Source organism: Gilliamella sp. wkB171, from assembly GCF_001693755.1.
GTDB classification, from domain to species: domain Bacteria; phylum Pseudomonadota; class Gammaproteobacteria; order Enterobacterales; family Orbaceae; genus Gilliamella; species Gilliamella apicola_F.
Genome location: NZ_LYST01000025.1, coordinates 1 through 57,671, shown reverse-complemented (window position 1 = coordinate 57,671; position 57,671 = coordinate 1). Strand labels below are relative to the sequence as shown.

The following is a 57,671-nucleotide window of genomic DNA, read 5'->3' as shown; positions in this document are numbered from 1 at the left end:
CTGGTGCTGGCGCGACTATTGCCTATACTTTTATTGGTGGTTTTTTAGCGGTGAGCTGGACTGATACGATTCAAGCTAGTTTAATGATGTTCGCCCTGATTTTAACCCCAATTATGGTTATAGCTAATGCAGGTGGTTTTAATGATGCTATTGTCCATATTGAATCACTTAATCCCGATTATATAAATATCTTTGCCCATATGGACTTTATCTCTATTATCTCTTTATTAGGATGGGGATTAGGTTATTTTGGTCAACCACATATTTTAGCAAGGTTTATGGCTGCTGATTCACACGAGGTAATGAAAAATGCTCGTCGAATTAGTATGACATGGATGATTTTATGTTTAGTTGGTGCCATTACGGTTGGTTTTTTTGGAATCGCTTATTTTGCTAATAATCCAGATTTAGCTTACTTAATTAATAATGGTAAGCATGAACGTATTTTTATTGAGCTATCAAAATTACTGTTTAATCCTTGGATTGCTGGTATTTTACTTGCTGCAATTTTAGCCGCAGTAATGAGCACGTTAAGTTGTCAGCTACTTGTTTGCTCAAGTGCCTTAACTGAAGACTTTTACCGTGCTTTTTTAAGACCAAACGCTAAACAGCGCGAACTTGTTTGGGTAGGGCGTATTATGGTGCTATTGGTTTCGGTTATCGCTATTTTATTAGCTATCAATCCTAATAACAGTGTACTTGATTTAGTTAGTCATGCTTGGGCAGGATTTGGTGCAGCTTTTGGACCAATTATTGTTTTTTCTGTATTTTGGTCAAGAATGACACGTAATGGTGCATTAGCGGGAATGGTGATTGGTGCAATAACCGTGTTGCTGTGGATCAATTTTAATTGGTTTAACCTTTATTCACTTATTCCTGGATTTTTATTTGCATCTATTGCCATTGTGGTTGTTAGTTTATGCGATAACAGACCTAACGAAATTGTGGCAGATCATTTTAAAAAGGCGTATAAACGTTTTCATAATAAAGCGGAATAAAATTTTTATTTAAAGTAAACTCTAAACGTAACAAAATATAATAGGTAAATATCATGACAAAAAATGTGATCAAACAACTGCAAGAGCGTGGACTGATTGCTCAGCTTACTGATGAAAAAGCACTGATAGAACTCATAGAACAACATCCCATTGCGCTTTATTGTGGTTTTGATCCTACTGCCGATAGTTTGCATCTTGGTCATTTAGTCCCTTTACTTTGTTTAAAACGCTTTCAATTAGCTGGCCATAAACCGATAGCTTTGGTCGGTGGCGCAACGGGTTTAATTGGTGATCCGAGTTTTAAAGCAGTTGAACGTAAACTCAATACAGAAGAAACAGTTGTTGAATGGAGTGAAAAAATTAAACAACAAGTGTCACCATTTTTAGATTTTAATTGTGGTGAAAATGCCGCCATTGTTGCCAACAACTATGATTGGTTTAGTGGTATGAATGTGCTCACTTTTTTACGTGATGTTGGTAAGTATTTTTCAGTCAATGCTATGATTAATAAAGAATCAGTGAAGCAACGTATTGACCGCGACGAGCAAGGCATTTCATTTACTGAATTTTCTTATAGTCTATTACAATCTTATGATTTTGCGTGCTTAAATAAATCTCACAGTGTCGTATTACAAATTGGTGGTTCAGATCAATGGGGAAATATTACCGCAGGTATTGATTTAACCCGCCGATTACATCAAAAACAAGTTTACGGTTTAACCGTTCCTTTAATTACAAAATCTGACGGAACTAAATTTGGTAAAACAGAAAGCGGTGCTGTTTGGCTTGATCCGAAAAAGACTAGTCCATATAAATTCTATCAATTTTGGATTAATACGGCTGATGCTGATGTATATCGCTTCTTAAAATTCTTCACTTTCATGCCATTAAGTGAAATTGATGCACTGGAAGAAGAAGATAAAAATAGTGGCGTTGCACCAAGGGCTCAATATGTATTGGCAGAGGAAGTGACTCGTTTAGTGCATGGTGAAGAGGGTCTTATTGCCGCAAAACGTATTACCGAAAGTCTCTTCTCAGGAAAATTAAGTGATTTATCGCAAGCTGATTTTGAACAGTTAGCGCAAGATGGTATGCCAACACTATCAATTGAAAGTGATGCTGATTTACAACAAGCAATCGTTAATGCACAGTTTGCACCTTCCCGAGGTCAGGCAAGAACTATGATAGAATCAAATGCCATTTCGGTGAATGGAGAACGTAACTCAACAATTGATTACCGTTTTACTGATAGCGATAAACTGTTTAATCGTTATACTTTACTGCGTCGTGGTAAAAAATATTACTGTTTGTTAATTTGGGGATAATCGAGTGAAAAATATTTTATCGATCCAGTCACATGTGGTATTTGGTCATGCTGGTAATAGTGCGGCTGTATTTCCTATGCGTCGTATTGGTGTAAATGTATGGCCTTTAAATACAGTACAATTTTCTAATCATACACAATATCAACAATGGACTGGAGCGGTAATGCCAGCATCGCACTTAACTGAGATTGTTGATGGAATTAATCAAATCCATGAATTAAAGCGGTGTGATGCAGTTTTAAGTGGATATATGGGTTCGCCAGAACAAGGCAATGCAATTATTGAGATTGTTAAAAAGGTCAAAACGGTTAATCCAAATGCGATTTACTTTTGCGATCCTGTGATGGGACATCCTGAAAAAGGTTGTATTGTTGCGCCCGGTGTTGCTGAGTTTTTATGTAATACCGCTTTACCTGTTGCTGACATGATGGCGCCTAACATTCTCGAATTAGAAGAGCTGAATAATAAACAACACATTAATAATGTTGATGAAGCAGTTATTGCTTGCCGAAAAATTTGTAATAAAGGTCCTAAAGTTATTTTAGTCAAACATTTAAGTCGAGCAGGATATAACAAAGATAATTTTGAAATGTTACTAGTTACACAACATGAAGCTTGGCACATAAGCCGTCCATTAGTTGATTTTGGTGTCAAACAACCGGTTGGTGTCGGTGATATGACTAGTGGATTATTTTTGGCGAATATATTACTTGGAAAATCGCTTGTTGAAGCATTAGAGCATACTACTGCTGCGGTATATGCGGTGATGCTTGAAACTTTAAAACAGCGTGAATATGAATTACAATTGGTTGCAGCACAAAATGAAATTGAAAAACCAACTCATTGGTTTCGTGCAAAAAAAATTGATTAATTATTAAAATATGTGAAAATAAAACTAAATTGCGTTTAACAAAATAAATGAGGGGATAATGGATACTATATCATTAGGAGAAAAACTTTCAGATTTAAGGGAAAAAATGGGGTTAACTCAAGATGATATCGCCAATAAAATTCATGTCCGCAAAACGATTATTGAAGATATTGAAACCGGACAAATAATTACAACGCCCCTCGTATTTGTTAAAGGGTATATTCGTTCTTATGCTGAGCTTGTTGGTTTATCCGCTCAAGAGTATCAACCTTATATTGATCAGCTATCTGAGCAATATCCTTCCCAACAAAAGAGTAATTATCAATGTAATTATAAGCGTAAACGCGGAAAAGGAATCTGGTTTATGATTATTTTTGTCATTTTATGTGCATTAGGTATCACTCTATATTGTGTTAATAAAGCAAATAAAAGTAATTTTGTTGAAGTTAGCCATTATATTTCTCCCTCGACGTCTAACCATGTTAATAGTTAGCAAATTTTGTTATTCTCATACAGACTTTTGCTTTAAATCTTGTTAAGATTACTGGCTAGTTATTTTGTAATATAATTAGGCAGGTTATGAGTCATCAAGATTCACCGATTATTAGACGAGAATCTACAAGGATTTATGTTGGCAACGTACCTATAGGTGGTGGTGCGCCTATAGCAGTTCAATCGATGACCAATACTCGTACAACTGATGTTGCCAAAACAGTTGCTCAAATACAAGCACTTGAACGCGTAGGTGTTGATATTGTGCGAGTATCAGTTCCAACTATGGATGCAGCTGAAGCGTTTAAATATATTAAACAACAAGCTAAAGTTCCACTCATAGCTGATATTCATTTTGACTATCGTATTGCTTTAAAAGTTGCTGAATATGGTGTGGATTGTTTAAGAATTAATCCAGGTAATATTGGTAATGAAACCCGAATTCGCTCAGTTGTTGATTGTGCAAAAGATAAAAATATTCCGATAAGAATTGGCGTTAACTCGGGTTCTTTAGAAAAAGATATTCAAGAAAAATATGGCGAACCGACACCTCAAGCAATTGTTGAATCGGCGATGCGGCATGTGGATATACTCGACCGGCTTGGTTTTGAACAATTTAAAGTAAGCGTCAAAGCATCGGACGTTTTTACTGCGGTAGATGCTTATCGATTATTAGCGAAGCAAATTAAGCAACCCTTACATTTAGGTATTACTGAAGCGGGGGGCGTGCGTAGTGGTGCGGTAAAATCGGCAATAGGGTTAGGTTTACTTCTGTCTGAAGGTATTGGTGATACGCTTCGTGTATCGTTAGCGGCAGACCCGACTGAAGAAGTTAAAGTCGGATTTGATATTTTAAAATCGTTACGTATACGCGCAAGAGGGATCAATTTTATTGCATGCCCTACCTGTTCAAGACAAGAGTTTGATGTAATTAATACTGTAAATATATTAGAGCAACGATTAGAAGATATTATTACGCCAATGGATGTCTCTATTATTGGATGTGTTGTCAATGGCCCTGGTGAGGCACTCGCGTCGACAATGGGCGTTGCTGGTGGACATAATAAAAGTGGCTTTTATGAAGATGGTGTGCGTATAGGTCGAATTGATAACGAAAAAATGATTGATGAATTAGAATCCAAAATTCGAGCCAAAGCCTCGATTTTGAAAAACCGAATTGTAGCAACTGAATTATAATTTTATTTAATAGCGAATAAACAAATGGCAGAGAAAAAAATCCAATCAATACGGGGAATGAATGATTTACTCCCAGCAGATAGTGCAAGTTGGCAACAGATTGAAAAAATTGTCAAAGGTGTTTTAAATAGCTATGGCTATAATGAAATAAGAACCCCTATTGTTGAAGATACAGCACTATTCAAACGAGCCGTAGGTGAAGTAACCGATATTGTTGAAAAAGAGATGTATACTTTCAATGATCGTAATGATGAAAGTATTACCTTACGTCCAGAAATAACTGCTGGTTGTGTACGAGCAGGTATTGAGCATGGGCTGTTTTATAACCAAGAACAGCGCCTTTGGTATTTAGGTCCTGCTTTTCGCTATGAAAAACCGCAAAAAGGACGATATCGTCAATTTCATCAATTTGGTGTTGAAGTCTTTGGACTTGAAGGGCCCAATATTGATGCTGAACTGATATTGTTAACTGCACGCTTTTGGAAAGCCTTAGGTATTGAAAAACATACTTCGCTAGAATTAAATTCAATCGGTTCACTTGAGGCAAGAGCGAATTATCGAAAAGCTTTAGTTGACTTTCTTGAGCAACATAAAGATAAATTGGATGAAGACTGTTTACGTAGAATGTATACTAATCCACTAAGAGTCCTTGATTCAAAAAATCCAGTAGTACAAGAGTTGCTTAACCAAGCGCCAAAATTATTTGATTATTTAGATGACGATTCTAAGCAGCATTTTGAAGGCTTATGTCGATTGTTAGATAATGCAGGAATAAAATATAATATTAATCAAAGATTAGTTCGCGGTTTAGATTACTATAATCGTACTGTTTTTGAATGGGTAACAAGTAGTTTAGGTGCGCAAGGGACTGTTTGTGGTGGCGGTCGTTATGATGGACTGGTTAGCCAACTCGGTGGGCAACCTACACCAGCAGTAGGATTTGCGATGGGGCTTGAACGTTTAGTATTATTAGTTCAGGCGGTAAATCCATCATTTACGCAAGAAAACGCGATTGATATCTATATGATTTCATCAGGCGATGAAAAAACGATTTCAGCGGCACAATGTATTGCAGAACAATTACGTGATGGATTACCTAACAAGCGAATTGTAACTAATTATGGATCGAGTAATTTTAAGAAACAATTTGCGAAAGCAGATAAATTAGGTGCTAAAATAGCCATCATTATTGGCGAAAATGAAATTGCAAACCAAACAGTCACGATTAAAAACTTGAAAACAGGTGAACAAATTGAAGTTGCAAAGGCCAACATTGTTCAAACTTGTTTATCAATAGAATAAGGAAAATAGGAGAAAAAAGTGAGTCATCAATTAACCAGTGAAGAACAATTTTCGATGATAAAAGAATTTCTTGCTAAGACATGGAAAATTATTGTAGCAGTTATCGTAATTGGATTATTAGGCTTTTATGGATGGCGTTACTGGCAATCTTATAAAGTGAATCAATCGATAGAATCATCAGATCGATATGAGCAATTAATTAAAAATTTAGATGAGACAAAATCCGATTCTGTCAATGAATTAGTTGCCTTTGCTAAAGATAATGATACTGTTTATAGTGTATTTGCTAATTTACGTGCAGCCAAGTTTTATGTTGACGTATTAAAAGATTATGCTGGCGCGCAAAAATTGTTAACTGACTCGCTAAAAAAGACTGATGCAGAACCGATAAAATCGCTTATTTATATTCGTATTGCTCGCTTACAAAATCAACAAGGTCAATATCAAGATAGCTTAAATTCGTTGACCAATATCACTGAAAAAAGTTGGGCGCCAATTGTTAACGATCTGCGTGGTGATATATTTGTCAAATTAGAGCGTTACAGTGATGCAGTTGATGCATATAATCTCGCTTTAACTTCAGGAACAACTAAAGAGTTAGAAACAAATATCAAAATGAAGTTAAATCAAGCTGAATATTTAAAAGCTAAACAACAAGTTGAACAAGAAGAACAAGCTAAAACTGAGCAAAAAGCTCAGACACAACAAGCAACAACAGAACAAAATAAAAATTAATTTATCCTGCTATAAGGGTCTTTAAAATGAAGTTATCAAAATGTTTTTTTACCGGTGTTTTAATGTTCTCACTTGCTGGATGCTCGTTATTTGGTGGTGAGGAAGATGTTGTTCAAATTTCACCATCACCGACAGTCAACAATCAATTTCCTATTCAACAAATTTGGCGAAATAGTACATCTGGTAATACGCAAATTTACTCTTTATTAGGACCGATCAATTATGATAATGCTATTTATGTAGCGAGTCGAAGCGGTCAAGTAAAAGCCCTTGATTTATCAAGCGGTAATACGATTTGGGATATCAATTTATCACAAAGCACCTTATTTAGCAGTAAAACAGCTTTATTTTCTGGTGGCGTAAGTGCAGATGATAATTATGTATATGTAGGAAGTGAACGAGCAGTTGTTTATGCTTTAGAACGCAATAGTGGTAAAGTGGTCTGGGAAAAACCGGTGAAAGGTGAAGTCTTAGCGCGCCCTGTATCTTCAGAAGATAAATTAATCATACATACTGCTAACGGTGTACTACAAGGACTTAATCGTAATACCGGCGATGAATTATGGGATGTGTCTTTTGATGTTCCTGCTTTATCTTTAAGGGGTAATTCAACACCAACTATAGCGCATGGTGCAGCAATTGTCGGTGATGATAATGGGCGTGTTGATGCTTACTTTATTAAAGATGGACAACTTATTTGGCAGCAGCGTATTTCGCAGCCAACGGGTTCAACTGAAATTGCAAAATTGAACGATGTCGATTCTACCCCAGTTGTTGAAGGCAATCTTGTTTATGCTGTAGGGTATAATGGTAATGTTGCTGCATTAGATTTAAGTAATGGTCAAGTTGTATGGAAAAAACAAATTGGCTCAACGCACAGTTTTGCAGTTGATTCTCATCAACTATTTGTTGTTGATCAAGATGACAATATCCAAGCTATCACTAAAAATGGTGGGGCTGTTGATTGGACTCAATCCAGTCTTTTACATCGTCAATTAACCGATCCTGTTGTGTATCAAAATTACATTGTAGTGGGTGATTTTGAGGGTTATTTGTATTGGCTAAATAAAGACAATGGTGAAATTGTTGCAAAAACACAAGTAAGTAGTAGTGGATTAATCTCCCGACCATTAGTTGTTGACAATAAATTAATTGTCCAAGCAAAAAATGGTGATATTTACGCATTTATAAAAAATTAAGGTAATTAGATAAACATGATACCTGTAGTAGCACTAGTTGGTCGTCCGAATGTTGGAAAGTCGACTTTATTTAATCGCTTAACTCGGACTCGAGACGCCTTAGTCGCTGATTTTCCAGGATTAACTCGTGATCGCAAATATGGCCGAGCTGAGATCAAAGGTCATGAATATATCGTGATTGATACCGGCGGTATCGATGGCACAGAAGAAGGGGTTGAAAGCTTTATGGCTGAACAATCCCTACAAGCAATTGAAGAAGCCGATATTGTGCTTTTTCTGGTTGATGCCAGATCGGGTGTTATGCCTGCTGATCATGCTATTGCTAAACATTTACGCTCACGCCAAAAAGCGACTTTTTTGGTTGCTAATAAAATTGATGGTATTGATGTAGATACTGCTGTTTCTGACTTTTATGGTTTAGGATTAGGTGAAATTCACCCTATCGCGGCTAGTCATGGTCGTGGCGTAACCTCATTAATCGAAACTGTCTTAGATCCAATTTTTCAATTTGAATCAGAAGAAGCAACTGAAGTTAGTGTTCACAATGAACTAGATGATTTATCTGAATCATACGATGATTTAGTTGATGAAACCGAATCATTGATTAATCAGCCAATTAAAGTAGCTATTGTTGGCCGTCCAAATGTTGGTAAGTCAACACTAACAAATCGAATTCTAGGTGAAGACCGCGTTGTCGTGTATGACATGCCCGGCACCACTCGTGATAGTATTTATATCCCTATGACACGCGACGATCGCGAATATGTTGTGATAGATACTGCTGGTGTTCGTAAGCGTGGCAAGGTGACAGAAACCGTTGAAAAATTTTCTGTCATTAAAACACTGCAAGCTATTGAAGATGCCAATGTTGTTATTTTAGTCATTGATGCTAGAGAAGGTATATCTGACCAAGATTTATCACTACTTGGCTTTATTATTAATAGTGGGCGCTCACTTGTTATTGCAGTGAATAAATGGGATGGCTTAACGCAAGATATTAAAGAGCAAGTAAAAACTACGCTAGATGATAGACTGGATTTTATCGATTTTGCACGTGTTCATTTTATTTCTGCTCTCCATGGCAGTGGTGTTGGCAACCTGTTTGATTCAATTCAAGAAGCCTATGACTGTGCAACACGACGAGTTAACACAGCATTATTAACTAAAATTATGCAGATGGCTCAAGATGATCATCAACCACCTTTAGTTAAAGGGCGCAGAGTTAAATTAAAATATGCTCATGCGGGAGGATATAATCCACCGATCGTTGTGATTCATGGTAATCAAGTTGAAGAGTTACCCGATTCATATAAGCGCTACTTGATGAATTATTTTAGACGCTCATTGAAAATTATGGGATCACCTATTCGTATTCAGTTTAAAGAAGGTGCTAACCCATTTGAAGGCAGAAAAAATAGTTTAACAGCATCTCAACAACGTAAACGCCGTCGATTAATGAAACATGTTAGGGGGCGAAAGTAGTTTATGTCAGAGCAAGTTACTATAGATGGTAAAGAGGGTTTTTGTCCTAAATGCCATCGTAAAATGCAAGTTGTTTCACCTCAACACTATGTCTGTTCTCATTGTAAGCAGCACTACCTTGAACAATACATTTGTCCAATTTGTCAGCAAAATGCTCAAATGATTAAAGGTTGTGGTGCAATTAATTATATTTGTCATACTGATGGTTTAATTGCTAGCAGTAAGGTGATATTTCACTATTTACCAGAGTAAAAAGACTTTATCTATATTAGAGTCATAAGAGGTTATTTTATGCGAATTATTTTATTAGGTGCGCCAGGCGCTGGAAAAGGCACTCAAGCACAATTTATTATGCAAAAATATGGTATTCCCCAAATTTCAACAGGGGATATGTTACGTGCAGCGGTTAAATCGGGTAGTCCACTTGGTTTGCAAGCTAAAGAACTGATGGATGCCGGTAAACTTGTTACTGATGAGTTGGTAATTGCGTTAGTTAAAGAGCGTATTGCGCAAAGTGATTGTGCTAATGGTTTTTTACTAGATGGTTTTCCTCGCACAGTGCCGCAAGCTGATGCAATGAAAGCAGCAGATATTGACATAGATTATGTGCTTGAGTTCGATGTTCCTGATGCAGTAATTATTGATCGTATGAGTGGTAGACGTATTCATGCGCCGTCAGGACGGGTTTATCATGTTCGCCATAACCCACCAAAAGTTGAGAATATTGACGATGTTACTGGTGAGCCATTAACTATTCGTAAAGATGATCACGAAGATATCGTGCGTAAACGTCTTGTTGAATATCATCAATTAACTAAACCTTTAGTGAGTTATTATCAGCATGAAGCTAAACAAGGTCATACACAATATTTCCGTATTGATGGTACACAACCTGTGGCAGAGGTTACTAAAGAGTTAGCTAAAATTTTAGGATAAATACTGATTAACTAAAAGAGCAAGAAGTTAAATTTATCTTGCTCTTTTTTTGTCATTATTTTGCAGCGTTAAGCGCTTGTTCTAAATCAGCAATAATATCATCGATATGTTCTATTCCAATAGATAATCTCACCATTTCTTGACTTACTCCGGCTTTTTGTAGTTCTTCATCATTAAGTTGACGATGAGTTGTTGACGCTGGATGACAAGCGAGTGAGCGTGTATCACCAATATTAACTAAACGCAGAATTAGCTTTAAAGCATCAATAAACTTAGCCCCAGCTTCTTTACCGCCTTTTATACCAAAAGATAAAATTCCAGCCGGCAAACCATTATCCATCTGTTTAACCGCTAAGTGATGCTCAGGATGAGTATCAAGACCGGCATAGTTGACCCAACTTACTTGTGGATGAGATTCTAAATATCTAGCGACTTTTAAGGTGTTTTGGCAGTGACGTTCAATACGTAAAGATAATGTTTCAAGCCCTTGCAGTAATAAAAAAGTATTAAATGGCGAAAGTGCCGCTCCCATATTACGCAATGGAATAACTCGACAGCGCGCGATATAAGCAGCATTGCCAAAAGTTTCAGTATATGAAACACCATGATAAGAGGGATCAGGTTGATTTAACATTGGATACTTTTCCGGATATTTTTTCCATGGAAATTTACCTGAATCGACAATTATGCCGCCTAAACTATTGCCGTGACCGCCAATATATTTAGTTAATGAATGCACTACAATGTCGGCACCAAACTCAAAAGGACGACAAAGTGCTGGACTTGCTACAGTGTTATCGACAATTAAAGGAATACCATGTCGATGTGCGATCTCTGCAAGTGACGATAAATCAACAATATTCCCAGCTGGATTACCAATACTTTCACAATATATTGCTTTGGTTTTATCATCAATTTGTTGTTCGATAGCTTGAAGGTTATCGTGCGGTGCAAACTTGGTTGTAATGCCGAAGTTAGGTAATGTATGAGCAAGTAAATTATACGTTCCGCCATATAATTTCGAGACCGAAACAATATTTTCACCGGCAAATGTAATAGCTTGAATAGCATAAGTAATTGCGGCCATGCCTGACGCGACAGCTAATGCACCTATTCCTCCTTCAAGGGCACTTACGCGTGCTTCTAGTACAGCATTGGTTGGGTTAGTAATACGTGTGTAAATATTGCCAGCGACTTTTAAGTCAAAAAGATCAGCGCCATGTTGAGTATCATCAAAAGCATAAGATGTTGTTTGATAAATCGGGACAGCAACGGCATGGGTGGTTGGTTCTGGACTATAGCCTGTGTGCAGAGCAATTGTTTCTGGTTTCATGTTAGAGCCTCATAATTATAATAATATAACAACAAGGCTCTATTTTGCGCAAAAAAACCTTAAAAGGTAAAGTGTTATAATACCATTCTTACGATATCAATATCACCTAACTCTTTATATAGATTCTCAATTTGATCAATGTGCGTTGCATTAATCGTAATTGAAACCGAATGATAATTACCTTTGCTACTTGGTTTAACTGAAGGTGTATAATCTCCCGGTGCATGTTTTTGAATGACTGTCACCACTTTGTCAACTAATTCAGGTTTTGCTTCTCCCATTACTTTATACGTGAAAGAGCATGGAAATTCTAATAATTCATTTAATTTTGTTTTCTGTTGCATAATTTGATTTCTCAGTTAATCGGTATTTTTAATTACTAGTGTAATCTACTTTTTCCTATATATAGGCATTTTATGATTCTTCAAGTAACAAAAAATAAACATCGCTTTTTAAAGCTGTTAATTTGATCTATGATAAGAAAATTTTATTATTAGTTATAAAACATATCGTAACTATCAATCATAAGGCAATATAGCATGTTATCTCAGTCCAACAAAAAAGAACCTTTCGGCACATTATTAGGTTATGCACCGGGCGGCGTTGCCATTTATTCTTCAGATTATGAAACATTAGATCCCGAACAATACCCCGATGATGCATCCTTTCGCAGTTATTCAGGATACGAATATATGGGCTATAAGTGGCAATGTGTCGAATTTGCAAGGCGCTTTTTGTTTTTGAATTATGGTATTGTTTTCACTGATGTTGGTATGGCTCACGAAATATTTTCACTACGCTTTTTAAGGCAAGTGGTTAATGAAGCTATTTTACCTTTACAAGCTTTTGCTAATGGTAGTAAAAAAATACCCGAAGCTGGTTCATTATTAATCTGGGATGATGGTGGCGTATTTGATAGAACGGGGCATGTTGCCGTTATTACCGAAGTATTTGATGACAAAATCAGAATAGCTGAACAAAATGTGATACATACGCGTTTACCTATTGGTCAGCAATGGACACGTGAACTTAAGATGACAGTAACAAATGAGGGTTATTTATTACATGATACCTTTGATGATACTAAAATTTTAGGTTGGATGATTCAAACAGATAAAACTGAATATAGTTTACCGCAACCTGAAGTAGCAAAACCATTACTTAAAATTCATAGTGCTCATATAACAAATAACAAACAATTTGAAAAAAAATGGCTTGATGAGTCAGATCCTTTAGAAAGCACCTATGTATTAGCTGCAGGCCATGCAATTAGCCATGATGATCATTATCGTTACTTTACTATTTCAGAAAGTGCTGAACAAGAATTAATCCGTGCGACGAATGAATTACATTTGATGTATTTGCATGCAACGGATAAAGTTTTGAAAAACGATCATTTATTAAATAATTTTAATATTCCAGAAATACTTTGGCCAAGATTAAGGCTTTCATGGCAACAACGCCGCTATCAAATGATTACAGGTCGTTTAGATTTTTGTATGGATGAGCGTGGTTTGAAAGTCTATGAATACAATGCAGATTCTGCGTCTTGTCATACAGAAGCAGGACAAATTTTGGAAAAATGGGCGGTACAAGCTGAACTCAATATTGGTACAAATCCAAGTGCAGGGTTACTCAATTCGCTTGCTAACTGTTGGAAGCATAGTGATGCACAAGCTTTTGTACACATCATGCAAGACGATGATAGTGAAGAAAACTATCACGCTTTATTTATGCAAAAAGCCCTGACTTTAGCTGGTTTTAAAAGCAAAATATTACGTGGCTTAACTGGTCTAAAATGGGATAAGCAGGGGCGATTAGTTGATGATGAAAATAGGCAGGTCACTTGTGTATGGAAAACATGGGCATGGGAAACAGTATTAGAGCAGCTTCGACAAGAAAGTGAGGCGCAAGTTGCTGGCTTACCAATTCGTACCTGGCATCCTGAAAATGCTGTCAGATTAATTGATGTGCTTTTAAGACCTGAAGTCTCGGTTTTTGAGCCTTTATGGACGGTAATACCAAGTAATAAAGCGATTTTGCCTGTGCTATGGTCATTGTTTCCTAATCACCGTTATTTATTAGAATCAACGTTTGAACTTAATGCAGATCTTATCAAAAAAGGGTATGCCATTAAACCTATTGCAGGTCGACGCGGCAGTGATATAGAATTAGTCAGTAGTCAAGAACAAACACTAGGCAAAACGGTTGGTCAATTTGCTAAGCAAGAAAATATTTACCAAGAACTTTGGTGTTTACCTAAGGTTGATGATCGATATTTACAAGTTTGCACTTTCACTGTTGGCGGTCATTATGGTGGCGCGTGTTTACGCTCAGATCCCACTTTGGTGATAAAAGGTGAAAGTGATATGCAACCACTACGTGTATTAACTGATGAGCAATTTATGAAATAATTTCTTTGTAAAGAAATTTCAGGTTATAGCGATACTTGATATAACAGGAATAAAACTAGTTTAGCTAAGTAAATGACTCTAACTTAATTAACTTATTTATAATAAGTTCTCATAGTTATTGAATAACTATGGTCGACTAATAAAAAATTTTATGAAAAACTTACACTATTATTTAGTGTGGTTGTTTCCATAATTAGATTTTTGTTGAAATTGATTGAGTTACATAAAAATAATTAAAATAACGAGATAGAAAGGAATATATGATAAATACATTACTTCGCAGTGGTGATATTAAAGATTTCAAAATGCTTGGGCATGATGGGAAAGCCGCTTATCTTGTTGCAGCGCAAATCCGTGAAATGTTTAGAATTAAATTAGGTAAACAATATGCCGATTGTTTAGCTATACCACAACGTAATGATCAGGGTAATATTATTGATTGGTACATTCCTTTTGAATCAGATCAACCTGATGGACAATATGATATTGTACCTTGGACATCAGCGAGCGAATCAGAGCAAGAATCAGCTTTGATTTTACTCAAAGAGTTTGAACACAAAGTATTGAATTTTGGTAAACAGTTAGCAAGCAACCCTAATTTAGAAGGCGATCAACTGCTTTTTAGTCGCTTGATTTATGATCCTAACAATAAGAGTGATGACCTAGAACCCAATTTGATGGCAATTCGATTTCCAAGTAATCAATTTGTCTATATTGTTAACGGTAAACCGGTTATTACTTTTTGGGGATTTGTTTATCCGCAAACTGCGCAAGTCAATTCGCCATTTTATTGTTTAGAATCATTCAAACAACCAACTCCATCAACCAATCATACATTTACTGAGCCGGCCATTATTAACAAACCATGGTGGAAACGCTGGTGGCTCTGGTTACTTGCATTACTGCCTCTATTATTACTTTTATTGGCGATTTTTTGGCTTCGAGGCTGTTGGCAATCCCCTGTAGTATCGATTAATGCTGATTTAGGCAGTGATAATCATGTTTCTTCTCCTACTATTACCGATGAAAAGCTGGAGCAAGATAAAAAAGATCCTGAACCTACTAATAAAGTAATAGATAGAAACATTAAAGTGGTTAACGGTGTAACAACCAACGGCCATGATATTATTGATGCCAACGGTGCCAAAGTGGATGGTGATGTTGTAGCTAACACGGTTAATCCTGTTGATTCCGCTACATTACCTAATGATGTTAAAGATGATAATAATCTTAATCAAAACTCAGACACGTTAAATAAAGATGATCAGGTTAATAATTCAGAAAAAGACAAAGTTGATAATCAAAATAAAAAAGATGATAAGTCACCGACTAGTGAACCTGATAAAAAAGATGAAAATAGCAAAGGGTCAATTCCACCAGATTTAGATGATGGTAAGCAAACAGGTACAGGAACTAACCCAGATCAAACTAATAATTTAGCTTTATCTCAAGATCAACTTAAACAGGGATCAACTAAATTTTTAGATGGTCAATGGTCTGTTGGAGGCGGTATTCAAGATAAAGCTACAGGCAAACCATTACAATTGAGTTATGACTTTAATGAAGGTAATGGTCAAGTTACCGTAACACGTAGTGATGGTGTTAAGTGTGTAGGTAAAGTAGATAGCGGTATTAACAAGTCGAATTTAAATATTGCCAGCAATACTGAAGCAATATGTAGTGACAATAGTAAATATCAATTACCAAAAATTCAATGTACGCCTGGTAAAAACAATCAAGCTGATTGTCAAGGGGTTTATGATAACGGGAAAAAATTCCCAATTACTATGAAAAAACAATAAGGTAGTATATGCTTCCAGAATTACGCAATTATGGTCAAGAAGTCACACTTATTATGAATAGTGGTATTCAGTTTCTTGATTTTGCACTTAAGATAGATTGGAAAGATAATCAATGGCGCAGTAAATTAAATGGTTATTTTATTGACCCATCTGAAAGCGGGGCATTAATAAGACTGATTGAGAATGCCGAGAGTGGTAAATTTTTTGCGCCAGATGATTTATCTTTTGCGGTTAAACCAACACAAGAAATTAGTGTTGAGCAATCACTAAAATTATATGATGGGATTTGGTTGCCAATTCCTGTCTTAAGATCGATTCCTCCAGAACGTTTTGATAAAGGACCACATAATTGGAGTCGTGTGCGAATTGTCAGTATTCCTGAGGGCGAAGATCCTGATGGCAATACCCATCGCATCACCTTTGCATTTGATACTAAAATTTTCACCAATATGCAAGATGTGATCTATTTAGCGCCTACCGAAAATGATGTTAAAACTGGAGCGGTATTTAGTTTGGCACATCGTTCAGATCACGTTTCATGGTATTTAGAACTTAAATGGGTAACTAGCTGGCTAATTGATTTATTTCAAGAGCTAGCACCTCAAACTGATCGTTTAAAAATACATAAAGATGATATTAATACAGAAATTAATAATAAAGCTTATTATGGACACTATCTAAATATCATCAATTTACTTGCTGATTCATTACAATTACCAACCATTAAGATTGTATCAAATGCTAAAGATGATGTGATTAAATCAATACCCGTTGATATGATCCTTGATGTGGGTAATTCACGCACTTGTGGAATATTGATTGAAGATCATGTGCAAGATAAAGATAGCTTAAATCGTCGTTATGAGCTTGAAATCCGTGATTTAGGTCAGCCTGAGCATATCTATAATGAACCTTTCGAAAGCCGTGTTGAATTTGCGCAAACTTTTTTTGGTAAGGAACATTTTTCGTTACAAAGTGGAAGGCGAGACACGTTTCGTTGGCCAAGTATTGTTCGTGTTGGGGCTGAGGCAAGCCGTTTAGCAAGTCAACGAGAAGGCAATGAAGGTGCTACTGGTCTTTCTAGTCCTAAACGCTATTTATGGGATCAAGATAAATATGAGCAAGGTTGGCGTTTTAATTCCCATTATGTAAAAAGTGATCATGAACCCTTTGCCACCGCTGAACCATTTTCGAGTTTAATTAACGAATATGGTGAAGCACTACATATTTTGAGCAATGATGTAGATGAAGAATTTGAACGTAAAATGCCGGTTTTTCATCCAAAATATTCGCGAAGTTCATTAATGACATTCATGTTATGTGAAGTTTTGATGCATGCATTAATGCAGATGAATAGTGTTGCGCAACGTAATAAACTCGAACACGCTAAAACGCCACGGAACCTACGTTCTATTATTTTGACTATTCCACCTGCAATGCCAAAACCAGAACAAGCCATTTTTAAAAGTTGTGTATACCAAGCTATTGGACTTGTATGGAAAAGTCTTGGTTGGGATAGTTCTGATGATAATATTGATTTTAATAATCCAGAACAATTAAAAAGTGTTTGGCCAAACATCCCCGAAGTTTATATCCAATGGGATGAAGCGACTTGTGGACAAGTTGTATATTTATTTAACGAAACACAAAATAATTACAATGGGCGCAGTGAAGAATTTATTGCATCAATGGTACGTCCAGATAAAACCAATAAACAAAAACTCACAATTGCAACAGTAGATATTGGTGGTGGCACAACCGATTTAGTTATAAACGATTATGAGCTTGATTATGGAACCAGCAAGCAAATCAATAGCAGTAATGCTTATATTGTTCCAATTCAACGTTTTCGTGATGGCTTTAAAGTGGCGGGTGATGATATCTTACTTGATATTATTCAAGACACTGTGCTCACAGCTTTGACTAATGGCTTAAAACAAGCTGGGCTTACTGATCCTAATCCAATTTTATCCACAATTATTGGTTCTCAGCAGCTTTCTATTCAAGATGCTGTATTACGTCAACAACTGACTTTACAGTTATTTACGCCATTGGGTTTGCAAGTACTAAAAAGATATGAGCTTTATGATCCGCTGCATGCTGAGCAACATGTGTATAATGCTACTTTTAGGGAGCTATTACAGCATAATGTCATGACTGATCATGTGCTTAATTTTATTAATGAACCGATTCGGCGAGCACTGAATAATCCTACTTTTTCAGTATTGGATTTAAATATTGAGATTAATCTTAAACGAATCCATTATTTATTTATACGTGGCGATTATTACAATATTTGTAAAACGTTTGACGCACTGTCTGAAATCATTAGTTGTTATCAATGTGATGTATTATTGTTAACCGGTCGCCCGTCACGTTTACCTGGTGTACAAAGTTATTTTCGATCGCGCTTGTCGATTCCAGCGGGAAGAATCTTACCATTACATGGTTATTATACTGGCGGTTGGTATCCATTCCATAAACAAGAACGTATTGACGATCCTAAAACAACCGCGGCTGTTGGCGCTATGTTATGCTTTTTAAGTAAAAATTTACGTTTACCTAATTTTTATTTTAGATCATCAAATATCGATTTATATTCTACAGTTAAATATATTGGTCTTTTAGATAATCTTAATATGATAAAAAAGGAAAATGTTTATTATCGAGATATTGATTTAGATGATCCTGATTATGACTTTCCTGATACCTCTTTTGAGATCCGTGGTACTACACGGCTCGGTTTCAAGCAATTAGAAATCGAGCGTTGGCCGGCGTCACCAATTTATATTTTAACCATAGAAAACAGTGAAGTAGCTAAACGCTTGAGTACTGAAGGTGTGGTATTAGAAGTGACATTAGGCATAAAAAGTCGACAAAAAACCATTGAGAATTTTTATATTAAAGACGTTAAAGCTTCTGATGGGCGTGCTTGTAATAAAAATCAGGATATTAAATTGAACCTAAATACAATGGTTAATTCTGGATTAATAAGTACACAATATTGGCTTGATAGTGGAATGATAAAACGATGAATAATTTAAATGAACAACTTCCTAAATCTTGGGATCAAGTGTATCAAGCGTCAGCACAAGCGATTGAATGGGTGAAACAGACTCGTGATTCATCCAAACGATTGAATAGCGAGGCTGATAACTTAATTCTTGATCTTCGTCGTTTACGTAATACAGCCAAAAGATTGGGTGATGTCTCAAGTAAATCTGTGGCGGTCGGTTTTTTTGGATTATCGCAAGCGGGTAAATCTTATCTTATCTCGGCACTAGCTGCCGGTGAAAACGGTAAACTTGAAACAGTTGTTGACAATGAAGTGTTAGACTTTATTGAACATGTTAATCCTGTTGGAAGTGGTAAAGAAGCAACTGGACTGGTTACCCGTTTTAGTCGTATAGCCAAAGGGGGAATAGCCAACTACCCATTAGAATTAAGATTATTTCAAGAGATTGAAATTGTAAAAATTTTAATTAATGCTTATTTTAAAGATTTTGATCAACAAAAAATCACGAATAAAATCGAATTCTCTTCATTGAAGCAGCTGCTTCTACAGCTCGAAGGCAAGAAGCAAACTGAGCGTACTGGCGGCATAAGCGAAGACGATATTGTTGATCTTTATGATTATCTTTCCGAAAATTTTGGCAATGCTTTAGAAGGATTGAAAGGCGGATATTGGGAAAAGGCGATGCAATTACTCCCATATCTTTCAATACCTGATCGTGGTGAACTTTTTTCGGTGTTATGGGGTGGCATAAACGAATTGACTGTGACTTATACCCAACTTGCCACGACGTTAACCAGCTTAAACCATGTTGATACTGTTTATGCCCCACTATCGGTCTTAGTGAAAGATAATAATGGCGTTAAATCGCAAATTGATAGCATTATGAACGTCGATATTCTTGAACGATTAAATACCGATCGCGATACTCAAGTCACTATTACTCCATTAAATGGTGGACCAACTACAATATCTATCGCTCAATTAGCGTTCTTGACTGCTGAGCTGATTTTTCCTTTAGTCAATCCAACACGTGTTGCCACTTTTGAAAAAGTTGATTTGCTTGATTTTCCTGGGTATCGCGGTCGTTTGAATTTGATTTCTGTCTCTGATGTTAAAGAAGGTAACCCGATCGCTCAGCTTTTATTGCGAGGTAAAGTGGCTTATCTTTTTGAAAAATACACTGATAATCAAGAAATGAACGTGCTTGTTGTCTGTACGCCATCAGACAAACAGTCTGATGTTAATGATGTCGGCCCTGTGCTTGAACGTTGGATTGATAAAACCCAAGGTGAGACAGCTGAAAAAAGAGCGACAAAAAAAGCAGGATTATTATGGGCGATTACCATGTTTGATAAACGTATTGGTAGCTCATTAATACTTTCAGAAGATAATCTCAAAAATAGCTGGGGTAAAGGTGGATTACTACAACAAACTATTTTAGAGCGCTTTGGTAATTATGATTGGTTAACAAATTGGTCAAATGGTCATAAATTCAATAATGTTTTTTTAGTGCGAAAACCCGGTTTTGATGTGCCGTTTTTAAACGTTGATGCTACTTCTAACCGTGAATTATCTTATAACGATAGTTATCAACAGAAAATGTTGCTATTGAAAAAAACGTTTATTGAAAATCCCGATATTGAACAATATGTTAATCAACCGGCTACAGCGTGGGATGCTATGTTGCAGCTAAATGATGGGGGTATTGAACGCATTAGCCAATATTTAGAACAAGTTGCCATTACTGAAGTTAAGCAACAGCGTATTTTAGAACAGCTTAATGAAAAAATTGATTATATTATAAATATGCGTTTTGATACTTGGTATCATGCTGATAGTGATGAAGAATTAAGTAAGAAAAAACAAATTATTACTGATGTAGTGAAAGAACTACAAGGGAAAGCATTATTACTTGGCGAATTACTCAAAACTTTAGAACTGCCAGATCAAACTATCCGTGCGCTTTATCATACGAGTAATATTGATACTGAAACAACTCAAGATACTAATAATGTGCATGCAAATAGTGATGATTTATCAACTGATTTTGGCTTAAATACTGATTTTGAGTTATTTTCTGATGCAACCTTTTCTTCTGAAGTGACGCTTACATCTTCGTTACCTACAGAGTCAAAATTAGCCAAAACAGTTTTTACCGCTTGGTTGGATTATTTAAGAAATATGGTATTAGATAAACATGTTTTGCAGTTTTTTGGTTTAAATCAGAAATCGTTATCTTTTATCGTCGAAGAGTTAATCACAGCTGCAAATCGTTTAAAGCTTGAGGCAAATTTAACTGATCGCATTTTAAATAATGAAAATACAGGTAGTAAACGTGATGATCTTGAGTCAAGACAAGTGAGCACCATTCATACTTTGTTAGCAGATTTTATTGCTTGGCTTGGTTTTGTTCAGGGGCAAGCAGTTGATATACCAATGAGCCGGGTGAATCAAGGTAAACCTATTTTTTCTTCACCGGTAGCTGAATTTACGCATCAGCAATCGCATCCATTGCCTATATTAGATGAGAAAACTAAAAATTATTCTCAGTATGCAATATTCGATTGGTTTATTGCATTTGCTATGCTTGCTCAAGAAAACATTGGACATCATGCTGGGCGTGAAATTAGTCAAGAACAAAATAGTCGTCTAGGCGAGATTTTGGCTAGCTTTAAGCAAGCTTATATAAATTAATGTTATAACAATAAGATTGAAAAATTAACAAAAAATAATATTAGATCTTCCTGATTTTAAATGAAAATTTTGTTATTGATAACTGAATGACAAAATAGGTTGGCGATTGGGAAGCGAAATAGAGGATATTATGGCATTAAGAATTGAATTAGAAGGTTATAAACCTGGAATTGCGAAGTTTTCGGCAAAAAAGTGGAATGGTAGTGCTGATATCGATATGCTTATACAGCGTAATCAAGATGGTTATTATTTATCTGGTTTGCAACAATGGGGACCCGAAAAGAGTTGGCATTCAATAGCTGATTTGTCAGTGGATAATCAACAAATTAGCGGTTATGTGAGTGAATGGTTAGTTGATTCATTATTATCTCAAGACAATACTAAACGGTTTTTAATACAGTTACGTGACAAACAAAACCAACGTTATATTGATGGTGGTGTTGTTAGTATTGCCGAAGATGTACTAGCTTCAACAGCATTAAATGTTGTACAACCGTCTTCAGATAATTCACCGGTTGAAACCAAATCACTTACTGAACCTGTTGAACTACCTGAAGAGCCTGAACAAACCCCCAACATTGAGACGCAAAATGATGACCTTGTTGAGCCGGTTAAACTTGAGGTCGAAACAGTAATTGAACCAGAGATTGCTCAGACTCCTCAGTTAAAAAAATCGAAAAATAAATTAGGCTTGGTTATCACTATTATCATTGTTCTATTGATTTTAGCTGGTCTTGGTCTAGCTGCATGGTATTTTTTAGTGTTTCAAAAAACACAACCTGTCGAACCTACAGCTCAAGTTAATACGCAATGCAGTTTAAATAGTACCACAACAGACGATCTGGCTTTTATTCAACAGTGTTTACAAACCAAGCCAGATACTCAGGCAATTATCCAGTTAATTAATGACGCAAAAAAGGCGGATAAATGTAATATTGCTCAGCGTCTATATGCAAATCAAGCCCAGCAAAATGGACAGATTGCTTTCCTTTATGCTAAAGAGTATGACGAAAAGTTTTATCAAACAAATAATTGTTTTAAAGCAGATAAAGGTACAGCAAGTTATTGGTATGAAACTGCGTTAGACCATGATCCGAATAATACATTAGCTAAAGAACGATTAGACGAGTTACAAAAATAATGGGGAACACAGGTATGAAAAAAATAGCCGTTTCAAAATTAGTTATCAGTCTAACTTTTGCCTGTATGCCGTTGATAAGTTTAGCTGCTGAACCACTAAAACAAGAAGGTAAAACAACACTTTATCAACGAGTGTTAAGTACACCAACTTGTGAATTGAAAAAAAATATTACTGATCCAACAGGCGCGACATTACCTGCTTTTTCTCGATATTATGTGTATGAACGAAAAACAGATAATAATCAAGAGTGGCTTAGTATTGGGCCTGATTCATATGGTAATACAGTAGGTTGGATAAATAATTCCTGTGCAATAGCATGGAATATGCAAATGACATTGGTTTTTACCAATCCGGTTGATCGTGATCCTCTATTATTTTTTAAAGATAAAGAGGCTTTAACCAAAATTGTAGATTCAGATCAGCCCGAAACTTTGTTAAAACCCATTCGAGACTCACTAAATGCTGATAAAGCAACGCCTGAAATTGTGGCGCAAGAGCCGAAAGAGTATATTGATTTTAAAACGAACTTTTATTTGTTACCTATTTTACAAGGTGAAGAGGTAATGAATGGTAAAGGTTTTTATGAGCGAGTTTTAGAAGTCGCTTCAGTGAGTAAACAAGACAAATTGGTTAAAAATAACACTAATTCTAGTACCCCTAATAATCAAAGCCCGGATGATGCGGCTAATCAAGTTGTACCATTTAAAGCTGCAATTGTTTTTGTCATTGATTCAACCATATCAATGGATCCTTATATTTCAAGAACCAAAGAGGCGGTTGAACGTGTTTATCAACATATTGAAAAGGAACACTTACAAAATCAGGTTAAATTTGGTTTAGTATCGTTCCGTTCTAGTTTGAAAGCGTCAGATAAATTGGAGTTTGTTTCTAAAATTTTTGTTGATCCTAATAAAGTTCAAAATAAAGAAGAGTTCATGAAATTAAGTGCTTCACTCAAACAAGCGACTGTTTCAACTTCTTATTTTGCGGAAGATTCTTATGCAGGTGTTGCACAAGCGCTAAATGATATTAATTGGAATAGTTTTGGCGCGCGATATATGATTTTAATTACTGATGCTAGTGCCATTCCTGGTGACGATAAACTGTCTAGCACTGGTATGGATGCTGCGCAATTAAGGCTTGAAGCTCAGCATAAAGGTGTTGCTATTTATGCACTGCATTTAAAAACACCAAGTGGTGAAAAAGATCATCAAGTCGCTGCCGCGCAATATTCTGATTTAACCTACAATGATTTTATTCATAAATCACTTTATTACCCTGTTAATGCTGGTGATGTTCAAGAATTTGGTAAGAAGGTTGATTTATTAGCTGATGCGTTGTCTGAACAAGTAAAATTAGCGTATAAAGGTGAAGCATCTGTAGGTAATGCACTTAATGCTAAAGATGATGATTCGGATATGCTAAAAGATGCATTATTATTGAGTAAAGCAATGCAGCTTGCTTATTTAGGTGATACCAATGGAACTAAAGCCCCTTCAGTTTTTAAAGCATGGATTGCGGATAAAGATTTTGTCAAACCAACAATACCAACAGCAGAGCCTCGGATTTTATTAACTAAATCGCAATTGAGTGACTTAAGTGATGTGGTTAGTAAGATTGCTCATGCGGCTAATGATGGATTGATTTCTTCTGATGATATGTTTTCACAATTACGTTCTGTTGCCGCAGCTATGGGGCAAGATCCAAGTAAACTAAAGTCAGATTCAGTTACCAAAATTGCTGATTTAGGTTTGCTTGGCGAATATTTGGATAATATTCCTTATAAAAGTGATGTTACTGGACTGGATCAAGATACTTGGAAAAGCATGAGTGGACTTGAACAAGAAAAATTTATTCGTAATCTTAATAGCAAAATTCGTTATTATCAGAAATGTAATGCCGATGTTGATCGTTGGATTTCATTAGCTGAAGGTAGTGATCCTCGTGATAATGTTTATCCTATCCCATTAGAAATGTTACCGTAAAGCTCATGTTAACAATAAAGCAATTAGCCATCTCTCGCTCTACAGGCAAATCTTTTTTTAACGTTTGCCTGCCAGAGCTATCATTAAACGCAGGGCAAGTTGTCGTGATACAAGGCGATAGCGGGTCGGGTAAAAGTACGTTGCTTGAAATGATCGGCATGATTTTAAAACCTGATGAGTTGGATTGTTATAAATTGGTTTTAGATAATAGCGATATTGATATAGCTAAATTAATTCACCGTAATGATATCGATGAACTAGCGATTATACGTGCTCGCTATTTGGGATTTATGTTACAAACAGGTGGTTTACTGCCGTTTTTGACGATTCAGGAAAATATTGTATTACCACTTAAATTGCTCCAGTTACCTGTTGATATGTCAAGATTTGATTATTTAGTCGACAAACTTAACATTGCGCATTTACTCAGTAAATATCCTAAGCAGTTATCAATTGGTGAAAGGCAACGAGCATCGTTTATTCGTTCGATTATTCATAAACCTGCACTATTACTCGCTGATGAGCCGACTTCAGCGTTAGATCCTTATAACGCCAATTTACTGTTTGATTTGATTATTGAACAGGCAAAACAAGATAATATTGCCGCGATGATTGTTACGCATGATTGGCAACGTATTGCAAGTAAAGGTTTATTTACTTTATCGGCCAAATTAAACTCTCCACAATCATCAGTTTTTTTACCATTACAAAGCAAGGTAAGCGTCGATGAGTAAAATGATATTAAAATGGTTGCTAATCATCCGTTTATCATTGTCTGATTTATGGTACGACAAAAAAGTCTCATTTTGTATTATCGCATCGGTAATATCGGTTATTACGCCATTATTGTTATTATTCAGCTTAAAATATGGCGTAGTTTCGCAGCTACGGCAGCAACTACTTAATGATCCACAAAATTTAGAAATAAAGATTGTGGGGAATTTAAATCTGAATGATGCCATGTTTGACTGGATAAAAAAACAGCCTGAAACTGGCTTTGTGATTCCTTTAACGCGTTCGCTTAATACTCAAGCTGATTTAGTCAAAGATTCAAGCCACTTTGTGAGCAGTGCTGAAATTATTCCTACAGCGAGTGGTGATCCGCTCACACAGGATTTGCCTTCTATCAATGATAAAACTCAAATTTTATTAAGTGCATTATCAGCGGAAAAATTGCAAGTAACTGTGGGTAGTCATATAAAATTATTTATTACCCGTCAATTAGATGGCAAGTTCGAGAAAGGATCAATTGAATTAGAGGTCAAAGGTATTATTCCTGAGAATCGCTATAGTCGTGCTGCTGCGTTTGTCAGTTTAGATTTACTCATTGCAATGGAAAATTTTTATGATGGTTATCAAAGTGAATTATTTGCAACGAATACCGGTAAAAATAATCCGCCTCCTCATTCATTATTTGCAAGGGCTCGCATTTATGCAAATTCGTTAGATAATGTAGCGCCATTGTCGTTTAAATTAAGAGAAAAGAACATCGAAACACGCACACAGTCTAATGTCATTGAAAATGTTAAAGCGATTGATCGGGTACTCAATTTTATTTTTAGCGTGATTGCGATAACCGCAGGACTAGGTTGTATTTTATCGTTTGCGGGTTCGTTTCTATCAAATATTGAACGTAAGCGTAAAGATATAGCTTTTATGCGATTACTTGGTTTTCAATCCAAAGCGATAATGGGGTATTTAATCAATCAAGCCGTTATATTGAGTTGTTTGGCGTTTTTAGTTTCCTTTGTGCTATTTTTATTAGGAAATTATGCTTTTAATGCAGTGTTAGGTAAAAATTTGATTTCACAACCAATTGTAAGTCGCTTACAATTTTACCACCTTATCATTGCATTTTTGTTGTGTATAGTTATTTCAGGTGTCGTTGTAGCCATAGGAGGTCGACGTGCTATTAAGATCCAACCAGCAGAAAGTTTACGCGAAGCGTAACTTAAAACAAATTGCTTTTTGGGGATTAACTATAAGTTTATTTCCGTTGAGTTGCTATGCTGAACCTTGGAATAGTAATTTTTTCAATCCAAAACCCGCAAAAGATGATGTTATTTTGCCTATGCCGTGTGATGGTAGTTTGGTAATGAAAAAAATCTATACACCAACGAATAAGCCTTTAGATGATATTAAAGTTATTTTAGGCAGTAATCAAAAAGAGCTCGGTTTTGCCGAATATGCAACCCCCAATTATATTTCTGGTAGTTTTTCTGAAAAGGGAAAAGAGCGTTATTATTTGATTGGTAAATATGAAATAACCGCTTTGCAATATCAAGCTGTGATGAGTGATACTTGTCCCACAGCAAAACTAGCTCTTACCTTTCCTATTACCAACATTAGTTGGTTTGATGCTGTTGCTTTTACTGATAAATATAATCGTTGGTTGATTGAAAATCAGCCGAAGATTAATGCTAATACCTTACCGAAAGGTTATATCCGTCTACCTAATAATACCGAATGGGAATATGCAGCTCGGGGAGGTTCAAAAGTGACAGATTCTGAGTTTCGTGAAATGCGTTTCCCAATGACTGAAAATTTAGAAAATTATGCATGGTTTTCTGGCGCAAAATCAGCCAATGGTAAATTACAGCTTATAGGCCGTTTACAACCTAATCCTGTTGATCTTTATGATATGCTAGGCAATGCTAGCGAAATGATGTTTGATTCTTTTCGTATGAACAAACTTGATCGTTATCATGGTCAACCTGGTGGTATGACGGTTAGAGGCGGCAGTTATTTGACACCCGAATCGTCAATCACCACTGCTTTTCGTATTGAAAAACCGTATTATGATGATAAAAGTGCTTATAAAAGTATGGATGTCGGTTTTCGTGTGGTCTATACAACCGAAGTGATGTCTAGTAGCGATATTGTTAAAGAATTAGACAAAGAATGGAATGAATTAGGTTCAGAGGCCGAAGCCAATCAAAAACAAAATGTGGTGAGTGAACTTGAAAAAATCACTAAACAAGTCGAAGATGAAAAGACTAAAAAAGAACTCAATCAACTAAATACACTTTTACGTAGTGCCAATCAAGCTCGTGATGAACAGCGAAACCGCTCGATTCAAGCAGCGCTACAGTTAGGTGCATTTTTATGTGCGAATGTCTCTGACTTAAATAGTAAATTTGAATATAATAATAATTTATATAACACCATGAATAATGAAGTTTGTGAAACGAAAGATTCAGATAATGCCAATAATGGTGGTATGTGTTCACCTGAAAAACTCAATAATTTAAAACAGGTGCTCGATGAGTCGAAAAGTGCTAGGGACTTTATTTTAAAATATTATGCCGACACCATTGTTAGTACCGCATCAAATTATGAAAAAAATACTATTGATGAGCAAGCACAACCCACTCAATTTATTTTAGAAAACAGTGGTAAAGCGAATATGAGTGATTACTTAAAACTTTATTTACAACATATTAATCAATATATTGAATCAGGTAAGATCGAAAGAACAACTTGGCTGCAAGCTTGTAATGAGATAAAAGGAAAGAAATAATGAACAAAATGATAGGTACACTTGCTTTATGCATCTCACTCGTTTTAACTGGGTGCCAATCTACATCTGGCGGAGCGAGTACAAAAAATGTCGATCCTGAATTGACTAAAGGTACAACCGCTGAATTTTTTAGTAAATCTGCATGGCAATCTTGTGCTATAGGTGCAGGTATTACAGGGCTTGGCTGTGTGTTGTTGGGTGGAAAACCCGCTGCATGCCTTGCTTCTGCCGCTGTCGGTTGTGGGGTAATGATGGGTGGAAATTATTACTTGGATAAAAAACGAGCAGAATATGCTGATGCTGAAGCGCGCATTGATGCCTATATTCAAGATGTTCAACAAAATACCGCCGAAGTGCAATCAATTACTCAAAGTGCTAAAGATGTTGTGGATAGAAATTTAGCTACCCTTAATGCGCTAAATCAACAAATTAAAAGCGAAAGTGTCAATAAAAAACAAGCTCAGAAAGAGTTAACTCAAATCGATGCGAATATTGCTTACTTAAATGATAAATTAAAACGGATTAAGAAAGTTGAAAATGATTGGGTTAATCTGTCTGTTCAGGAACAACAATCAGGTGTAAATGTCACCAGATTGGATAAAGAAATCGGTCAATTACATAAACAAATAGCAGCACTTGAAAAACAAATTAATTTAGTTACTCAACAACGTTCAGCTGTTAAGGTTGGTTAATTATGAAAAAAATATCTTTTATCTCTGCTTTCTCACTTGTTTTACTCGCAGGTTGTTCTACAACTCCAGAACAATGTGATCCTAAAAATACTAATATCGGTATTATGGATAAAATAAGTTGCAATTATTCCGGTAATTATCAGGCTAGAATTGATCAGAAAAAACAAATTCTAGAAAATGAACAAAGGGCAAATCAACAATTTAAAGAGATTTATGCAAATATCGAAAAACAGAAAAACGATACTACGTTGAGTGTAAAACAGAAACAAGCTCAACAGCAGAAGTTAAAGCAAGATCTGTCTAAATTAACGAGCGAAATCAAAGCAAAAGCGAAAGGACGTGACGATTTATTAAAACAAGTCAATGACATTGAGCAACAATATAATCAAGTAAATAAATCAAGCAAGTCAGAAGTTGAAAAACAGGTCGAACTAGATAAGTTAAATAAAAAACTTCAACAATTACAAAAAGCATTGAATATTTAACTATACGAGACCCTCAATAGTATTATTTATTTGAAAACTTATATTTAAGGAATATATTACGCATGCAACGAATAGCAAGGATTATAGTTGACTCTAATGATTCACAAAAAATGGCTTTATTGGATCAATATAATTCTTTGTTATCGTTGCTAAAACCTCATTTAACCGAACGAACATTTTCAATTCTTGCGACGCCTCGACTAATTGATGATAATCAATATTTAGGTTGGTACACCGAACTTCAAGGACAGCCTACTTCACTAAGTAATGTTAATGATGAACTTGTGAAGAAACAAGTTACTGAAACGTTACAAACACGGATCAACGATATTGAATTATCCGTTAAGTCAATGCGTTTAGATAGTGAGCAACAAACATTAGTTTCGTCTTGGTTACCAAGAATTAAAAGTTTAGGTAATCAAATTTATATTGTTAATGGTGAACCTGTCATTGTTAATTCTTTTGAAGAACCAATTTTACCCAAACCTACGCCGGTTACGCCTGAGGTTGCCCCAAAATCATTTTGGCGATGGTGGTATTTGTTATTATTGGCATTATTGCTATTAGGACTTTTAGGCGTGTTATGGTACTTTTTTTGTCCATTTAATAAAGATAAAAAGCCTGATGTTATTCCGGAGTTAATAATTATTCCGCCTGTGTTAGTTAACAAGCCACCAGCCCCTGTTGTTGAACCACCGACGAAAGAGCCTGAACCTGTTGTTCAGCAACCTGTGCCTGAGCCAGTAGCTAAAAATTGTATTCGAAAAGAAGACGTCGCCAATAATAATGACGCATCTAAAATGGTAATAATATTTGATAATTCAGCATCAATGACATTGACATTAATGGAGTCAAAATCCGCAATAGATAAATATTTAAAAACTAATTTGAATTCCATGTCAGAAAGTGAAGCCAACGCTTATGAAGCAAAGATGACTAGGTTACCTAATCGGTTATCAAGTAGTAAAAAAGTGGCATTATCCACAATTGATAAAATACAGCAAAATATTGATATCGCATTAGTGACACTTACAAGTTGCCCGGTCGCTCAAACTACATCATTTTATAATTATACTAATCGATCAAAGTTAAAAAATAAAATCAATAAATTAAATCCGTTAGAATATAACAGCGCAACGCCACTTTATAGTGGTATACAACAAGCCAGTAAATTACTTAATGGCGTAAACCGCGATGACTATATTTTAATTATTAGTGATGGTGATGATAATTGTACGAAAAGTAATATTTGTACGTTAGCGAGTAATATAGCGGCTAAGCAACCACGTTTGAAAATTAATATTGTCGACATTGCAGGGCAACATAAAATTGACTGTGTTGCTCAAAGTACTGGTGGTAAAGTTTACATAGCACAAAATCCAACAGAAATTGTCAATCAAATGAATCATGCTGTGTCTGATATGAATATTAGTAAACCGATTTGTGAGTAGTGTAAAGCGATAATAAATTTTTGATGTTGTTGATAAAAACAGCCTTGAGTTAATAAGCTTGTTTATTCTATGTTCAAAATAGAAGGAAATGCGTGAATAATGCAACGAATAACCCGGATTTCAATTGATCATAATGATTCAACTAAGTTGGCTTTATTGGAGCAATACTCCTTAGTGTTATCGTTGTTAAAACCGCATTTGACAGAACGCACTTTTTCCATTTTTGCTATACCTAAACTTATGAGTAACAATGACTATTTAGGTTGGTATACTAATCTTGAAGGGCAACCGATATTAATTGATAATGTTGCAGATGAATCGCATAAGCAAAAAATAAAAGATACATTAACCACGCGAATTAATGATATTGAAACGGCGATTAAATCAATTCCTTTAAATGATGAACAACAAAAATTGATAGCTTCATGGTTGCCTAGAATAAAAAACTTAGCCAATCAAGTTTTTGTTATTAATGATGAACCCGTTATTATTTTCGATCTGGAAAAACCCGTTTTATCGCAACCGGTTATTCCCCCTGTTACGGTTTCAAAATCATTTTGGCGTTGGTGGTATTGGTTAATTTTGGCATTGCTATTACTAGGATTATTGAGCCTATTGTGGTACTTTTTTTATCCATCTTCATCAGAAAACAAGGTGAAATCTGTACCTGAGTTAATTATTATTCCGCCAGTATTAGTCAATAAACCTGAACCTGTATCTAAGCCGGCTCCGGTAGTGGAACCTCCGAAAGATCCGCAAGTTGTCGCTACGTCAGAACCTGCTCCCGTACCTGCTATAGAGCCAGAGCCTGTAATTAATTTTGAAGAAGTACCGAAAGTTAAACCAAAACCTAAGGTTAAAAATCCGCCTAATTGTATCACCCAAGATGAGATAAAGAACAATCCGAATCCATCAAAAATGGTTATTGTGTTTGATAATTCCCTTTCGATGACTGCAACTTTAGCTGAATCGCCAGCAGAAGTTGAGCAATTCTTTCAATATCTGTCTTATGGTTATCCTCGTTATATGTCCGAACAGGAAAAGGCTGATTATCAGAAAAAAATGACGCGTTTACCGAGCCGTTTATCGACAAGTAAAAGCGTAGCGTTATCTAGTATCGATAAAATACAACCCAATATTGGTATATCGCTTGTCACGTTAAATCGCTGTCCGGCGGCAAATTTTACGCAATTTTATGATTATGCTGGTCGTAGTATTTTAAAAAATAATATCACTAGACTTAATCCATCAGGTGCTGGTGGGGGTGGAACACCACTTTATAGTGGACTTGAAAAAGCGAGTAGTATGCTAGATGGTGTGAATCGTAATGATTATATCTTGATCATCAGTGATGGTGAAGATAGCTGTTCAAAGAACAATATTTGTACTTTAGCGAATTATATTTCGACGCAGAAACCAAAATTGAAAATTAATATTGTCGATATAGCAGGCGAACATAAAATTGATTGTGTTGCGGATATGACCGGAGGGAAGGTCTATATCGCTCAGAGCCCAAAAGATATGATTAAACAGATGAACAATGCGGTGTCTGATTTGAAAATAAATAGACCTGTTTGCCAATAAAGACAATTAAGGCATTAACTTATTTTAAAAGATAAGTATAACTTGCTTTAGCCATCACAATAAAAAAAACCAGATATTTATCTGGTTTTTTGTTATCTGTAATAGGGTTGATAGGCTGTTAAAAATCAAGATTAGCCGCTTTTAACGCATTTTCTTCAATAAATAACCGACGTGGTTCAACTTCATCTCCCATTAAGGTAGTAAACAGCTGATCAGCTTCGATTGCATCTTTTATGGTCACTTGTAACATGCGACGGCTGGTTGGATCCATAGTTGTTTCCCATAACTGTTCTGGGTTCATTTCACCAAGCCCTTTATAGCGTTGAATGGTTAAACCACGACGTGATTCTTTGATTAACCATTCTACTGCTTCTTCAAATGAGTTAACTGGCTGTTTGCGATCACCTCGTTGAATGAAAGCACCATCTTCCAGTAAACCTTTTAATTGCGCACCTAAATGACAAATATTACGATATTCATTACTATGAATAAACACTTGATCTAATGCATAGTTATTATCAACACCATGTGTTCTTACTTTAATTACTGGCACATATAATTGTGTTTTATCATTATAATCAGCAGAATAGCGATAACTGCTACCGTGTTGTTCTTTGCTGGTTAAATTATCAATAATGGTTTTAGCCCAATGTTGTGCTGATTGTTGATTTTGTAAAATCTTTTCATCTAACACATCATGATAAACCAATTCAGAAAGTAACGCTTTAGGATAACGGCGTTCCATTTTGGTAATGAGTTTTTCAACTTTTTGATATTCAGCAATCAGTTTTTCAAGCGCTTCACCAGCAAGTGCAGGGGCATGATCATTAACATGTAATGAGGCATCTTCTAACGCTAATGCAATTTGGAATTGTGTCATTGCATCATCATCTTTAATGTATTGTTCTTGTTTGCCTTTTTTAACTTTATAGAGTGGAGGTTGTGCGATATAAACATAACCACGCTCAATAATTTCAGGCATTTGACGATAGAAAAACGTGAGTAATAATGTGCGAATATGTGAACCATCGACATCGGCATCGGTCATAATGATAATGCTATGATATCGCATTTTATCTGGATTATACTCATCACGACCAATCCCACAACCTAATGCTGTAATTAATGTTGCGACTTCTTGAGAAGAGAGCATTTTGTCAAAGCGAGCTTTTTCAACATTTAGAATTTTACCTTTTAATGGTAAAATTGCTTGGTTTTTACGGTTTCGTCCTTGTTTGGCTGAACCGCCCGCAGAGTCCCCTTCCACTAAATAAAGTTCAGATAAAGCAGGATCTTTTTCTTGGCAGTCAGCAAGTTTGCCTGGTAAACCGCCTAAATCCAATGCACCTTTGCGTCGAGTCATTTCACGTGCTTTACGTGCTGCTTCACGCGCTCTGGCTGCATCAATAATTTTACCGACAACAATTTTCGCATCAGAAGGATTTTCAAGTAGGTATTCGGTTAACTTTTCACCCATAACCGATTCTACTGCTGATTTAACTTCTGATGAAACCAATTTGTCTTTTGTTTGTGATGAGAATTTAGGATCAGGAACCTTGACAGATACGACAGCAATAAGCCCTTCACGTGCATCGTCACCGGTGGCACTAATTTTTGCTTTTTTACTGTATCCTTCGCTTTCCATGTAATTATTTAGTGTACGAGTCATGGCGCCACGAAAACCGGCTAAATGGGTACCACCATCACGTTGAGGAATATTATTAGTAAAACAGTAGATATTTTCTTGGTAACCATCATTCCATTGCAATGCAACTTCAACACCAATATTATCTTTTTCGGTACTAAAGTAGAATATTTTAGGATGAATTGGATTCTTATTCTTATTCAAATATTCTACAAATGCTTTAATACCACCTTCATAATGGTAGTGTTCACTTTTACCTGTACGTTCATCAATTAATTTAATAGAAACGCCAGAATTTAAAAATGATAGTTCACGTAGCCTTTTTGCTAAATGCTCATAGACAAATTCAATATTGGTGAACGTTTTTGGACTTGGCCAGAAACGAACATAAGTCCCTGATTCAGTGGTTTCACCAATAACTTTAAGTGGTTCTTCTGGCACACCTAAATGATAGGTTTGTTTGTGTATTTTTCCTTCACGATAAATGACAAGTTCTAATTTATCAGATAAAGCATTAACTACCGAAACACCAACACCGTGTAAACCACCCGATACTTTATAGGAATTATCATCAAATTTACCACCAGCATGTAAAACAGTCATGATGACTTCAGCCGCTGAGATACCTTCTTCTTTATGAATACCGGTTGGAATACCACGTCCATCATCACGAACGGATACAGAATTATCAGGGTGAATGATTACTTCGATATGGTTACAGTAACCAGCTAATGCTTCGTCAATGGCATTATCAACGACTTCAAAAACCATATGATGAAGGCCTGTTCCATCATCGGTATCTCCAATATACATACCAGGACGTTTGCGGACTGCATCAAGCCCTTTAAGCACTTTAATACTAGATGAATCATAAGAGTTAGACATGGATTTTTTGACCTATTTAATTTCTTTTATCGTTTCGTACAATTATGAAATTATACCAGATTTTATGTTAAAAATCTTATCATTTTCATCGATCATCTGGGTTATTTGGTCTTGGTTAACGGCTGTAATAAACACTTGTGAATTTGCAAGTTTTAAACGTTTTGCTAATAGATTTCGTTTATTGTTATCAAGTTCAGAAGCAAAATCATCAATTAAATAGATACATGATTGCCCTGTTTGTTTTGAATAATACTCACCTTGTGATAAACGTAAAGCACACATGAGTAGTTTTAACTGACCACGTGATAAAAGATCTTCAACGGGAATGTTGTCAACTCGCAATTTGATATCTGCTTTATGTGGACCTTGTGAGGTATAATTAATTAATTTATCTCGTTCAAATTGCTTATAAAGTATTTCTGCATAATCACTGCTGTGTTCCCAACCTTGATAGTACAGGCAATTTAATTGATATTCAGGTAGAAAATCTTCACAGGTTTTTATAATTTCTGGAAAAATATGTTGAGTATAATCAGCCCTAATCTGGCTTATTTTTTCAGCAACCGGAACTAGCTGTTTATCCCAAGGTAATAGTTGGTTATAGTTATAAGATTGTTTTAATAACGCATTACGCTGTTTATATAATCGTTTTAAATTGTTCCAAAGATAGACAAATTCGGGATAATGGTGAAAGCAGCCCCAATCGATAAAAGCTCGTCGATATTTAGGACCACCAGTGAGTAAATCAAAACCCTCTGGCGTAATGAGTTCAATAGGCAATAGTTTTGCTAAATCAGTGAGCCGAAAACCTTCATCACCATCAATTTTTATTTTATTTTCATTATTGCGTGTTTTTGATAAGCCAATTGTGCGGGTTTGTTGATTGGCAGATTCAATTTGGCTAAATAAAATTAATTCAGGTTGTTCATGTTGTATAATCCGATTGGATTGAATATGCCTAAATGCTCGGCCATGTCCAAGCATGTATATTGCTTCAAGTAGGCTTGTTTTTCCACTACCATTATCACCAATGATATAGTTGAAATGCCGAGATAACGATAACTCGGCATGATCAATATTACGAAAATGATGAATTTTGATTTGTGAAATTGTCATATAGTATTAAATAAGGCTTCCGACTGGATCGGAAGCTAAGAGAAGTTATGATTATAAGCGCATTGGCATGACAACATATGTAGCAGATTGATCATTGATATCTTCAATTTGAACACTGGATGTTGCATCAGTTAATAAAAGTTGTACGCTATCACATCTTAGAGTATTTAATATATCTAATAAATAGGTGACATTGAAGCCGATTTCGAGTTCTGATGATTGATATTTAACATCAATTAATTCTTCAGCTTCTTCTTGTTCTGGGTTATTGGCAGTAATTTTTATCTGATCATTATGTACGTATAATCTTATTCCACGAAATTTTTCGTTGGATAAAATTGCCACGCGAGATAATGCATTTCTTAATTCATCACAAGATACTTCAAGTGGTTTATCTGGGTTTCTAGGTAATACGCGTTTATAGTCGGGAAATCTACCATCGATGAGTTTTGAGGTGAAGGTAAAATCGCCAAGATTAACACGTAAATTATTATTACCAATTTGCATATTGATCGGTTCTTCATTATCGGCAACTAATTTTGCAAGTTCTATCACGCCTTTTCTTGGCATAATCACTGAGCAAGGGCTAGCAATATTTTGACCAATTGGTTGAGCGCAAACGGCTAAACGATGCCCATCAGTTGCAACTGTCTTTAATAGTCCGTCTTCAATTTCAAATAACATACCATTTAAGTAATATCTTACATCTTGATTAGCCATTGAAAATTGAACAGCATCAATAAGTCGTTTTATTGTTTTTTGCGGAACCGCAAGATCAACATCACTTTGCCAATTTTCTAAATTAGGAAAGTCACTAGCTGGTAAGGTTGCTAAGGAAAATTTACTTCGACCCGATTGAATTATTAATCGATTATCGTCAACGGTTATCGAAATTTGCGCATTATTGGGTAAATTTCGACAGATATCGAGGAATTTTCTTGCTGGGACTGTTGTCGCACCCGGTTCATTTGCTTCAGTTAAAGGTAAATGCGCAATCATTTCGATTTCAAGATCGGTGCCTGTCATTGATAAAGTATTATCGTTCACTTGTAATAATAAATTACCTAAAATGGGTAACGTTGGACGGCTACTTAAAGGTGCGCTGACAAGTTGCAGTGGTTTAATAAGTTTTTCGCGATCAATAATAAATTTCATAATGTTGATTCTTTTTTAAGTTGATAATGTTCGAATTAAATTGGAATAATCCTCTTTAATATCATTGTTTTCTTCTTTTAATTCTGCAATTTTTCGACATGCATGTAAAACGGTAGTGTGATCTCTGCCACCAAATCCATCACCAATTTCAGGTAAACTTTTATTGGTTAATTCTTTCGCTAATGCCATCGCAACTTGACGAGGTCTTGCTACAGAGCGAGAGCGGCGTTTAGATAATAGGTCCGATACTTTAATTTTATAATATTCCGCCACAGTTTTTTGAATATTTTCAATAGTAACGAGTTTTTCTTGCAATGCGAGTAAATCTTTTAACGCATCTTTAACAAAATCAATCGTTATCGCTTTACCTGTAAAATTAGCATTAGCAATAACTCGGTTTAATGCACCTTCTAGTTCTCGTACATTAGAGCGTAAGCGTTTAGCAATAAAAAATGCCACTTCTTCAAGTAACTTTATATGATTTTCTTCTGCTTTTTTCATTAGTATTGCAACGCGAGTTTCAAGTTCTGGCGGTTCTATTGCTATTGTTAGTCCCCAGCCAAAACGTGATTTTAAACGATCTTCAACACCATTTATTTCTTTAGGATAGCGATCAGATGTCAAGATAATTTGTTGATTACCTTCTAATAATGAGTTAAAAGTATGAAAAAATTCTTCTTGTGAACGCTCTTTATTGGCAAAAAATTGTATATCATCAATTAATAACGCATCGACTGATCGATAGTAATTTTTAAATTCTTCAATAGCATTATTTTGTAATGCTTTGACCATATCTTGCACAAATCGTTCCGAATGCATATAAACAACTTTAGCATTATTTTGTTCTTCAATTATTTGGTTACCAACTGCGTGCAATAAATGTGTTTTACCCAAACCCGTTGATCCATATAAAAATAATGGGTTATAGGCTTTACCTGGGTTTTCAGCAACTTGTTTTGCCGCCGCGACAGCAAGTTGGTTAGATTTGCCTTCTACAAAACTATCAAAGGTATGTTTTTGATTGATTCCTGAATGATAACTATGGTTACTATTATTTTCTTTGGTTGTTTTCCATGCAGGAGCCAGATCAGCTTTCGGTTGTTCTTTTTTTACTTTTTTATCAATTGATAACGTAGAGCCAACTTCAAGATATAGCTTTAAAGAATCGTTATTGAAATGTTTATTTAATAGTTGTGATATAGTTGAGAGATATTTATTTCGAACCCAATCGAGCACAAATCTATTTGGGGCATAGATATAAAGTTTATTATCAACCATTTCCGCTTGCAATGGCCGAATCCATAAATTAAATTCAGTTGTCGGAAGTTCTTCTTGTAATTGAGAAAGACAATCTTGCCAAATAGCGGTAGGCACAATAACCCCTTTAATTATAATTACTAACAAAACAGTACTGATTATAATCTTTTTTGTGGGTAATTTATAGATCGAAGGTGATATATTATTTAGTTACTAACCAAATCTTATAAATAAAAAACCCGGCTGATGCCGGGTTTTAGTGATTAAATCAATCAAAATTAATTGGTTGAGTCGATCACTTTCACTTCTTTAACGTTACGTGCTTTAACTTCAATTTCAACACGACGATCTGGTGCTAAACATGCTTTTAAGTCAGCGCCGCGAAGTGCATTACATTTAGTACCTGTAACTGGTTGAGATTTACCCATACCACGAGCACTAATTAAATCAGCTGGAACACCTTTTTCTACTAGGTATTTCATTACTGAATGTGCACGTTGTTCAGATAGTTTTTGGTTGTAGCTGTCTGAACCAATACGGTCTGTATGGCCAATTACAACGATTGCACTTTGAGTTGGGTTAATTTTAACAAGAGATGTTAATAGGTTATCAAGTGCTTGACGTCCTTCTGGTTTTAAATCAGCTTTTGCATAAGCAAATAGAACATCTTCGTTTAATACATAACGGTTTTCTTGAGTTTTAACTTCAACTTCTGGAGCAGCAACTGCTGGAGAACCTAAACGGTAAGTAATACCTAAAGTTAACAAGCCTGAATCAGGTGATGCATCACTTTTAGTATGAATATGTTGAGTGTATTGGTATTCTAAACGAGTAGAGAAGTCTTCGTCGAAGCGATAATCAAGACCTAATGCATAAACTGGTGATACATCAGTTTTAGTGCCGCCATGACCATAGTAGTCTTTATAATCACCACTATTTTTCCATTTAGCGATAGTTACCATACCACCAGCACGACCATAAACATCTAAATCGTCAGAGATGAATGATAATGGATAGCTTAATTTACCAGTTAAAGAAACACCTTGTGCAGATACTTTGCTGTTACCTGCTTTAGTATTATCATCTGACCAAGTTCTTTTATATTTAGCTGAACCTAACCAATCATAGCCTAATTCAAATGCTAAATAAGGGTTTGCTTGGAAACCAACAAATGCACCGCCAGCAACGTTGCTACGATCTGAAGTTTTGATGCCAATTTCATCATCACCGCGAACTTTATGAGCATCTAAGCTATAGAGTTCTCCCCAACCTAATTTAGCACCTGTATAAAAAGTGTTGTCTTCGTATGCTGCATTAGCTGCAGTAGCTGTTAAGCTTGCAACTGCGATTGCTAGAGCTAGAGTTGTTTTTTTCATTTTCTTGCCTCAACTTATATGTTGTTATAGACGTTGTTTAGTTTGTTTTTATTTAAGTTTATTTGAAATAAACTAATAATAATTTATCTTCAAGTAAATTATGCTATACATAATCTTTTGTGATTATAGCATACTTTATATGCAAAGCTAGAGTTTATAATACAACACTAAAAAAATATTTAAATAATATTATCAAATAATTTTGTTAATCACGAGTGTAAACTCATTAATGGTATTAGCTAAAACGTTTGACATAATAATAAAATCAGCTTCGAGACGCTTATCAAATTCATCTGAGCCAATATCTTCATTTTCATCTAAAATGATAGAATCAAACTTGATTCTTTTTAACGTCAAATCACTGTGTACAATGAAATTCACACCTCTATCATCAATAATTTTCATTTTTGTGATCCATTTTCCTGAATCAAAATGAATTAGCATTTCATCACTAGTGATATCTTGATTTTTACAACTAATAATGCCATTTCCTTCAAGCGGATCTTTCAATTCAGCTTGATCGCCTAATATAAAAGGTGGAAAACTAAGTTTTTCTTTAGCCCAAGTTGTTAATATTTGTTCTAGCGGTTTATCAATTGATAACGGTGTTAAGGCAAGTGCACCTAACTCTTTACGTAAAATAGCTAAAATATCTTCGGCTTGTTTAAAATTGCTACTATCGACAATGATACGTTTATTGTCGGTATCAACCCAAAGCCAATAGTGATTATATTTACTAAAGGCTCGAGGCATGAGATCAATCATGACCTCATCTTTTAATGTCGCTTTCTCATTTTTAGTTAATTTTCTACTTAATGTTTGCTCTTGTTTATCTATCTTTTCCAATAATGCTTGTTTGATAACTGGCGCAGGTAATATTTTTGTCTCTTTTTTTATACGTAATAAGAATTGTCCATTGATATCAATAATTAAATTATCTTGATTGTCATCACGATAAGGTGATACCCAACCTATTTTAGTGGTATCAAGGTTACCACAGGGTGTAAAAAGTTGGGATTTGACTGCTTTTTCAATAGTGTCTTTATTTAGTAAGGTGTCATTATTAAGTTGGTAAATAATGGCATTTTTAAACCAAAGCATGTTATTACACTTCCTAAGTTTTATTTAGGATAACTATTTTACCATAATTGTCGTAAATAAAGCGTACTATAATAATACGATTGGTCTATTGTTTTATCATCCGCTTTAATTCTGAAATAGATCAAATTATTTAGAATTTATAAGATAGCCCCATATAAACAGAAGTAATTGTACTGCTGTCTACCATTGGACTATCGGCAGCATCACCGGTTAATTTATCAACGTGAACACCACCAAAAGTAGCAATATTATCCGTTAATGAATATTGGGCGCCGATTTCAGCATAAGGGGTTACTGAACTATCAGCATTAAAATAACGTAATCCAGAGCGAGATGATTCTCTGTGAGACACACCATAGTAATAGTCGTTATGTTTGCTGTTTGCCCAATTGATACCAATGGTTGGTACTATAACTAAATTACCCTCTAGGTAAGGTAAGCTATAATCAGCATTAGCTAAAATGCTGTTACTTTCATTAAGAACATCGGTACCAACACTACTAGAAAAACTGCCGAAGTCAGTATCAATTGAATATTCGATTTCTGCAAGTAGAGTAGAATGTCGAGTATCTAATTGTTTTAAGCGATGATTATCAGAATCATGAGGTTTAAATTCATTAGCTAAATAGCGAGCACCAATTGAAAGACTTTGTCCATTGGCCTGATATGCATAAACACCTGCAGATAAATCATCGATAAAAAATACACCGTTATCATAATCAATATGTGGAACTGGATAAATTTTCGAGCTGTAACTCTTATATGGTGATGTTGCCCAACCTGCTCCAATTCCAATAGAAGTTGGATCAGCAGAAGCAATAGGTATGTATGTTAAAGTCATTAGTGTAAATATATAAGTAGCACAGCGCGATTTTTTCATTTTCTTTATACCCATTAAATTTCTAATGCCATTATCTGGTCGAATATTTTTGTTTTGATTGAATTAAAATGAATGGTCACAAAATCTATACATTAATTGTACATTGTAACAAACAAATTTCTTGAATAATAATGCCACATTTTATCATATTTGAATATGGATTAGTGAGATAAATTATGAGTAAACCAACTTTAGAAATGATTAACAGTCGCCCTGATGATGCTACTCTATTGGCCGACGAAGCTAAATATTGCTCTTTTGGTGATACCGTTCATTATGTTGAACCGCCAAAAATTTTCGATGGCTGTGAAGGTAGCTACATGTACGACAAAGAAGGTAAAGCCTTCCTTGATTTACAAATGTGGTATTCAGCATGTAACTTTGGTTATGCTAATGAACGATTAAACAATGTTCTAAAAAAACAAATTGATACCTTACCACAGTGTGCAAGCCAATATTTGCATCCAACCAAGATCGAATTAGCAAAAACCATTGCTCAAGGTATGGAGCAGCGATTTGGTTATCAAGGTCGAGTTCATTTCAACGTTGGTGGTTCACAATGTATTGAAGATTCACTAAAAGTTGTTCGTAATGCAACAGGTGGTAAGTCACTGATGTTTGCTTTCCAAGGTGGATATCATGGACGTACACTGGGTGCCTCTTCAATTACGTCAAGCTATCGTTATCGTCGCCGTTATGGACATTTTGGTGATCGTGCTATGTTTGTTCCATTCCCATATCCGTTCCGCCGTCCTAAAGGCATGACTGCTGAAGAGTATGGTGAACATTTAGTTGCTGAATTTGCTCGTCTATTTGAAACAGAATATCATGGCGTATGGGATCCAAAAGTAGGACAGGCTGAATATGCTGCATTTTATGCTGAGCCACTACAAGCAACAGGTGGTTATATTGTTCCGCCACGTAATTACTTTAAGGGTTTGAAAAAAGTTCTCGATCAATATGGTATTTTATTAGTTGTAGATGAAATCCAAATGGGCTTTTACCGTACTGGTAAATTATGGTCAATTGAACATTTTGATGTTAAACCTGATGTGGTGGTATTTGCCAAAGCATTAACTAATGGTTTAAATCCATTAGGTGGTTTGTGGGCTCGTGAAGAGTTAATTAATCCTGAAGTGTTCCCTGTTGGATCTACGCATTCAACTTTTGCATCAAATCCACTAGGTACAGCCGTTGGTCTTGAAGTATTAAAAATGACGTCTGAAACTGATTACGAAAAAATGGTAATGGATAGCGGTGCATACTTCCTTGAAGGCTTAAAAACACTAGAGAAAAAACACAAAGAAATCGGTGAAGTAGATGGTTTAGGCCTAGCACTTCGTGCTGAAATTTGTACTGATGATGGTTTTACTGCCAATAAAGCTTTGGTTGATAAAATGGTAGACATTGGTATGTCTGGTGATCTTGATTGGAAAGGTACCAAAATGGGCTTAGTGCTTGATATCGGTGGTTATTACAAAAACGTAATTACGTTTGCCCCTTCGTTACACATTACTCGTCAAGAGATTGATCAAGGTATCGAATTACTGGATCAGTTAATTACTCGAGCTAAAAAAGAGCTTTAATCCATTATTTCTAAATTTTCCCGCTAATGGCTATTAGCGGGATCTCTTATTCAATTCAATCAGTTAACATTTATATCGTTATGAAATATATTAATCAGTTAGAACCTAATGAATTAATAGACAATTTTTTAAATCATCCTCCACATAATTTTGCTGCTTGGCTAAGTGATGGTGGTGTGCCTGTTTTTTCAGCAAAGTTCGATTTATTGACAACAGCTGATGATAATTTCAAAAATAAAATTGAAAAATTACCACTATCCAAAAAATGGCGGCACTGGTTACAACCTAAAACATGTTTTGTTGGGACAACTGTCTCTGAATATGGAATGCTCAATGATAAAGTTGATGCAAAAAAATTAGCGGGTAATCTAAAAGCGAGTTACAGCAAAGAATATCCTTTTGTTATTGTTAAAGATTTACCTTTGTCTTCCCCCTTATTGAGTGATAAAGATAATCAATATTCTGCCGAATTTATATCGGCGTTAAAAAATCAAGGTTTTATTGAAGTTGAAGGACAAGCATTAGCTTGGTTACCTATAGATTTTGATAGCTTAGATGAAGTTTTTTCACGTTTTTCATATAGTCGTCGAAAAAATTTTAGGCGGAAATTAAAATCTCGCCAAAAGCTAGAGATTAATGTTTTAAATAGTGGTGATGAATGTTTTTTTAATGATGCTGTTTTAGATAAGTATTATCAGCTTTATCTTAATGTTTATCAGCAAAGTGACGTCCATTTTGATTTGTTAACTAAACCATTTTTTGTGCAATTATTACAGAACAAATCTGCTCAAACACGTATTTTTACTTATTATCATGAAAATGAACTTATTGGTTACAATATCTGCTATGTGGTCAATAACATGTTAATTGATAAATATATTGGTATGGTTTACCCCCAAGCTCAAAATCTCAATCTCTATTTTGTCAGTTGGTTTGTTAATCTTGAATATGCAGTTGAGAATGGCTTTAGTCACTATATTGCCGGTTGGACTGATCCCGAAGTTAAAGCATCACTTGGTGCCAAATTTACGTTAACAAAGCATTTAGTTTATATCCGTAATCCTTTATTAAGAGTGGTAATACGTAAATTGATTGGTCACTTTGAAAGTGACAAGGAGAAAGTAGCATGAAATGCCCTATAATTCTCGACTTTGATCAAAGTGTCGGTGAAATTAGTGATGCTAAAAAAATAGATTTAACCGCTTGGCAAGAGACTCTGCGTTTTGGATGCTCTCGAACTAAATTTCAACAATTTAGCGCACAACTTCAACAATTTTTACCTGAGCATTATGGTACAGTTTTGATGGGAAGCGGGGATTATCATCATATCTCACTATTATTGATTGCGCGTTTAGCGAAATATTACTCAGCAGAAAATCCCATTGAAGTGATAATTTTTGATAATCATCCCGATAATATGCGTTACTTATTTGGTATTCATTGTGGCTCATGGGTAAGTTATGTCGCAAGCTTACCGTTTGTTAAACACGTGCACGTATTAGGTATTACTTCACATGATATTGGCATTAGTCATTTTTGGGAAAATAGATGGAAACCACTTTTTCATAAAAAACTCACTTACTGGAGCCTAGGTGTTAATGTGTCATGGGCAAAAAAAATAGGTTTAGGTCATGCTTTTCGGCATTTTTCTACTCCAGATGATCTTATTGCGAGTTTTTTATCTGAACAGTACCACAATGCAGAACCAGTTTATTTATCGATCGATAAAGATGTATTAAGTGAAGAGGTTATTCATACCAATTGGGATCAAGGTCAGTTACAGACTTACCACTTAATGGATGTTATTTCATCGATTAAACAGCGTGTTATTGGTAGTGATATCACCGGAGAATTGTCAATATGGCAACCATCAAACTGGTTTAAGCGTTTTTTAAGTTCGTTAGATAAACAACCAATCATACCGACTGATAAGCTACAAGCTTGGCAAAGCGAACAACATCAACTTAATTTGACCTTGTTAAAAGCATTAGCAATATAATTGAAAAAATGAGATTGAAAGTTAGGTGTTTTAATAAAAAATCACCTACACTTTTTTGTTTAATAATTTAGGTTGAATTTAATGATTGTTTTGTTGAGTTAATTTGTTTTCAGCTATCGCTAAAAACACAATTCCTGACACGATTAATATTGTTCCAATCAATTTAAATAAGGTTATTGGCTCATTAAATAACCAAATTGATGCGATCATAACTGTTACCACTTCAAAATGAGAAGCGGCAAAAGCGGGTCCAACTGGTGCTTTTTTTAGTAAAGTCATCCAAGTAAAAAACGTGAAAATATAACCAGCAATTGATATATAGATCCATGGATTAGTAAATACGCGAACCAGCCAATCAATACTCATCGCTAAAGGTTCAGCGTGAATTGCTGCTAATTTAAAGCTGCATTGTGCAATCGTATCAAAAATGAGTAATACTGTGAATCCAATTAAATAAAATCTAGCCATATTAAGACAATCCCACAAAAATAACGCCAGCAGTGATTAAAAGCATACCAACAATACGATGAAAGGTGAGAAGCTCCTTAAAAACAATACGACCAACCAACATGATGGTAATAATATTAAATGAGGCCAGTAAAACACCCTGCGACAGTGGAACTAAGGTTAAAAATGCTAACCAAAGTAGGAATTCAGCAACATAGGATATAATACCAATCCAAATCCAATGATTCTTTGATAAATCGATCCAATAGTACCAACCGTCACGATTATTTGTTGAAGTTGCAGCGAATTTGAAGGCGATTTGCCCTAACGTATCAAAACAGATATTGCTAACCCAAAGTATGATGACTAGTGGTGACATTAAGTGTTTGTTCCTTCTACTATACCGTTAAAAAAAGAAACACATTCTTTAATCACTTCGCGGCGTTGAGAGTCAATTGTGATTAAATGATAACTCTCATTTAATACGATTAATTTTTTAGGTCCCGACACATGCTTTTCAACTAATTTGGCATTGGTTTCAATATTAGCGATATCATCATTACCCGAATGCATAATTAAACAAGGCGAGGTAACATTCGGTAAAATTTGTCGCACATTTTTTGCCAATAGTTGCATTTCAGCTAGCGCCGGGAAAGGATTACCAGCAAGACCGGCAGACGCCGCATCGCCACTAAGCATACTTTCTGAAACGACAGCACGAATTCGTTCATCTTTAAGCCCATAAGGCGGCTTTTCAATAAAAGAAACTTTTTGAAAAATACCTAATTTTTTAAAATAGACAAGTAAGAAAAAGAATTTTTTTGCCCAAAAAGGCATACTCCAACCATCATAATAAAAAGTGGGCGCAAGTACACCAACTCCTTTGATTTGTTCAGGTCTGTCAGCTGCTAACTTTAAAGCTAGAAGTGCGCCCATAGATAATCCAGCCACAAAAATATTATCTACATGATTGGCTAAATAATCTGCACCATCTTGTACGCTTTTATACCAATCCTGCCAAGTGGTTTTACAAAGATCGGCTTCAGTCCCACAATGGCCAGCTAATTGTATTGCATAAACGGTGAATCCAGCTTTATGTAGGCCATTTGCTAAAATTCTCATCTCATTTGGTGTACCCGTTAATCCATGAATTAAAAGCACCCCATTTTTATTACCTGGTAAAAAGTAAGATAAATCTTGAATTGTACTCATTATTATTTCCTATTATTTTACCATCACAGTTGGAATAAGTGCTTGCTGTGACTGTTTTAAAGCTTGGGTAACATCAGAAAAGTATTTAATAGCACTATGCTCAATATTATTTTTTTGGCAATAATGAATCAATTTATCTTTGGCAAAAACAAAATCCACATTATGAGAAACACAATAATCAGACGTTCCATCACCGACATAAAGAATTTGTGGAAAATATTGCTGTTTCTTAACGTGATTACATTTACAATTTCCACTTTGTTTAATGCAATCCTTATTAGCATAAGGAAATTCAAGACGCCAGCTACGTTCATTATCGTGTAATAATCTATTAGCAAAAATAGGTAAATTTTCAATGCCATGACGTTTTAACACAAATTCAATTGCATAATCTAATCCGTCGCTGACAACGTGAACGGGTATATTATTTTGATCAGTATAATCAATGAATGCCTTAAAGGTTGGATCTATTTCAATTTGTGATAAAACTTCATTAAGTTCTGCTAAACTGGCATCCATTAAAGCAATTTGCTTACTCATGCACTCTTGAGAACCGATTTTACCATTCACCCATAACTCTTCAAGCTCGTCACATCCATCTTTACCGAAATGATTGAGTAAAGTATCTGTTACATCTTTAACACTAATGGTACCATCAAAATCACACAACACGATTGGTGTATGATGTTGTGAATAAGATGGATGAAATAGATGACTTGTAATTGATGAAAAATTATTCATTTTTGAAATTAAATAGCCTATTTATCGATATTGCCGCAAATTTTCTCATAGAGTGATTTCAAACTTTGTAGGCTCTTTGTATATATTTTGTAACGAGAATAAAATTGCCTGTATAATAAGACCTTTCTACTTACCGTTACCATACTGAGAATAAGAATGAGTGAACGTATACTAATTATTGAAGATGACCAGCGACTTGCTAATTTAATACAAGTTTATTTGATTCGACAAGGTTATCTTGTTCAATGGCATAATAGTGGTAATGGTGCAGAAGAAAAAATTCAACAATTTAATCCCGATTTAGTCATTTTAGATGTCATGTTGCCCGAAAAATCTGGTTTCGATATCTGCCGTGATATACGTACTTGGTTTAATAATTACATTCTTATTATGACAGCAAGTGAAGATAATATTGATGAAATTGTCGGTTTAGAACTGGGGGCCGATGACTATTTGGCTAAACCTGTTGAACCAAGATTACTACTTGCGCGTATTCGAGCGCTGCTCCGGCGAAAACAGATTGAATTTGACAAAGATAGCAGTAAAGAAGCGACCACTCCGCTTAATAACAAAACATTAGTTTTTGATAATCTTACTATTGATGGTGAAAATCGTAAGGTGCTATTACAAGATCAAGAAATTGATTTAACCACCGCTGAATTTGATTTGCTTTGGTTACTCGCTGTTAATGCCGGTAATATATTGACTCGTGATGATATTTTTTCTCAAGTTCGAGGAATTGATTTTGATGGTAGTGATCGTTCCATTGATGCTCGGATTTCTCGGCTACGTCGAAAATTACTTGATGATCCCGATAATCCATCACGCATTAAAACTGTAAGAGGCAAAGGTTATTTATTTATGCGAGAAGGGGATAATCATTGAGCCAATTATTAGCAAAACCGCTTTTTTTTAATCGCCGCATTGTATTTTATCTGGTCATTTTGCTTTCATTGCAATGTATCATTGCTTATGGTGCATTACTAGTCTTTGATTCTTTACCCTCATCATTAACCGATATGCCAGATGATCATATTGTGTTTCGTGAGTCACAACGAGGCACAGTCAATCTGATACGCATGCGCATTAATGAAAATAAAAATCGCCCCCTTCAAGAAGTGGTTAGTGAATTACAACCCTATTTTGGTTATCCAATAACCATTTTACCCTCTAATACGCCACTGCCTGAAACTGTACACAACGAGTTAAAAAAATTAGGTTTTTCGTATGATGGTGATGGAGAAGTGGTGTACATCGATTTAAAAGATGGTAATTTATTAGAACTTGGTCCAATGGTCATGCGTGACATTTTAAAATCTAACACTATGTCACTCAGTGTTTTTTTAATTATATGGGCATTATTTAGCGCTATTATCTTCTTTATTTTGATCTATTTTGCTTTCAGTGCGGTCTGGAAAGATTTAGTTAATATTAGACAGACAGCTGAGCAGTTAGGGCAGGGTAATCTTAAAGCGCGAACGGAAAATGTCAAAGGTTGGTTATTTCAGCCATTGGCTAATGTGCTCAATAACATGGGAACACATATTGAACATTTAGTTGGCACCAATCAAACTATTTCACATGCCATGGCGCATGAACTTCGAACCCCATTAGCACGTATGCGATTTGAACTTAGCATGCTTGAAGAGTCAACCGACGAACAAGAACGGTTATTACTACAAAAAGGTATGAATGATGACATTAACGAACTTGAAACGTTAATTAATGCTAGTTTAAGTTACTTTAAAATGCAGCAGAGTAATATTGAGCTAAATTTAACAGCAGTATCGCTCAAACAGTGGAGCGAAAAAGTTTGCCAATCACTCGCATTATTCAAACCAAAAGACTTTGAGTTAGTGTGTAATAGCCAAGATGTTCAAGCTGTGATTGATACAAATTTAGCCGAAACCATTGTCAAAAATTTACTGCTAAATGCTTTTAAATATGCAGCACATAAAGCGGTATTAAATATCACCAAACAAGAAAATGGCGTTGTGTTTGAAATCGATGATGATGGTCCAGGTATTCCATTTGATGCTCGAGAAAAAATTTTTATGCCTTTTGCGCGGTTAGATACCAGTCGAACTCGCTCAACGGGCGGCTATGGTCTTGGTTTAGCTTACGTAAAACTAATGGCTGAATTTCACGATGGCAAAGCATTTGTGGTGACAAGTCCGTTGGGTGGTGCACGATTTGTTGTTTCATTAAAATCGAATGATTGTTAATTATTTTTTTATAATCGATGTTTTTTTATTAAAAATACTCATAATTGTGATGTGCGAGTAATTTATTTTTTTGACGTTATCATAAGATGATATTTACTTTATGCAACGGTAAGGTGAGTAACATGGCAAGTGATTCAAAAAACTCTACTCCAAATGCTTATTGGATTAAATTAGTTATCATTTTCTTTTTGGGCTGGATTGTTATTTATGCTGGGCGATCAGTTTTAAGCCCGCTTATTGGTGAATTACAAACTCAGTTTGGCTTAAATAAGGCTGAAACTGGCGGTATAATGAGCCTGTTTTTCCTTGCTTATACCATATTTCAAATACCTTCAGGTATATTGGGCGATAAAATAGGTCGCAAGCGTGTGCTTGTGACAGGATTCACGTTATATGCCATTTTTATTGCATCAATATATTTTGCTCCTTCTTTCATAATCTTTTTGATTCTTTGGATATTAGCTGGTGCGGCACAAGGCTGCTATTATGGACCACAATATGCATTATCATCAGAAGCTATTCCTAAAAAATGGATAACGTTAGGCAGTGCTATTATTGGCAGTGGAATGTCATTTGGTATTGCCATGGGATATTATCTATCAAGTATAATGATTTCAGTATTCCATAGTTCTTGGCAACTTCCGTTTGTGGTTGTTGCTATTCCAATAATAATCGTTACCTTACTGATGGCTTTGTGTATTAAAGAAAAAGTGGCTAAACCGACTGCAACACAGGTTTCACAGTCTATAAAATTTTCGGAATTGTTTAAGAACCGCAATTTGGTTTTAGCTTATATTACAATCTTTTGTTCAATATATGGTTTTTTTGTCATTATCACCTGGTTACCAAACTATCTTGAAGCAGAAAGAGGAATGGATAAATTACAAGCTTCACAAATTGCATCAATTGTACCTTGGATCTCAATTATTGGTACTTTGTTGTGTAGCTATATATCGGATAAACTTGGTCGACGTAAACCGGTAGTGTTATGCATGATGCCATTATCATTAATTGCTATTTTTTCTATTGTCTATAGTGAATCATATGCTGTATTAATTGCAGTACTTATATTATATGGTTTTATTGGTAAAATAAGCTTGAATCCAGTACTCATAGCTTTAGTTGCTGATAATGCGCCTAAAGCTTCGCTTAGTACGGCTTTTGGGTTATACAACTTTTTTGGTATGAGCGCATCAATTTGTGCTCCTTATTTTACTGGATTGATAGCGGATAAAACAGGTAGTTTAAATAGTGGTTTTTATTTAGCCGCGGCGTTAACTTTAGTGGGTATAACCGCTATGCTTTTTGTCAACGAAAAGAAAAATAAAGATTAACGTTATCTTATTATTAAAACTAAAATTTTAAACTCAATAGGTTACTCAAATATAAATAATACCCAATTTTAATAGTTGTTTTAATTATATTTGAGTAATGTCATTTTTTGGGTTGTCGTCACATGCAATTTTTAGGAAAACCATCGATTTTATAAAAAACATTATTTTGTCACAGTAAATACAAGTTTTTCCATTTCAGAAAAACAAAAAATTTGTTATATTCTTCGGTCAAAATGATAAAAAGTGACAAAACAAATTTCTAAATTCGTCATTGAAATATTTAATCAGAGGTTTTTTTATGAGCGGTTCCTTACCGACAGAGACAGAAAATCGTCCAACTAACTTTATTCGTCAAATTATTGATGCAGATTTAGCAGCAGGTAAATATAAAACCACGCATACGCGTTTTCCACCTGAACCAAATGGGTATTTGCATATTGGTCATGCTAAATCAATTTGTTTAAATTTTGGTATTGCTCAAGATTATCAGGGTAAATGTAATTTACGATTTGATGATACTAATCCAGTCAAAGAGGATGTTGAATACGTTGAATCGATTAAAGAAGATGTTCATTGGTTAGGTTTTGAGTGGGATGGTGAAATCTGTTACTCATCTGATTATTTCGACCGATTATATGAATATGCAATTGAGTTAATTAATAAAGGGCTTGCTTATGTTGATGAACTTTCAGCAGATGAAATTCGTGAATATCGTGGCACATTAAAAGAACCCGGCAAAAATAGTCCTTATCGTAATCGTAGTATCGATGAAAATTTAACGCTATTCCAACAAATGAAAGAAGGAAAATTTGCTGAAGGAAAAGCGTGTTTAAGAGCAAAAATTGATATGGCTTCCCCTTTCATTGTTATGCGAGATCCAGTGTTATATCGTATTAAATTTGCCGAACATCACCAAACAGGCAATAAATGGTGTATTTACCCAATGTACGATTTTACTCACTGTATTTCTGATGCAATTGAAAATATTACTCACTCATTATGCACCCTTGAATTTCAAGACAATCGTCGTTTATATGACTGGGTATTAGATAACATCACAATTGACGCTCGCCCACATCAATATGAGTTTTCTCGATTAAATTTAGAGTATGCTATCACCTCAAAACGTAAATTAAATTTACTCGTGTCAGAACAAATTGTAGATGGTTGGAATGATCCACGTATGCCAACTATTTCAGGTTTACGTCGCCGTGGTTATACACCTGCTTCCATTCGTGAATTTTGTAACCGCATAGGTGTAACCAAACAAGAAAATACCGTTGAGATGAGCACGCTAGAATTTTGTATTCGTGAAGATCTTAATGAAAACGCACCACGCGCAATGGCTGTGCTTGATCCCGTGAAAGTGGTGATTGAAAACTTTTCAGAAACCTTAGATGAAGTGCTCAGCATGCCAAATCATCCAAATCGTCCTGAAATGGGCAATCGTGAAGCACCATTTACCCGCGAAATTTACATTGATCGCGCAGATTTTAAAGAAGAGGCGAACAAAAATTATAAGCGCTTAGTATTAGGAAAAGAAGTCCGTTTACGTAATGCTTATGTTATTCGTGCTGATCGCGTTGAAAAAGATGCAGAGGGTAATATACAAACTATCTATTGTAGTTATGATCCAACTACCCTTAATAAAAATCCAGAAGATGGACGTAAAATTAAAGGTGTGATTCATTGGGTATCGGCTAAATTCGCAAAACCAGCCGAAATTCGTCTTTATGATCGTTTATTTAATACTCCAAATCCTGGGGCGGCTGAAGACTTTTTATCAACTATTAATCCAGAATCATTGATTATCAAAAAAGGATTTGTTGAACCAAGCCTGCAACATGCTGAAGTTGGCAAAGCTTACCAATTTGAGCGTGAAGGATATTTCTGTTTAGATAGTAAATATGCAACTGATGACAATTTAGTATTCAACCGAACGGTTGGATTAAGAGATAGCTGGAACGAAACTCAAGCTAAGTAATGATTATCGCCGACTTTAGTCGGCGTTTTATTTAACTTATTTTTAATTAAAATTAAAAAGTTATCACTTTTACGCAAAATATAACTAAGTAAATTTTAAAGCTAGTTTGAAACTATCTTTATAATTATTATCAAAAACGCAGTCTTTAGTCAAAGAAGGGTCTGTGCTAGATAAAATTAAAAAACATTATTTAGGTTGATTATTTTTAGATGATTCCAAAATATTCAAAATTTTTGCCATAATAACATCCAATCTATTAATGCCAATTATCAGGATTAATAATTTAAGCATCGAGCATTTAACGTAACATTTATTCACACCATTTTCTATTTACTTCAATTTGCGATTTCTAAGTACACCTTAATTTGATTCCTTACAGCCGAGTTAATCAAACTAAGGTTTAGGATAAAAATCATCTATTTGATTGCGCCACAGATTATAATTCCAAGTTATAACTTTGGTTTTCAGTGTTTCCAAATAATCTAATGCCGCCTGTTTTCCGGTTGGGGTAAGCATTTGTTCTAAACGTTGTTGGATTTCTTTGTTATATTCCCAAACTGGTGGTAGTTGATAAGCATGCCACGCTAAATTGTTGTCTATCTCGGTGATTTTTTGTTTTGCATAATCACTTAACAGCGACCAGGCATAAGCTTTAACCGGATCTTGCTCTCGACCTAATCCATAGAAATACGCCTCAGTCATGCGCAATATGCCAATCATTGAGCTATGCTCGGCCATTAACTGCGCATAATCTATGGCCAGTTTTAAATCATCTGATTTTAATGATCTGCGGTATTCGGTTAGTTTAATTATTTGTTTATACTTTTCATCCTGATAATGGTCACCTTGTTGAAATAACATTCGAGCTATCAAAGCTTCGTAGCAATGATAGCCACCGTCAATGGCATAATTTAAATACACAATACTTTTTTCTAATTGCTCATCAGAACAGGGGCGCGCCATACCTTGTTCATCATACCAACAAAAACCCATTCCCCCCCCCTTTTTATATGCAAAATACGGATATTTTAAATCGGCAAACTTATCCCATAAATACTGCCGCATTTGCTCACTTTTAAATACGTCAGGTTCGACTAACGGTTTACCAGCACTATCCACTAACTGATCCCGATATTTGTGCATAAACTCAGCAAAGGACATAATGATACCGTCCTCTTTTCCTCTTTTATCATAAAAATCTTTACAACTAAGAACATCGTAATAATACGGCATGGCATTTTTATCCCATTGCCAGGCATGTTTAAGAAATTTTATCAATTGGTCAGGATTAACCACACCATAAAATACGCTATGGTCAAAGGCTGAGTCATACAGCTTTTTAGCTTCGTCTATACGTAATAATTCATTTTCGGGAATAGTTGACGGGTAAATGGTAAAGTCCATAATTAAATTTTCCGGTTGATTAAGTTCATAGTTTCGTTTTTTTGAATTATCAGTATTTAAATATATAAGGCCAATACTGATAATAAGACCGAAAAAAGTGACAAAAATGATTAATTTTTTCCGTATTGATTTATTTTTTTTGGCAGTAAAACTCATTAAATATATTCCAAATCATTTTGATTAAACACATCCACCTCAACAATGAGCGCTTCTAACTGACCTTTATTAAATACTCGGCAAGGTAGAATTTGATTTTTTTCGGATAATTTTTTAATTTCTTGGTAAATAGGATATAACATTAGGTAATGTAGTAATGGCTTTAATTTTTTCATTTTCATCTTCATCTTTACAGATAAGTTTAACTGCATAATCACCAATAATATACGGTAGTGCAAATGGATTATGTGCTATTGTTTTCGCCACCATTTTTTGCAGGGCATTGCTTTTTATATACACATTACTGGCTGTCCCCAGCTCAATATCTGATTGGCTTATTCTGATGTAGGAGCTGCCACAAATTAAGGTGATTTTTTGACTAGCGGTAATGATCATTACTCGTTGCTCATAACCTAAAAATTGGGTGGATTTTTCAGTTTCAGGTATTGTCCCATGGTGACGTTATTGTACTTTTCTTGCCACGCTTTAGGCATGCCGTGTTTTTTTAACCAGGCTTTAGCTTCGGGAGTGATTTCAGTTATTTTTCCGTTCGGGTAAGGATTGGGACACACATCAGATCCTTGTGGTATCCGTTCGGTGACTCCTTTACCAAACTCTATTGACGGTGCGTCAGGGTGAGCAACGCCTATGAGCCAACCGGTCACACTGCCACCCGGGGCAAAACCAATAATAACCGTGTTATTATAACCAATCTTATTTTTATTGTAGGCTTCAGAATAGTAATGATGTGGCATTACCATTTCTTGCCGTGCCCACAATGGCACCACTAATTTTGTGCGATAAAAGGTTTGATCGGCAAAAGAGGACCAGCAAATATAAAATTCTTCCGGTAAATCAGAATACACAGGCAGGTCATTGATACCAAAACGTGTGTTCCATTTACCCGGATCCCGACTGTAATTACCCCCAGCAGCGATATTAATAATTTTATATTTATTGGATTGGGTTTTTACCATGGTTGAAAAAACTGTTGATTGAAAGTAGAGTGGATAACGACCACCAATACGCCATTCAGCGTAAGGTTTTTTGGGTAAATTGGGGTCAACTCGGTTAGTGTTACGTGAGGTATGGCAACCGGTAATAAGTATTACTAAACTGATGACGGTAATAATGCGTTTCAACATAAGCAGCAGTCCTTCTATGTTAGTGATCGGGGTGAATGAGCCGTTGCCAATCGCTTTAGTTGGCAACGAGTTTATGCCCAATTGATCAGCAAATCAGCCATTGTTTTCCCTGACTCGTTGCTCATAGCCTAAAAATTGGGTGGATTTTTTAGTTTCAGGTATTGTCCCATGGTGACGTTATTGTACTTTTCTTGCCATGCTTTAGGCATGCCGTGTTTTTTTAACCACGCTTTAGCTTCGGGAGTAATTTCAGTTATTTTTCCGTTAGGGTAAGGATTGGGACACACATCAGATCCTTGCGGTATCCGTTCGGTGACCCCTTTACCAAACTCTATTGACTGTGCATCAGGGTGAGCAACGCCTATGAGCCAACCGGTCACACTGCCACCCGGGGCAAAACCAATAATAACCGTGTCATTATAACCAATCTCATTTTGATCGTAGGCTTCAGAATAGTAATGATGTGGCGTTACCATTTCTTGCCGTGCCCACAATGGCACCACTAATTTAGTACGATAAAAGGTTTGATCGGCAAAAGAGGACCAGCAAATATAAAATTCTTCCGGTAAATCAGAATACACAGGCAGGTCATTGATACCAAAACGTGTATTCCATTTACCCGGATCCCGACTGTAATTACCCCCAGCAGCGATATTAATAATTTTATATTTATTGGATTGGGTTTTTACCATGGTTGAAAAAACTGTTGATTGAAAGTAGAGTGGATAACGACCACCAATACGCCATTCAGCGTAAGGTTTTTTGGGTAAATTGGGGTCAACTCGGTTAGTGTTACGTGAGGTATGGCAACCGGTAATAAGTATTACTAAACTGATGACGGTAATAATGCGTTTCAACATAAGCAGCAGTCCTTCTATGTTAGTGATCGGGGTGAATGAGCCGTTGCCAATCGCTTTAGTTGGCAACGAGTTTATGCCCAATTGATCAGCAAATCAGCCATTGTTTTCCCTGACTCGTTGCTCATAGCCTAAAAATTGGGTGGATTTTTTAGTTTCAGGTATTGTCCCATGGTGACGTTATTGTACTTTTCTTGCCATGCTTTAGGCATGCCGTGTTTTTTTAACCACGCTTTAGCTTCGGGAGTAATTTCAGTTATTTTTCCGTTAGGGTAAGGATTGGGACACACATCAGATCCTTGCGGTATCCGTTCGGTGACCCCTTTACCAAACTCTATTGACTGTGCATCAGGGTGAGCAACGCCTATGAGCCAACCGGTCACACTGCCACCCGGGGCAAAACCAATAATAACCGTGTCATTATAACCAATCTCATTTTGATCGTAGGCTTCAGAATAGTAATGATGTGGCGTTACCATTTCTTGCCGTGCCCACAATGGCACCACTAATTT

General features: G+C 35.5%; 49 protein-coding genes (1 of these 49 running past the window's edge). 31 read left to right on the top strand and 18 right to left on the bottom strand.

Going from position 1 to position 57,671, the window contains the following annotated elements; genetic code table 11:
• The 11 genes from putP to adk all read left to right on the top strand — a co-directional run.
• Positions 1–998, top strand: partial view of a sodium/proline symporter PutP gene (putP, locus tag A9G03_RS02325; protein ID WP_065634496.1) — the 3' portion only. Its footprint begins 496 nt before the window's first position; the window shows 998 of its 1,494 coding nt (coding positions 497–1,494); its start codon lies beyond the left edge, outside the window; the stop codon is at positions 996–998.
• Positions 999–1,051: 53 nt separating this feature from the next.
• Positions 1,052–2,323, top strand: coding sequence for a tyrosine--tRNA ligase (gene tyrS / locus A9G03_RS02320; RefSeq protein ID WP_218837063.1), 1,272 nt, complete (start codon positions 1,052–1,054; stop codon positions 2,321–2,323).
• 4 nt (positions 2,324–2,327) lie between these two features.
• Positions 2,328–3,194, top strand: coding sequence for a pyridoxal kinase PdxY (gene pdxY / locus A9G03_RS02315; protein ID WP_065634498.1), 867 nt, complete (start codon positions 2,328–2,330; stop codon positions 3,192–3,194).
• Positions 3,195–3,252: 58 nt separating this feature from the next.
• Complete coding sequence (locus A9G03_RS02310) at positions 3,253–3,687, top strand: helix-turn-helix domain-containing protein (RefSeq protein WP_065634499.1); 435 nt, start codon at positions 3,253–3,255, stop codon at positions 3,685–3,687.
• Positions 3,688–3,773: 86 nt separating this feature from the next.
• A complete protein-coding gene (ispG, locus tag A9G03_RS02305; protein ID WP_065634500.1) occupies positions 3,774–4,883 on the top strand; it encodes a flavodoxin-dependent (E)-4-hydroxy-3-methylbut-2-enyl-diphosphate synthase in 1,110 nt (369 codons plus the stop codon).
• Positions 4,884–4,907: 24 nt separating this feature from the next.
• Positions 4,908–6,185, top strand: a complete 1,278-nt coding sequence (gene hisS, locus A9G03_RS02300) for a histidine--tRNA ligase (protein ID WP_082209384.1) — start codon at positions 4,908–4,910, stop codon at positions 6,183–6,185.
• A gap of 18 nt (positions 6,186–6,203) precedes the next feature.
• Complete coding sequence (locus tag A9G03_RS02295; RefSeq protein ID WP_065634502.1) at positions 6,204–6,920, top strand: YfgM family protein; 717 nt, start codon at positions 6,204–6,206, stop codon at positions 6,918–6,920.
• A 26-nt stretch (positions 6,921–6,946) separates the two neighbouring features.
• Complete coding sequence (gene bamB / locus A9G03_RS02290; RefSeq protein ID WP_065634503.1) at positions 6,947–8,119, top strand: outer membrane protein assembly factor BamB; 1,173 nt, start codon at positions 6,947–6,949, stop codon at positions 8,117–8,119.
• 15 nt (positions 8,120–8,134) lie between these two features.
• A complete protein-coding gene (gene der / locus A9G03_RS02285; RefSeq protein ID WP_065798319.1) occupies positions 8,135–9,601 on the top strand; it encodes a ribosome biogenesis GTPase Der in 1,467 nt (488 codons plus the stop codon).
• A gap of 3 nt (positions 9,602–9,604) precedes the next feature.
• Positions 9,605–9,853 carry a YfgJ family double zinc ribbon protein gene (locus A9G03_RS02280; protein WP_065634505.1) on the top strand — a complete coding sequence of 83 codons (249 nt, stop codon included), beginning with the start codon at positions 9,605–9,607 and terminating at the stop codon, positions 9,851–9,853.
• 39 nt (positions 9,854–9,892) lie between these two features.
• Positions 9,893–10,537: an adenylate kinase gene (gene adk / locus A9G03_RS02275; RefSeq protein WP_065634506.1), complete on the top strand. Its 645-nt coding sequence runs from the start codon at positions 9,893–9,895 to the stop codon at positions 10,535–10,537.
• A 55-nt stretch (positions 10,538–10,592) separates the two neighbouring features.
• Here adk and A9G03_RS02270 read toward each other — a convergent pair whose 3' ends face one another.
• Positions 10,593–11,870: a bifunctional O-acetylhomoserine aminocarboxypropyltransferase/cysteine synthase gene (locus tag A9G03_RS02270; RefSeq protein ID WP_065798318.1), complete on the bottom strand. Its 1,278-nt coding sequence runs from the start codon at positions 11,868–11,870 to the stop codon at positions 10,593–10,595.
• Between the two features lie 74 nt (positions 11,871–11,944).
• A complete protein-coding gene (gene ybeD, locus A9G03_RS02265; protein ID WP_065634508.1) occupies positions 11,945–12,214 on the bottom strand; it encodes a DUF493 family protein YbeD in 270 nt (89 codons plus the stop codon).
• Positions 12,215–12,409: 195 nt separating this feature from the next.
• Here ybeD and gss point away from each other — a divergent pair, with 195 nt between their 5' ends.
• From gss to A9G03_RS02200, 13 genes are all read left to right on the top strand, one after another.
• The gene (gss, locus tag A9G03_RS02260) at positions 12,410–14,284 is read left to right on the top strand and encodes a bifunctional glutathionylspermidine amidase/synthase (protein ID WP_065634509.1); all 1,875 of its coding nucleotides are present in this window, start codon (positions 12,410–12,412) and stop codon (positions 14,282–14,284) included.
• A gap of 260 nt (positions 14,285–14,544) precedes the next feature.
• Positions 14,545–16,086 (top strand): SrfA family protein, encoded by a 1,542-nt coding sequence (locus A9G03_RS02255; protein ID WP_065798317.1) that lies wholly within the window; start codon positions 14,545–14,547, stop codon positions 16,084–16,086.
• Between the two features lie 8 nt (positions 16,087–16,094).
• Positions 16,095–19,121: a virulence factor SrfB gene (locus A9G03_RS02250; RefSeq protein WP_065634511.1), complete on the top strand. Its 3,027-nt coding sequence runs from the start codon at positions 16,095–16,097 to the stop codon at positions 19,119–19,121.
• Entirely contained in the window at positions 19,118–21,796 is a 2,679-nt protein-coding gene (locus A9G03_RS02245; RefSeq protein WP_065798316.1) for a putative virulence factor, read from the top strand. Before A9G03_RS02250 ends, A9G03_RS02245 begins: the two co-directional genes overlap by 4 nt.
• 130 nt (positions 21,797–21,926) lie before the next feature.
• Positions 21,927–22,937 (top strand): hypothetical protein, encoded by a 1,011-nt coding sequence (locus A9G03_RS02240; RefSeq protein WP_065798315.1) that lies wholly within the window; start codon positions 21,927–21,929, stop codon positions 22,935–22,937.
• Between the two features lie 14 nt (positions 22,938–22,951).
• The gene (locus A9G03_RS02235) at positions 22,952–24,922 is read left to right on the top strand and encodes a vWA domain-containing protein (protein WP_065798349.1); all 1,971 of its coding nucleotides are present in this window, start codon (positions 22,952–22,954) and stop codon (positions 24,920–24,922) included.
• Between the two features lie 5 nt (positions 24,923–24,927).
• Positions 24,928–25,656, top strand: a complete 729-nt coding sequence (locus A9G03_RS02230; protein WP_065798314.1) for an ABC transporter ATP-binding protein — start codon at positions 24,928–24,930, stop codon at positions 25,654–25,656.
• Positions 25,649–26,872, top strand: coding sequence for an ABC transporter permease (locus tag A9G03_RS02225; RefSeq protein ID WP_065798313.1), 1,224 nt, complete (start codon positions 25,649–25,651; stop codon positions 26,870–26,872). Before A9G03_RS02230 ends, A9G03_RS02225 begins: the two co-directional genes overlap by 8 nt.
• The gene (locus tag A9G03_RS02220) at positions 26,829–28,442 is read left to right on the top strand and encodes an SUMF1/EgtB/PvdO family nonheme iron enzyme (protein ID WP_218837062.1); all 1,614 of its coding nucleotides are present in this window, start codon (positions 26,829–26,831) and stop codon (positions 28,440–28,442) included. The genes A9G03_RS02225 and A9G03_RS02220 overlap by 44 nt, the downstream gene beginning before the upstream one ends.
• Entirely contained in the window at positions 28,442–29,134 is a 693-nt protein-coding gene (locus A9G03_RS02215) for a hypothetical protein (protein ID WP_065634516.1), read from the top strand. The genes A9G03_RS02220 and A9G03_RS02215 overlap by 1 nt, the downstream gene beginning before the upstream one ends.
• Before the next feature lie 2 nt (positions 29,135–29,136).
• Positions 29,137–29,619, top strand: a complete 483-nt coding sequence (locus A9G03_RS02210; RefSeq protein WP_065798312.1) for a hypothetical protein — start codon at positions 29,137–29,139, stop codon at positions 29,617–29,619.
• A gap of 62 nt (positions 29,620–29,681) precedes the next feature.
• Positions 29,682–31,070, top strand: a complete 1,389-nt coding sequence (locus tag A9G03_RS02205) for a VWA domain-containing protein (protein ID WP_065798311.1) — start codon at positions 29,682–29,684, stop codon at positions 31,068–31,070.
• A gap of 99 nt (positions 31,071–31,169) precedes the next feature.
• Positions 31,170–32,654 (top strand): vWA domain-containing protein, encoded by a 1,485-nt coding sequence (locus A9G03_RS02200; protein WP_065798310.1) that lies wholly within the window; start codon positions 31,170–31,172, stop codon positions 32,652–32,654.
• Between the two features lie 118 nt (positions 32,655–32,772).
• Here the strand turns inward: A9G03_RS02200 and gyrB are convergent, their stop codons facing one another.
• From gyrB to A9G03_RS02165, 7 genes are all read right to left on the bottom strand, one after another.
• On the bottom strand, positions 32,773–35,184 hold the full coding sequence (gene gyrB, locus A9G03_RS02195; protein WP_065634520.1) for a DNA topoisomerase (ATP-hydrolyzing) subunit B: 2,412 nt from the start codon (positions 35,182–35,184) through the stop codon (positions 32,773–32,775).
• Positions 35,185–35,226: 42 nt separating this feature from the next.
• Positions 35,227–36,300, bottom strand: coding sequence for a DNA replication/repair protein RecF (recF, locus tag A9G03_RS02190; protein WP_065634521.1), 1,074 nt, complete (start codon positions 36,298–36,300; stop codon positions 35,227–35,229).
• 51 nt (positions 36,301–36,351) lie between these two features.
• Positions 36,352–37,455, bottom strand: coding sequence for a DNA polymerase III subunit beta (dnaN, locus tag A9G03_RS02185; protein ID WP_065634522.1), 1,104 nt, complete (start codon positions 37,453–37,455; stop codon positions 36,352–36,354).
• Positions 37,456–37,470: 15 nt separating this feature from the next.
• Positions 37,471–38,829, bottom strand: a complete 1,359-nt coding sequence (dnaA, locus tag A9G03_RS02180; protein ID WP_065634523.1) for a chromosomal replication initiator protein DnaA — start codon at positions 38,827–38,829, stop codon at positions 37,471–37,473.
• Positions 38,830–38,990: 161 nt separating this feature from the next.
• Positions 38,991–40,088 carry a porin OmpA gene (gene ompA / locus A9G03_RS02175; RefSeq protein WP_065634524.1) on the bottom strand — a complete coding sequence of 366 codons (1,098 nt, stop codon included), beginning with the start codon at positions 40,086–40,088 and terminating at the stop codon, positions 38,991–38,993.
• A gap of 192 nt (positions 40,089–40,280) precedes the next feature.
• Complete coding sequence (locus A9G03_RS02170) at positions 40,281–41,189, bottom strand: recombination-associated protein RdgC (protein WP_065634525.1); 909 nt, start codon at positions 41,187–41,189, stop codon at positions 40,281–40,283.
• 130 nt (positions 41,190–41,319) lie between these two features.
• Positions 41,320–42,069 (bottom strand): MipA/OmpV family protein, encoded by a 750-nt coding sequence (locus A9G03_RS02165; protein WP_176700970.1) that lies wholly within the window; start codon positions 42,067–42,069, stop codon positions 41,320–41,322.
• A 176-nt stretch (positions 42,070–42,245) separates the two neighbouring features.
• Here A9G03_RS02165 and A9G03_RS02160 point away from each other — a divergent pair, with 176 nt between their 5' ends.
• From A9G03_RS02160 to A9G03_RS02150, 3 genes are all read left to right on the top strand, one after another.
• Positions 42,246–43,655, top strand: a complete 1,410-nt coding sequence (locus A9G03_RS02160; RefSeq protein WP_141671563.1) for an aspartate aminotransferase family protein — start codon at positions 42,246–42,248, stop codon at positions 43,653–43,655.
• Positions 43,656–43,735: 80 nt separating this feature from the next.
• Entirely contained in the window at positions 43,736–44,785 is a 1,050-nt protein-coding gene (locus tag A9G03_RS02155; protein WP_065634550.1) for a GNAT family N-acetyltransferase, read from the top strand.
• Positions 44,782–45,654: an arginase family protein gene (locus A9G03_RS02150; protein WP_065634526.1), complete on the top strand. Its 873-nt coding sequence runs from the start codon at positions 44,782–44,784 to the stop codon at positions 45,652–45,654. The genes A9G03_RS02155 and A9G03_RS02150 overlap by 4 nt, the downstream gene beginning before the upstream one ends.
• Positions 45,655–45,732: 78 nt before the next feature.
• Here the strand turns inward: A9G03_RS02150 and A9G03_RS02145 are convergent, their stop codons facing one another.
• Genes A9G03_RS02145 through A9G03_RS02130 form a run of 4 tightly spaced genes read right to left on the bottom strand, consistent with a single transcriptional unit; the run spans position 45,733 to position 48,054 of the window.
• Positions 45,733–46,122: a DMT family transporter gene (locus A9G03_RS02145; RefSeq protein WP_065634527.1), complete on the bottom strand. Its 390-nt coding sequence runs from the start codon at positions 46,120–46,122 to the stop codon at positions 45,733–45,735.
• Between the two features lies 1 nt (position 46,123).
• The gene (locus A9G03_RS02140) at positions 46,124–46,480 is read right to left on the bottom strand and encodes an EamA family transporter (RefSeq protein WP_065634528.1); all 357 of its coding nucleotides are present in this window, start codon (positions 46,478–46,480) and stop codon (positions 46,124–46,126) included.
• On the bottom strand, positions 46,480–47,313 hold the full coding sequence (locus A9G03_RS02135; protein WP_065634529.1) for an alpha/beta hydrolase: 834 nt from the start codon (positions 47,311–47,313) through the stop codon (positions 46,480–46,482). The genes A9G03_RS02140 and A9G03_RS02135 overlap by 1 nt, the downstream gene beginning before the upstream one ends.
• A 12-nt stretch (positions 47,314–47,325) precedes the next feature.
• Positions 47,326–48,054, bottom strand: coding sequence for an MtnX-like HAD-IB family phosphatase (locus A9G03_RS02130; RefSeq protein WP_082209383.1), 729 nt, complete (start codon positions 48,052–48,054; stop codon positions 47,326–47,328).
• 156 nt (positions 48,055–48,210) lie between these two features.
• Here A9G03_RS02130 and A9G03_RS02125 point away from each other — a divergent pair, with 156 nt between their 5' ends.
• The 4 genes from A9G03_RS02125 to glnS all read left to right on the top strand — a co-directional run bounded on the left by A9G03_RS02125 (position 48,211) and on the right by glnS (position 53,597).
• Positions 48,211–48,939, top strand: coding sequence for a winged helix-turn-helix domain-containing protein (locus A9G03_RS02125; RefSeq protein ID WP_065798309.1), 729 nt, complete (start codon positions 48,211–48,213; stop codon positions 48,937–48,939).
• The gene (locus A9G03_RS02120) at positions 48,936–50,279 is read left to right on the top strand and encodes an ATP-binding protein (protein ID WP_065634531.1); all 1,344 of its coding nucleotides are present in this window, start codon (positions 48,936–48,938) and stop codon (positions 50,277–50,279) included. The genes A9G03_RS02125 and A9G03_RS02120 overlap by 4 nt, the downstream gene beginning before the upstream one ends.
• A gap of 122 nt (positions 50,280–50,401) precedes the next feature.
• Positions 50,402–51,613: an MFS transporter gene (locus A9G03_RS02115; RefSeq protein WP_065798308.1), complete on the top strand. Its 1,212-nt coding sequence runs from the start codon at positions 50,402–50,404 to the stop codon at positions 51,611–51,613.
• Between the two features lie 298 nt (positions 51,614–51,911).
• Positions 51,912–53,597 carry a glutamine--tRNA ligase gene (glnS, locus tag A9G03_RS02110; protein ID WP_065798307.1) on the top strand — a complete coding sequence of 562 codons (1,686 nt, stop codon included), beginning with the start codon at positions 51,912–51,914 and terminating at the stop codon, positions 53,595–53,597.
• A 393-nt stretch (positions 53,598–53,990) separates the two neighbouring features.
• Here glnS and A9G03_RS02105 read toward each other — a convergent pair whose 3' ends face one another.
• The 5 genes from A9G03_RS02105 to A9G03_RS02085 form a co-directional block, all read right to left on the bottom strand.
• Positions 53,991–55,001, bottom strand: a complete 1,011-nt coding sequence (locus A9G03_RS02105; RefSeq protein ID WP_143425808.1) for a sel1 repeat family protein — start codon at positions 54,999–55,001, stop codon at positions 53,991–53,993.
• 270 nt (positions 55,002–55,271) lie between these two features.
• Complete coding sequence (locus A9G03_RS02100; protein WP_065634535.1) at positions 55,272–55,553, bottom strand: hypothetical protein; 282 nt, start codon at positions 55,551–55,553, stop codon at positions 55,272–55,274.
• 17 nt (positions 55,554–55,570) lie between these two features.
• Positions 55,571–56,302: a DUF2931 family protein gene (locus A9G03_RS02095; RefSeq protein ID WP_065634536.1), complete on the bottom strand. Its 732-nt coding sequence runs from the start codon at positions 56,300–56,302 to the stop codon at positions 55,571–55,573.
• A gap of 128 nt (positions 56,303–56,430) precedes the next feature.
• Complete coding sequence (locus A9G03_RS02090) at positions 56,431–57,162, bottom strand: DUF2931 family protein (protein ID WP_065634378.1); 732 nt, start codon at positions 57,160–57,162, stop codon at positions 56,431–56,433.
• A 128-nt stretch (positions 57,163–57,290) separates the two neighbouring features.
• A partial coding sequence (locus tag A9G03_RS02085) for a DUF2931 family protein (RefSeq protein WP_143425807.1) occupies positions 57,291–57,671 on the bottom strand: 381 nt, incomplete at its 5' end.

Excerpts from the sequence above, each read along its gene's own strand:
- A9G03_RS02140 (WP_065634528.1), bottom strand. The coding sequence starts at position 46,480 with ATGTCACCACTAGTCATCATACTTTGGGTTAGCAATATCTGTTTTGAT.
- A9G03_RS02150 (WP_065634526.1), top strand. The coding sequence starts at position 44,782 with ATGAAATGCCCTATAATTCTCGACTTTGATCAAAGTGTCGGTGAAATT.
- A9G03_RS02165 (WP_176700970.1), bottom strand. The coding sequence starts at position 42,069 with ATGAAAAAATCGCGCTGTGCTACTTATATATTTACACTAATGACTTTA.
- A9G03_RS02105 (WP_143425808.1), bottom strand. The coding sequence starts at position 55,001 with ATGGACTTTACCATTTACCCGTCAACTATTCCCGAAAATGAATTATTA.
- glnS (WP_065798307.1), top strand. The coding sequence starts at position 51,912 with ATGAGCGGTTCCTTACCGACAGAGACAGAAAATCGTCCAACTAACTTT.
- A9G03_RS02210 (WP_065798312.1), top strand. The coding sequence starts at position 29,137 with ATGAAAAAAATATCTTTTATCTCTGCTTTCTCACTTGTTTTACTCGCA.
- recF (WP_065634521.1), bottom strand. The coding sequence starts at position 36,300 with ATGACAATTTCACAAATCAAAATTCATCATTTTCGTAATATTGATCAT.
- A9G03_RS02235 (WP_065798349.1), top strand. The coding sequence starts at position 22,952 with ATGAAAAAAATAGCCGTTTCAAAATTAGTTATCAGTCTAACTTTTGCC.
- A9G03_RS02130 (WP_082209383.1), bottom strand. The coding sequence starts at position 48,054 with ATGAATAATTTTTCATCAATTACAAGTCATCTATTTCATCCATCTTAT.
- der (WP_065798319.1), top strand. The coding sequence starts at position 8,135 with ATGATACCTGTAGTAGCACTAGTTGGTCGTCCGAATGTTGGAAAGTCG.
- ompA (WP_065634524.1), bottom strand. The coding sequence starts at position 40,088 with ATGAAAAAAACAACTCTAGCTCTAGCAATCGCAGTTGCAAGCTTAACA.
- A9G03_RS02100 (WP_065634535.1), bottom strand. The coding sequence starts at position 55,553 with ATGATCATTACCGCTAGTCAAAAAATCACCTTAATTTGTGGCAGCTCC.
- A9G03_RS02170 (WP_065634525.1), bottom strand. The coding sequence starts at position 41,189 with ATGCTTTGGTTTAAAAATGCCATTATTTACCAACTTAATAATGACACC.
- ybeD (WP_065634508.1), bottom strand. The coding sequence starts at position 12,214 with ATGCAACAGAAAACAAAATTAAATGAATTATTAGAATTTCCATGCTCT.
- tyrS (WP_218837063.1), top strand. The coding sequence starts at position 1,052 with ATGACAAAAAATGTGATCAAACAACTGCAAGAGCGTGGACTGATTGCT.
- A9G03_RS02200 (WP_065798310.1), top strand. The coding sequence starts at position 31,170 with ATGCAACGAATAACCCGGATTTCAATTGATCATAATGATTCAACTAAG.
- A9G03_RS02135 (WP_065634529.1), bottom strand. The coding sequence starts at position 47,313 with ATGAGTACAATTCAAGATTTATCTTACTTTTTACCAGGTAATAAAAAT.
- adk (WP_065634506.1), top strand. The coding sequence starts at position 9,893 with ATGCGAATTATTTTATTAGGTGCGCCAGGCGCTGGAAAAGGCACTCAA.
- A9G03_RS02245 (WP_065798316.1), top strand. The coding sequence starts at position 19,118 with ATGAATAATTTAAATGAACAACTTCCTAAATCTTGGGATCAAGTGTAT.
- A9G03_RS02250 (WP_065634511.1), top strand. The coding sequence starts at position 16,095 with ATGCTTCCAGAATTACGCAATTATGGTCAAGAAGTCACACTTATTATG.
- A9G03_RS02230 (WP_065798314.1), top strand. The coding sequence starts at position 24,928 with ATGTTAACAATAAAGCAATTAGCCATCTCTCGCTCTACAGGCAAATCT.
- ispG (WP_065634500.1), top strand. The coding sequence starts at position 3,774 with ATGAGTCATCAAGATTCACCGATTATTAGACGAGAATCTACAAGGATT.
- A9G03_RS02160 (WP_141671563.1), top strand. The coding sequence starts at position 42,246 with ATGAGTAAACCAACTTTAGAAATGATTAACAGTCGCCCTGATGATGCT.
- A9G03_RS02090 (WP_065634378.1), bottom strand. The coding sequence starts at position 57,162 with ATGTTGAAACGCATTATTACCGTCATCAGTTTAGTAATACTTATTACC.
- A9G03_RS02205 (WP_065798311.1), top strand. The coding sequence starts at position 29,682 with ATGCAACGAATAGCAAGGATTATAGTTGACTCTAATGATTCACAAAAA.
- dnaN (WP_065634522.1), bottom strand. The coding sequence starts at position 37,455 with ATGAAATTTATTATTGATCGCGAAAAACTTATTAAACCACTGCAACTT.
- A9G03_RS02115 (WP_065798308.1), top strand. The coding sequence starts at position 50,402 with ATGGCAAGTGATTCAAAAAACTCTACTCCAAATGCTTATTGGATTAAA.
- A9G03_RS02240 (WP_065798315.1), top strand. The coding sequence starts at position 21,927 with ATGGCATTAAGAATTGAATTAGAAGGTTATAAACCTGGAATTGCGAAG.
- A9G03_RS02155 (WP_065634550.1), top strand. The coding sequence starts at position 43,736 with ATGAAATATATTAATCAGTTAGAACCTAATGAATTAATAGACAATTTT.
- A9G03_RS02215 (WP_065634516.1), top strand. The coding sequence starts at position 28,442 with ATGAACAAAATGATAGGTACACTTGCTTTATGCATCTCACTCGTTTTA.
- gss (WP_065634509.1), top strand. The coding sequence starts at position 12,410 with ATGTTATCTCAGTCCAACAAAAAAGAACCTTTCGGCACATTATTAGGT.
- bamB (WP_065634503.1), top strand. The coding sequence starts at position 6,947 with ATGAAGTTATCAAAATGTTTTTTTACCGGTGTTTTAATGTTCTCACTT.
- A9G03_RS02095 (WP_065634536.1), bottom strand. The coding sequence starts at position 56,302 with ATGTTGAAACGCATTATTACCGTCATCAGTTTAGTAATACTTATTACC.
- A9G03_RS02125 (WP_065798309.1), top strand. The coding sequence starts at position 48,211 with ATGAGTGAACGTATACTAATTATTGAAGATGACCAGCGACTTGCTAAT.
- gyrB (WP_065634520.1), bottom strand. The coding sequence starts at position 35,184 with ATGTCTAACTCTTATGATTCATCTAGTATTAAAGTGCTTAAAGGGCTT.
- A9G03_RS02255 (WP_065798317.1), top strand. The coding sequence starts at position 14,545 with ATGATAAATACATTACTTCGCAGTGGTGATATTAAAGATTTCAAAATG.
- A9G03_RS02270 (WP_065798318.1), bottom strand. The coding sequence starts at position 11,870 with ATGAAACCAGAAACAATTGCTCTGCACACAGGCTATAGTCCAGAACCA.
- A9G03_RS02145 (WP_065634527.1), bottom strand. The coding sequence starts at position 46,122 with ATGGCTAGATTTTATTTAATTGGATTCACAGTATTACTCATTTTTGAT.
- A9G03_RS02225 (WP_065798313.1), top strand. The coding sequence starts at position 25,649 with ATGAGTAAAATGATATTAAAATGGTTGCTAATCATCCGTTTATCATTG.
- A9G03_RS02310 (WP_065634499.1), top strand. The coding sequence starts at position 3,253 with ATGGATACTATATCATTAGGAGAAAAACTTTCAGATTTAAGGGAAAAA.
- hisS (WP_082209384.1), top strand. The coding sequence starts at position 4,908 with ATGGCAGAGAAAAAAATCCAATCAATACGGGGAATGAATGATTTACTC.
- A9G03_RS02280 (WP_065634505.1), top strand. The coding sequence starts at position 9,605 with ATGTCAGAGCAAGTTACTATAGATGGTAAAGAGGGTTTTTGTCCTAAA.